The sequence below is a fragment of the Aureimonas endophytica genome (assembly GCF_014642635.1).
In the GTDB taxonomy this organism is placed as follows: domain Bacteria; phylum Pseudomonadota; class Alphaproteobacteria; order Rhizobiales; family Rhizobiaceae; genus Plantimonas; species Plantimonas endophytica.
On the sequence record NZ_BMIQ01000003.1, the window covers coordinates 178,189 to 235,609 of the forward strand.

50 protein-coding genes and 1 pseudogene (1 of these 51 cut by a window edge) are annotated in these 57,421 nt (G+C 65.0%); 35 read left to right on the top strand and 16 right to left on the bottom strand.

Annotated elements, in window-relative coordinates; all coding sequences use genetic code 11:
* The 11 genes from IEY14_RS11040 to IEY14_RS11090 all read left to right on the top strand — a co-directional run.
* A protein-coding gene (locus IEY14_RS11040) for a sterol desaturase family protein (protein WP_188908395.1) crosses the window boundary here: on the top strand, positions 1-512 show its 3' portion. The gene continues 523 nt to the left of window position 1, outside the view; 512 of the gene's 1,035 nt are visible here — the last part of the coding sequence; the start codon falls outside the window, past its left edge; it ends in the stop codon at positions 510-512.
* A 132-nt stretch (positions 513-644) separates the two neighbouring features.
* Positions 645-1,655, top strand: a complete 1,011-nt coding sequence (locus IEY14_RS11045) for a LacI family DNA-binding transcriptional regulator (protein WP_188908397.1) — start codon at positions 645-647, stop codon at positions 1,653-1,655.
* Between the two features lie 138 nt (positions 1,656-1,793).
* Positions 1,794-2,720 (top strand): sugar ABC transporter substrate-binding protein, encoded by a 927-nt coding sequence (locus IEY14_RS11050; protein WP_188908399.1) that lies wholly within the window; start codon positions 1,794-1,796, stop codon positions 2,718-2,720.
* A gap of 297 nt (positions 2,721-3,017) precedes the next feature.
* Positions 3,018-4,127, top strand: coding sequence for an S-(hydroxymethyl)glutathione dehydrogenase/class III alcohol dehydrogenase (locus tag IEY14_RS11055; RefSeq protein WP_188908401.1), 1,110 nt, complete (start codon positions 3,018-3,020; stop codon positions 4,125-4,127).
* 329 nt (positions 4,128-4,456) lie between these two features.
* Complete coding sequence (locus IEY14_RS11060) at positions 4,457-5,449, top strand: aldo/keto reductase (RefSeq protein WP_188908403.1); 993 nt, start codon at positions 4,457-4,459, stop codon at positions 5,447-5,449.
* Positions 5,450-5,512: 63 nt separating this feature from the next.
* Positions 5,513-6,502, top strand: a complete 990-nt coding sequence (locus IEY14_RS11065) for an aldo/keto reductase (RefSeq protein WP_188908405.1) — start codon at positions 5,513-5,515, stop codon at positions 6,500-6,502.
* 136 nt (positions 6,503-6,638) lie between these two features.
* A complete protein-coding gene (locus IEY14_RS11070) occupies positions 6,639-8,102 on the top strand; it encodes an MFS transporter (protein WP_188908407.1) in 1,464 nt (487 codons plus the stop codon).
* 65 nt (positions 8,103-8,167) lie between these two features.
* Positions 8,168-9,262, top strand: coding sequence for an alpha/beta hydrolase (locus IEY14_RS11075; protein WP_188908409.1), 1,095 nt, complete (start codon positions 8,168-8,170; stop codon positions 9,260-9,262).
* Positions 9,263-9,387: 125 nt separating this feature from the next.
* Positions 9,388-9,978 (top strand): NAD(P)H-binding protein, encoded by a 591-nt coding sequence (locus IEY14_RS11080; RefSeq protein ID WP_188908411.1) that lies wholly within the window; start codon positions 9,388-9,390, stop codon positions 9,976-9,978.
* 136 nt (positions 9,979-10,114) lie between these two features.
* Positions 10,115-11,674 carry a cation:proton antiporter gene (locus tag IEY14_RS11085; RefSeq protein ID WP_188908414.1) on the top strand — a complete coding sequence of 520 codons (1,560 nt, stop codon included), beginning with the start codon at positions 10,115-10,117 and terminating at the stop codon, positions 11,672-11,674.
* Positions 11,671-12,213, top strand: coding sequence for a GNAT family N-acetyltransferase (locus IEY14_RS11090; protein WP_188908415.1), 543 nt, complete (start codon positions 11,671-11,673; stop codon positions 12,211-12,213). Before IEY14_RS11085 ends, IEY14_RS11090 begins: the two co-directional genes overlap by 4 nt.
* Before the next feature lie 25 nt (positions 12,214-12,238).
* On the opposite strand, the gene IEY14_RS11095 is transcribed toward IEY14_RS11090, so the two are convergent.
* The 7 genes from IEY14_RS11095 to IEY14_RS11125 all read right to left on the bottom strand — a co-directional run bounded on the left by IEY14_RS11095 (position 12,239) and on the right by IEY14_RS11125 (position 19,778).
* On the bottom strand, positions 12,239-13,138 hold the full coding sequence (locus IEY14_RS11095) for a formylglycine-generating enzyme family protein (protein ID WP_210318359.1): 900 nt from the start codon (positions 13,136-13,138) through the stop codon (positions 12,239-12,241).
* A 112-nt stretch (positions 13,139-13,250) separates the two neighbouring features.
* The gene (paoC, locus tag IEY14_RS11100) at positions 13,251-15,449 is read right to left on the bottom strand and encodes an aldehyde oxidoreductase molybdenum-binding subunit PaoC (RefSeq protein ID WP_188908417.1); all 2,199 of its coding nucleotides are present in this window, start codon (positions 15,447-15,449) and stop codon (positions 13,251-13,253) included.
* A gap of 4 nt (positions 15,450-15,453) precedes the next feature.
* Positions 15,454-16,404, bottom strand: a complete 951-nt coding sequence (locus IEY14_RS11105) for an FAD binding domain-containing protein (RefSeq protein WP_188908419.1) — start codon at positions 16,402-16,404, stop codon at positions 15,454-15,456.
* Complete coding sequence (gene paoA, locus IEY14_RS11110; RefSeq protein ID WP_188908421.1) at positions 16,401-17,051, bottom strand: aldehyde dehydrogenase iron-sulfur subunit PaoA; 651 nt, start codon at positions 17,049-17,051, stop codon at positions 16,401-16,403. The genes IEY14_RS11105 and paoA overlap by 4 nt, the downstream gene beginning before the upstream one ends.
* Before the next feature lie 37 nt (positions 17,052-17,088).
* Entirely contained in the window at positions 17,089-17,553 is a 465-nt protein-coding gene (locus IEY14_RS11115; protein ID WP_188908423.1) for a (R)-mandelonitrile lyase, read from the bottom strand.
* A 38-nt stretch (positions 17,554-17,591) separates the two neighbouring features.
* On the bottom strand, positions 17,592-18,368 hold the full coding sequence (locus IEY14_RS11120) for a carboxymuconolactone decarboxylase family protein (protein WP_210318361.1): 777 nt from the start codon (positions 18,366-18,368) through the stop codon (positions 17,592-17,594).
* Positions 18,369-18,884: 516 nt separating this feature from the next.
* Positions 18,885-19,778, bottom strand: coding sequence for a LysR family transcriptional regulator (locus IEY14_RS11125; RefSeq protein ID WP_188908425.1), 894 nt, complete (start codon positions 19,776-19,778; stop codon positions 18,885-18,887).
* Positions 19,779-19,903: 125 nt separating this feature from the next.
* Between IEY14_RS11125 and IEY14_RS11130 the strand changes: the two genes are divergently transcribed.
* From IEY14_RS11130 to IEY14_RS11150, 5 genes are all read left to right on the top strand, one after another.
* Positions 19,904-20,953 carry an NAD(P)-dependent alcohol dehydrogenase gene (locus IEY14_RS11130; protein ID WP_188908426.1) on the top strand — a complete coding sequence of 350 codons (1,050 nt, stop codon included), beginning with the start codon at positions 19,904-19,906 and terminating at the stop codon, positions 20,951-20,953.
* 166 nt (positions 20,954-21,119) lie between these two features.
* Positions 21,120-22,109 carry an aldo/keto reductase gene (locus tag IEY14_RS11135; RefSeq protein ID WP_188908429.1) on the top strand — a complete coding sequence of 330 codons (990 nt, stop codon included), beginning with the start codon at positions 21,120-21,122 and terminating at the stop codon, positions 22,107-22,109.
* Positions 22,110-22,200: 91 nt separating this feature from the next.
* Complete coding sequence (locus IEY14_RS11140) at positions 22,201-22,800, top strand: flavodoxin (protein WP_188908430.1); 600 nt, start codon at positions 22,201-22,203, stop codon at positions 22,798-22,800.
* Positions 22,801-23,069: 269 nt separating this feature from the next.
* Positions 23,070-23,750, top strand: coding sequence for a spermidine synthase (locus IEY14_RS11145; RefSeq protein ID WP_188908432.1), 681 nt, complete (start codon positions 23,070-23,072; stop codon positions 23,748-23,750).
* Positions 23,751-24,120: 370 nt separating this feature from the next.
* Positions 24,121-25,224: an adenylate/guanylate cyclase domain-containing protein gene (locus tag IEY14_RS11150; protein ID WP_188908433.1), complete on the top strand. Its 1,104-nt coding sequence runs from the start codon at positions 24,121-24,123 to the stop codon at positions 25,222-25,224.
* A gap of 276 nt (positions 25,225-25,500) precedes the next feature.
* On the opposite strand, the gene IEY14_RS11155 is transcribed toward IEY14_RS11150, so the two are convergent.
* Complete coding sequence (locus tag IEY14_RS11155; RefSeq protein ID WP_188908435.1) at positions 25,501-27,696, bottom strand: putative bifunctional diguanylate cyclase/phosphodiesterase; 2,196 nt, start codon at positions 27,694-27,696, stop codon at positions 25,501-25,503.
* Positions 27,697-28,434: 738 nt separating this feature from the next.
* Between IEY14_RS11155 and IEY14_RS11160 the strand changes: the two genes are divergently transcribed.
* Together IEY14_RS11160 and IEY14_RS11165 are read left to right on the top strand one after the other, a co-directional pair.
* A complete protein-coding gene (locus tag IEY14_RS11160) occupies positions 28,435-30,483 on the top strand; it encodes a sensor histidine kinase (RefSeq protein WP_188908437.1) in 2,049 nt (682 codons plus the stop codon).
* A 615-nt stretch (positions 30,484-31,098) separates the two neighbouring features.
* Positions 31,099-33,747 carry an MHYT domain-containing protein gene (locus IEY14_RS11165; RefSeq protein WP_373288966.1) on the top strand — a complete coding sequence of 883 codons (2,649 nt, stop codon included), beginning with the start codon at positions 31,099-31,101 and terminating at the stop codon, positions 33,745-33,747.
* 161 nt (positions 33,748-33,908) lie between these two features.
* Here the strand turns inward: IEY14_RS11165 and IEY14_RS11170 are convergent, their stop codons facing one another.
* From IEY14_RS11170 to IEY14_RS11190, 5 genes are all read right to left on the bottom strand, one after another.
* Positions 33,909-34,460, bottom strand: a complete 552-nt coding sequence (locus tag IEY14_RS11170) for an OB-fold nucleic acid binding domain-containing protein (protein ID WP_244639443.1) — start codon at positions 34,458-34,460, stop codon at positions 33,909-33,911.
* A gap of 110 nt (positions 34,461-34,570) precedes the next feature.
* Positions 34,571-34,870 (bottom strand): hypothetical protein, encoded by a 300-nt coding sequence (locus IEY14_RS11175; RefSeq protein ID WP_210318363.1) that lies wholly within the window; start codon positions 34,868-34,870, stop codon positions 34,571-34,573.
* Position 34,871: 1 nt separating this feature from the next.
* Positions 34,872-35,069, bottom strand: coding sequence for a hypothetical protein (locus tag IEY14_RS11180; RefSeq protein WP_188908440.1), 198 nt, complete (start codon positions 35,067-35,069; stop codon positions 34,872-34,874).
* 16 nt (positions 35,070-35,085) lie between these two features.
* Entirely contained in the window at positions 35,086-35,838 is a 753-nt protein-coding gene (locus IEY14_RS11185) for an SDR family NAD(P)-dependent oxidoreductase (RefSeq protein ID WP_188908441.1), read from the bottom strand.
* 11 nt (positions 35,839-35,849) lie between these two features.
* A complete protein-coding gene (locus IEY14_RS11190; RefSeq protein WP_188908442.1) occupies positions 35,850-36,599 on the bottom strand; it encodes an SDR family NAD(P)-dependent oxidoreductase in 750 nt (249 codons plus the stop codon).
* A 135-nt stretch (positions 36,600-36,734) separates the two neighbouring features.
* On the opposite strand from IEY14_RS11190, the gene IEY14_RS11195 reads away from it, so the two are divergent.
* Positions 36,735-37,634 (top strand): LysR family transcriptional regulator, encoded by a 900-nt coding sequence (locus tag IEY14_RS11195; RefSeq protein WP_188908443.1) that lies wholly within the window; start codon positions 36,735-36,737, stop codon positions 37,632-37,634.
* Between the two features lie 218 nt (positions 37,635-37,852).
* Positions 37,853-38,483: pseudogene (locus tag IEY14_RS11200) on the top strand (tyrosine-type recombinase/integrase).
* Positions 38,484-38,686: 203 nt separating this feature from the next.
* On the opposite strand, the gene IEY14_RS11205 reads toward IEY14_RS11200, so the two are convergent.
* The 3 genes from IEY14_RS11205 to IEY14_RS11215 all read right to left on the bottom strand — a co-directional run bounded on the left by IEY14_RS11205 (position 38,687) and on the right by IEY14_RS11215 (position 42,200).
* Positions 38,687-40,069 carry an aspartate aminotransferase family protein gene (locus tag IEY14_RS11205; protein ID WP_188908446.1) on the bottom strand — a complete coding sequence of 461 codons (1,383 nt, stop codon included), beginning with the start codon at positions 40,067-40,069 and terminating at the stop codon, positions 38,687-38,689.
* A 28-nt stretch (positions 40,070-40,097) separates the two neighbouring features.
* Positions 40,098-41,591, bottom strand: coding sequence for an NAD-dependent succinate-semialdehyde dehydrogenase (locus tag IEY14_RS11210; protein ID WP_188908448.1), 1,494 nt, complete (start codon positions 41,589-41,591; stop codon positions 40,098-40,100).
* Between the two features lie 90 nt (positions 41,592-41,681).
* Positions 41,682-42,200 carry an Lrp/AsnC family transcriptional regulator gene (locus tag IEY14_RS11215; protein WP_188909225.1) on the bottom strand — a complete coding sequence of 173 codons (519 nt, stop codon included), beginning with the start codon at positions 42,198-42,200 and terminating at the stop codon, positions 41,682-41,684.
* An 83-nt stretch (positions 42,201-42,283) separates the two neighbouring features.
* On the opposite strand from IEY14_RS11215, the gene ehuR reads away from it, so the two are divergent.
* The 15 genes from ehuR (at position 42,284) to IEY14_RS11290 (ending at position 57,215) form a co-directional block, all read left to right on the top strand.
* Positions 42,284-43,666, top strand: coding sequence for a MocR-like ectoine utilization transcription factor EhuR (gene ehuR, locus IEY14_RS11220; protein WP_188908450.1), 1,383 nt, complete (start codon positions 42,284-42,286; stop codon positions 43,664-43,666).
* 122 nt (positions 43,667-43,788) lie between these two features.
* Complete coding sequence (gene ehuA, locus IEY14_RS11225; protein WP_280515039.1) at positions 43,789-44,574, top strand: ectoine/hydroxyectoine ABC transporter ATP-binding protein EhuA; 786 nt, start codon at positions 43,789-43,791, stop codon at positions 44,572-44,574.
* A 34-nt stretch (positions 44,575-44,608) separates the two neighbouring features.
* Entirely contained in the window at positions 44,609-45,454 is an 846-nt protein-coding gene (gene ehuB, locus IEY14_RS11230; protein WP_188908452.1) for an ectoine/hydroxyectoine ABC transporter substrate-binding protein EhuB, read from the top strand.
* Between the two features lie 58 nt (positions 45,455-45,512).
* Positions 45,513-46,172 (top strand): ectoine/hydroxyectoine ABC transporter permease subunit EhuC, encoded by a 660-nt coding sequence (gene ehuC / locus IEY14_RS11235; protein ID WP_188908454.1) that lies wholly within the window; start codon positions 45,513-45,515, stop codon positions 46,170-46,172.
* Positions 46,172-46,867, top strand: coding sequence for an ectoine/hydroxyectoine ABC transporter permease subunit EhuD (gene ehuD / locus IEY14_RS11240; RefSeq protein ID WP_188908455.1), 696 nt, complete (start codon positions 46,172-46,174; stop codon positions 46,865-46,867). The genes ehuC and ehuD overlap by 1 nt, the downstream gene beginning before the upstream one ends.
* On the top strand, positions 46,864-47,637 hold the full coding sequence (eutA, locus tag IEY14_RS11245) for an ectoine utilization protein EutA (protein WP_188908457.1): 774 nt from the start codon (positions 46,864-46,866) through the stop codon (positions 47,635-47,637). Before ehuD ends, eutA begins: the two co-directional genes overlap by 4 nt.
* A gap of 4 nt (positions 47,638-47,641) precedes the next feature.
* Positions 47,642-48,622, top strand: coding sequence for a hydroxyectoine utilization dehydratase EutB (gene eutB / locus IEY14_RS11250; RefSeq protein WP_188908459.1), 981 nt, complete (start codon positions 47,642-47,644; stop codon positions 48,620-48,622).
* Positions 48,622-49,614, top strand: a complete 993-nt coding sequence (gene eutC, locus IEY14_RS11255) for an ectoine utilization protein EutC (protein WP_188908461.1) — start codon at positions 48,622-48,624, stop codon at positions 49,612-49,614. The genes eutB and eutC overlap by 1 nt, the downstream gene beginning before the upstream one ends.
* A 22-nt stretch (positions 49,615-49,636) precedes the next feature.
* On the top strand, positions 49,637-50,818 hold the full coding sequence (gene doeA, locus IEY14_RS11260; RefSeq protein ID WP_188908463.1) for an ectoine hydrolase DoeA: 1,182 nt from the start codon (positions 49,637-49,639) through the stop codon (positions 50,816-50,818).
* 7 nt (positions 50,819-50,825) lie between these two features.
* A complete protein-coding gene (gene doeB, locus IEY14_RS11265; RefSeq protein WP_188909228.1) occupies positions 50,826-51,824 on the top strand; it encodes a N(2)-acetyl-L-2,4-diaminobutanoate deacetylase DoeB in 999 nt (332 codons plus the stop codon).
* Between the two features lie 54 nt (positions 51,825-51,878).
* On the top strand, positions 51,879-52,745 hold the full coding sequence (locus tag IEY14_RS11270; protein WP_188908465.1) for a DMT family transporter: 867 nt from the start codon (positions 51,879-51,881) through the stop codon (positions 52,743-52,745).
* A 329-nt stretch (positions 52,746-53,074) separates the two neighbouring features.
* The gene (locus tag IEY14_RS11275; RefSeq protein WP_188908467.1) at positions 53,075-55,156 is read left to right on the top strand and encodes a catalase; all 2,082 of its coding nucleotides are present in this window, start codon (positions 53,075-53,077) and stop codon (positions 55,154-55,156) included.
* 884 nt (positions 55,157-56,040) lie between these two features.
* Positions 56,041-56,226, top strand: coding sequence for a hypothetical protein (locus IEY14_RS11280; RefSeq protein WP_210318365.1), 186 nt, complete (start codon positions 56,041-56,043; stop codon positions 56,224-56,226).
* On the top strand, positions 56,226-56,615 hold the full coding sequence (locus tag IEY14_RS11285) for a type II toxin-antitoxin system VapC family toxin (RefSeq protein ID WP_188908469.1): 390 nt from the start codon (positions 56,226-56,228) through the stop codon (positions 56,613-56,615). Before IEY14_RS11280 ends, IEY14_RS11285 begins: the two co-directional genes overlap by 1 nt.
* Before the next feature lie 159 nt (positions 56,616-56,774).
* Positions 56,775-57,215, top strand: coding sequence for a hypothetical protein (locus IEY14_RS11290; protein WP_188908471.1), 441 nt, complete (start codon positions 56,775-56,777; stop codon positions 57,213-57,215).
* The last annotated feature ends 206 nt before the right edge of the window (positions 57,216-57,421 follow it).

The following is a 57,421-nucleotide window of genomic DNA, read 5'->3' on the forward strand; positions in this document are numbered from 1 at the left end:
GCGCCGCGATCATGCTGCTCATCCCGACCTTCCGCGACCTGCACTTCTATCTCGTGCACCGCCTGATCCACTGGCCGCCGCTCTACCGCGCCGTCCACAAGCTGCACCACAACAACGTCAATCCGGGGCCGTGGTCGGGGCTCGCCATGCACCCGGTCGAGCACCTCCTCTACTTCTCGGGCGTCCTGATCCACTGGATCGTGCCTTCGAGCCCGCTCCACGCGATCTTCCACCTGACCCACGCGGGCCTTGCCCCTGCCCCCGGCCATGCGGGCTTCGACAAGGTCGTGCTGGCCGACGGCAAGGCGATCGACGTCCACTGCTACGACCACTACCTCCATCACAAGTACTTCGAGTGCAACTACGCCGACGGCGTGATCCCGCTCGACAAATGGTTCGGCACCTTCCACGACGGAACGCCGGAATCGCAGGAGCGCATGGACAAGCGCTTCATGGAGCGGGCCCGCAAGCAGGCTGCCAGGGAAGCCGAGAGATCCGGGGCTGCCGGCTGACAGCCACCGCGACGGGGCGATAGTAACGAGGGGCGACCGGAAGGATCCGGCCGCCCTTTCGCTGCTGTTTATCCGCTGGGAGGCGGGACCGGGGCGGACGGCAAGGGGCGCGAGGAGGGCGATCCGCGGCACATGGGCAAGTCGACCTTGAAGGATGTCGCCCTGGAGGCGGGCGTCGGGACGGCGACCGTCGAGCGCGTCATAAACGGGCGCGGCGGTGTCTCCTACGAGACCGCCGAGCGGGTTCTCCGGGCCGCCAAGAAGCTGAAGTACGGATTGCGGCCGGCCGAGCGGCTTCGCGGCACGATCCGCATCGAGGTCATCCTGACGCGCCCCGAGTCGGAGTTCTTCTCGCGCCTCGCCAAGGCCTTCGAACGCATTGCCGCCTCGCTCGACCGGAGCATCGTCGTCCACCGGACCTTCGTCGCCGAGAACGACCCAGCAGCGCTCGCGCTTTACATCGAGAACCCGAGCTTCCGCCGGTCGGGGCTGGTGATCGTGTCGACACGCGACCGGCGGGTCGAGGCGAGCCTCGCTAAGGTGCGGGCCTCGGGGGTCGAGGTCGTGCAGGTCGTGACGCGCTGCGCCGACCCGGACATCCCCTATGTCGGTATCGACAACTACGCCGCCGGCCGCTCCGCCGCCTTCTACCTGTCGCGGATGCTGGCCTCGGTCGAGGGCAGTCTCGTGGCGCTCTGCCACAGCGGAGCCTACGACGTGCACCGAAGCCGGATGCAGGGTTTCTCCGACTATCTCGCCGAGCATCCCGACCCCTCGCACGACTTCCCCGTCGTCATGCTCGGGCTCGACGACGAGCGGCGCTCCGAGGATCTCCTCTACGAGACGCTGTCGAAGCGGAAGGGCATCATCGGCCTCTATACCGCCGGTGGCAACAATGCCGTCGCGGCCGCGGTCCTGAAGGGATGCAAGCTCGCCGGACGGGTCTTCTGGATCGGCCACGAGCTCGACGACCATACGCGCGCCCTTCTCAAGGACGGCACGATGACGGTGGTACTCGACCAGGCGCCGGAGGTTCAGGCGAGGCGCTCGCTCGACATCGTCATGAAGCGTCTCGGCCTGATCGAGGTCGAGGTGAGCGAGGAGCCCGTCCGCTTCTTCACGGTGACGCGGGAGAGCGTCTGAGGTTGCTGCCCTCCTCGAACATGGTTGTCTTCTTGATCAGATCTGATCTTCGAAGTCCCTATTTCGAGACGTTCCAAAACGTAGTCTCCCAAGGCGGCCAAGGAGGAAACGGCCGCTCAAGATTTTCGGGAGGAATTCATGAAGTCGTATCTCGTGGCCGCCGCATTGGCGCTGTCCTGCTCGGCCAGCGCGCAGGGAGCCGAGCGGATCGGCGTAGTCATGGGCATGCTCCAGACCAACTTCCAGTCGCTGATCGTCAACGGCATGAAGGACCATGCCGGCAAGATTGGCGTTGACCTCCAGATCGAGGACGCGGCCAACGATGTGAACCGCCAGGTCGATGCGGTGCGCAACTTCGCCACTGGCGGCGTGTCCGCGATCATCGTCGACCCGATCGACTCCGACAGCACCGCTACGATGAGCAAGATCGCCGCCGATGCGGGCATCCCCCTCGTCTACGTGAACATCCAGCCCTCCGACCTCGCCTCCCTCACGGGCAAGCAGGCCTTCGTCGGGTCCGACGAGAAAGAGTCCGGGACGTTGCAGACCAAGGAGGTCTGCCGCCGCCTCGGCGGCAAGGGCGACGTCGTCGTCATGGTAGGAGACCTGACCAGCCAGACCGCGCGTCAGCGCACCGCGGACATCCACGACGTCCTGAAGACGCCGGAGTGCCAGGGCATGAAGGTCGTCCAAGAGCAGGTGGGCAACTGGGGCCGTGTCGAAGGCTCCGACCTTGTCTCGAACTGGTTGACCTCGGGCGTATCCTTCGATGCCGTGATCGCCAACAACGACGAGATGGCTCTTGGAGCGAGCAACGCGCTCAAGGCGGCCAACGCCTCGAAGGACATCCTCGTCGCGGGCATCGACGCTACCCCGGACGCGCTGACGGCGATGAAGGCTGGCGATCTCCACGTCACCGTGTTCCAGGATGCCAAGGGGCAAGGCGTCGGCGCGATCGACACGGCGCTGAAGGCGGCGCGCGGCGAGAAGTTCGAGAACGTCGTCTGGATCCCGTTCGAACTCGTCACGCCCGAGAACATGCCCGAGTACGAAGCGAGAAACTGATCTGGCGCTCTCGGCAACGGGACGGCCGCATCCTGGCAAGCGAGCGTGCAGGAAGCGGCAGCCGCGGCCGTGATCGATCCATGCCGCCGCCGCAGGTAGCGGTCTCGCTGGAGAGTGCCGCACCAGCCGGCTCATGCCAGGCGGCGGCAGCCTCGCGGTCGGGTCTCACGATCGCGTCCTCCGGGAGCAGTTCCTGCTTCCGGCATGGCGCTCGTTCGATCTCTCGAACCGATCGACGGACATCCCGACACCGCATCAGCCAGCGTCCCGGGGACGCGGATGACAGGAGAAGTGCCCATGAAAACCCGAGCCGCCGTCGCATTCGAGGCCAAGAGGCCCCTCGAGATCGTGGAACTCGACCTCGAGGGGCCGAAGCCCGGCGAGGTCCTCGTCGAGATCATGGGGACGGGCATCTGCCACACCGACGCCTACACGCTGGACGGCCTCGACTCCGAGGGCCTGTTCCCCTCCGTCCTCGGACACGAGGGTGCGGGCATCGTCCGCGAGGTTGGGGCCGGCGTAACCTATGTCGAGCCCGGCGACCACGTGATCCCGCTCTACACACCCGAATGCCGCCAGTGCAAATCCTGCCTGTCCGGCAAGACCAACCTCTGCACCGCGATCCGCGCCACACAGGGCAAGGGCGTAATGCCCGACGGCACGACCCGCTTCTCCTACAAGGGGGAGCCGATCTTCCACTACATGGGTTGCTCGACCTTCTCGAACTTCACCGTCCTGCCCGAGATCGCGGTCGCCAAGATCCGCAGGGACGCGCCCTTCCGCACCACCTGTTACTGCGGCTGCGGCGTGACGACGGGCGTCGGCGCGGTCACCAAGACCGCCAAGGTCGAGCCGGGCTCGAACGTCGTCGTTTTCGGCCTCGGGGGCATTGGTCTCAACGTAATCCAGGGTGCCCGGATGGTCGGGGCGGACAAGATCGTCGGCGTCGACCTCAACAACGACAAGGCCGAATGGGGCCGCCGCTTCGGCATGACCCACTTCGTCAATCCGAGGGAGATCGAGGGCGACATCGTCCAGCACCTCGTAGCCCTCACGGATGGCGGCGCCGACTACACCTTCGACTGCACGGGCAACACCACGGTCATGCGCCAGGCGCTAGAGGCCTGCCACCGCGGCTGGGGCGTATCGGTCGTGATCGGAGTCGCGGAAGCGGGCAAGGAAATCTCGACGCGTCCGTTCCAGCTCGTGACGGGCCGCGTCTGGAAGGGCTCGGCCTTCGGCGGCGCGAAGGGCCGCACGGACGTCCCGAAGATCGTCGACTGGTACATGAACGGGAAGCTCGAGATCGACCCGATGATCACCCACACCCTCAGCCTCGAGGAGATCAATAAGGGCTTCGACCTCATGCACGAGGGCAAGTCGATCAGGTCCGTCGTCGTGTTCTGAGGATCTGTTCCGAAGTGATCGTCCATCGCATGGGTCGCATGGCTGCTCGGCCGGAAGGCCGACCGAGGTCCGTCGTTCTCAGGAGGTGCCCCGGCATCACGTCAGTGCCAACCCAGCCGACAGGACGTCCCTGACCAGGTTTGGCGCTCGCCCCGAAGGTCGCAGCCTTCCCAAACGTGTCCGCAAGACGTCTCGGCTCATTCATTAGCTGCGTTAATGGGTTCATCCACGGTCCGCCATCTAATCGCGTAGAGTGAGCCGGGCTATCTTGTACCTCATTGAATAGGGTGAGCGGCGCAGTCGCTCCCCGGAGGTTCAGGAACCCCGTCATGAAAGCGCGCGCCCTAGGCACCACGGGCCTCGAAGTCTCCGCGATCGGACTCGGCTGCATGGGACTGAGCTTCGGCCTCGGCCCCGCCATCGACAGGGCCGAGGCCATCGAGGTCATCCGCACGGCCGTCGACCGCGGCGTGACCCTCTTCGACACGGCGGAAGGCTACGGCCCGTTCGTCAACGAGGAACTCGTCGGCGAGGCCCTTGAGCCCGTTCGAGACGAGGTCGCCATCGCGACGAAGTTCGGCTTCAAGATCGCTGACGACGGACAGATCGTCGGTCTCGACAGCCGCCCCGAGCACATCCGCGAGGTCGTCGAGGCCTCGCTGGAGCGGCTGCGCACGGACCGCATCGACCTCCTCTACCAGCATCGCGTCGACCCGGCCGTTCCGATGGAGGACGTCGCGGGCGCGGTGAAGGACCTCATCGCCGAGGGCAAGGTGAAGCACTTCGGACTCTCCGAGGCGAGCGTCCGGAACATCCGCAAGGCGCACGCCGTCCAGCCCGTCGCGGCCATCCAGGACCATTACTCCCTGTGGATGCGCGAGCCGGAGACGACCAAGTTCGGCGTATGCGAAGAACTCGGCATCGGGCTCGTCGCCTGGGGTCCACTCGGCCAGGGCTTCCTGACCGGAGCCATTACCCGCGGCATGCGCTTCGACGATCCGAATGACCTCCGTCGGGACTTCCCCCGCTTCACGCCGGAAGCTCTCGAGGCGAACTTCAAGGTCGTCGACTTCCTGAAGGATCTCGGGAGCCGCAAGGGCATCACCCCGGCCCAGATCGCGCTGGCCTGGCTGCTCGCGCAGCGGCCGTATGTCGTGCCGATCCCCGGCGGTACCCGGGTAGCGCACATCGAAGACAACCTGCCGGCCGCCGATGTCGAGCTGACCGCTGCCGATCTCGCCGAGATCGACGAGGCCTTCGCGACGATCGACATCAAGGGTGCACCGCTGTCGGAAGGCCTCGACGCCGCGATCGACCGCTGAGCCCGCAGCAGGGACGCTACCCTCGTCCTCGCATCTGCTTCCTCCATTCGGAAAGCCGCCACCATGAAGACCCGCACCCTCGGCCCGCTCTCCGTCAGCGAGATCGGCTACGGCACCATGAGTTTCGCGTCATACTATGGCGCGTCGCCGGAGAAGGCGGAGGCGATCCGCGTCATCCGGGGCGCCCACGAGCGCGGCGTCACGCTGTTCGACACGGCCGAAGCTTACGGCCCCTGGACAAACGAGGTCCTCGTCGGCGAGGCGCTCGCCCCCGTGCGGGACGAGGTGATCATCGCCACCAAGTTCGGATGGAACATCGACCAGGAGACGGGCGAGCGCCGTCCGGGTCTCGACAGCCGGCCCGGGCAGATCCGCCGCGTCGTCGACGGCATGCTCAAGCGGCTCGGCATCGAGACGATAGATCTCCTCTACCAGCACCGGGTCGACCCGAACGTTCCGATCGAGGACGTCGCCGGGACGGTGAAGGAGCTGATCGCGGCGGGCAAGGTGAAGCACTTCGGCCTGTCCGAGGCCGGCGCAGCCACTGTCCGCCGTGCCCATGCGGTCCAGCCCGTCGCCGCCATCCAGAGCGAGTACTCGCTGTGGACGCGCGAGCCGGAGCCCGAGATCCTGCCGCTCTGCGAGGAACTCGGCATCGGCTTCGTTCCCTGGAGCCCACTCGGCGCGGGCTTCCTGACGGGCAAGGTCGACGCGCTGGCCGTGGCCGACGCATCCGATTTCCGCTCCGCGTCCCCGCGCTTCGCGCCGGAGGCGATGGCGGCTAACCAAGCGCTCGTCGACCTCCTCGAGCGCATCGCCGCGGACAAGCAGGCGACCGCCGCACAGGTCGCGCTCGCCTGGCTCCTTGCCCGGAAGCCGTTCATCGTGCCGATCCCCGGGACGCGGCGCCTCGACCGCGTCGAAGAGAACCTCGGAGCGGCGGACGTCGACCTGACCGCGGCGGAGATGAGCGAAATCGAAAAGTCGGCTTCGGAGATCGAGATCGTCGGCGACCGCCTGCCGAAGGCGATCCTGGAGCTCTCCTACCGCTGAACGCGCCTCCATGGTGGCCACCCGGCCGCCGAGCCCAGCATCCATGAAACGGACGGTGCCGTCCTCCCTCGCCGGGAGACGGCGGCGCCGTGTTGGCGGACGCGCCCCGCGCCCAGCCGCAGACAAGGCTGAACCCATGATCCCCGACAGTCCCCGCATCGCCGCGAACCGTGCGGCCATTCTCACGATCATCCTCGTCAGCTACGTGATGATCGTGCTCGACACGTCCGTCGTCCTGACGGGTCTGCCGAAGATTCAGGCCGAGCTCGGCTTCACCGCCGCAGGCCTGTCCTGGGTGCAGAGTGCCTATACGCTGACCTTCGGCGGCTTCCTCCTCGTCGGCGCACGCGCGGGCGACATCCTGGGCCGCAGGCGCATGTTCGTCCTCGGCCTCGGCATCTTCACGCTGGCTTCCCTCGCGATCGGCGTCGCCCAGTCCCCCGGCTTCCTGATCGCCTCCCGGGCGATCCAGGGCGTGGGGGCCGCGATCCTCGCGCCGTCCACGCTCGCCATCCTCCAGACGAACTTCCCGCAGGGACCCGAGCGCACCCGTGCCGTCGCCTACTACGGCGCTTCGGCAGGGATCGGCGCCAGCGTCGGCCTCGTGCTCGGCGGCATCCTCGCGGATTGGACCTCATGGAGGGTCGGGTTTTTCGTCAACCTGCCGATCGGCATCGGCATGATCCTCGCGACCTACCGCTACATCTCCGAGACCGAGCGCCGCCCGGGCCGTTTCGACATCGTCGGCGGCGTGACTTCGACGCTTGGGATGACGGCCCTCGTCTACGGTCTCGTCCGGTCCGCGGAGAGCGGCTGGAGCGACGCGATGACCCTGTCGTCGTTAGGTGCCGGCATCGCATTCCTCGTCGCTTTCGTCCTCAACGAGGGACGGGTCTCGCAGCCGATCATGCCGCTCCGGCTGTTCGCCAACCGGGAGCGGATCGGTGCCTACGTGGCCCGCGTCCTGTTCCTTGGCGCGATGATCGGATTCTTCTTCTTCACCACCCAGTTCCTGCAAGGCGTTGCCGGGTTCGACGCCCTCCAGACCGGCGCAGCGTTCCTGCCGATGACGGTGACGAACTTCGTCCTGGCCATGATGGTGCCACGTCTCACCCAACGCTTCGGAAACTCCCGGCTGCTTGCCTGCGGCCTCGCCGTCACGGCGGTCGGGATGGTCTGGCTTAGCCGCGTCTCGATGGATCCGTCCTACTTCCTCGACATCGCACTGCCGATGGTGCTGGTCGGTTTCGGACAGGGCATCACGCTGAGCCCCCTGACGGTCGCCGGCGTGAAGGACGTGGCGTCGGCGGACGCGGGCGCCGCGTCGGGCATCGTCAACGTCGCCCACCAATTTGGCAACTCGCTGGGGCTCGCGGTTCTGGTCGCCGTGGCGGGGGTCGGCGCAGGCTCCCTCGGAGGCCGCCAACTCCTGGCCTACAGGGCGGAGACAGCCCTCGAGGGCAGCTCGGTGATGCTGGTCCTGGCGCTCCTCGCGGTCCTTCTGCTGATCGTCCGGCCCACGCGAAACCCGAGGACGTCGACGCTTCCGGAAGAGACGTTCGCGCTTCCGGCCGTAGCACCGGAAGCGACGTCGCGGTGAACCCGCGCCATCGAAGTCCGTCCGTGGCCACCGCCGGCCGGAACCCGAATAAGGGAACATTCCCCATGACCCCGAGAAAGAGCACCACGCGGCTCGTTCACCTCACCCTCCTGTCGGGACTGCTCGCGTTTCCGATCGGGGCCTTCGCCCAGGACGCGCGTAAGGTCGAGCCGCTTGTCATCGCGGAGCAAGGCAGCTTCGCGGTCGGTGGAACGGTTTCCACTACACCGGGGACCTTCGATCCTCTTAAGCCGCTGGTTCCGGCCGGCCAGACGTATCACGGCGATCATGCCTATGCGTTCTACCAGATCCCCGTGAACCCGAAGCCTCTTCCCGTCGTCATGTGGCATGGCGCGGGCCAGTTCTCGAAGACATGGGAGACGACGCCCGACGGTCGGGAGGGCTTCCAGAACATCTTCCTCAGGCGGGGCTACTCGACCTACCTCATCGACCAACCGCGTCGCGGCAATGCGGGGCGCAGCACGGTCGAGGCAACCGTGGGCCCGACACCCGACGAGCAGTTCTGGTTCGGCCAGTTCCGCGTCGGGATCTGGCCCGACTACTTCGACGGCGTCCAGTTCCCGCGGGACGCTGACTCCCTGAACCAGTACTTCCGGGCGATGACACCCAACACGGGGCCGTTCGACATCGGCGTCATCTCCGACGCCGTGTCGGCCCTGTTCGACCGGATCGGGCCTGGCATCCTTTTCACCCATTCGCAGAGCGGCGGGCCCGGTTGGATCACGGCAATCAAGAATCCCAACGTCAAGGCGATCGTCGCGTTCGAGCCCGGCAGTAACTTCGCGTTCCCCGAAGGCGAGATGCCGGCCGACATTCCCAGCAGCTTCGACACGGTGAAGGGGTCGCCGGTGCCGATGGACGACTTCATGAAGCTCACCCGGATCCCGATCGTCATCTACTACGGGGACAACATCCCGGACGAGCCGACGGCGGTCCCGACCCAGGACGCATGGCGCGCGCGTCTGGAGATGGCGCGGGAATGGCGCGATGCCGTGAACAGGCACGGCGGCGACGTCACCGTCGTCCACCTGCCAGAGATCGGGATCCGCGGGAACACGCACTTTGCCTTCTCCGACCTCAACAACGTCCAGATCGCGGACCTCGTGTCCAAGTTCCTGGCGGAGAAGCGTCTGGACTGAGAAAAGCCGCCTGCGGCAGGCCGGCGCATTCTCCGGGAACGAGCGAGCCGAGTGCGCGCGGCTCGCCAACCTCCGGGACACGCTGCCGTCGACCTCGGCCTTCGACGATCGAACCGGAGACATCCATGACCAACGTGCTGATTCTGGGCGCCAACGGGCAGATCGCCCGCGTAGCCACCAAGCTGTTCCTCGAGACGACGGACGCCCACCTCACTCTCTTGCTGCGGAAGGCGAGGCGTCTTGGAGCGGTCGATGCCGGCCGCGTCGACGTTGTTGAGGCCGACGTTCTGGACGAGCGTGCCCTGGCTTCCGCGATGCAGGGGCAAGACGTCGTCTACGCTAATCTCGCGGGCTCGCTCGCGGAGCAGGCGCGGGCAATCGTTTCGGCGATGTCTGCCGCCGGGATCAAGCGCCTGCTCTTCGTCAGCTCGATGGGGGTCCACGACGAGATTCCCGGCGAGCGTCATGGCGCGATCCTGGATCCCTACCGCAACGCGACCCGGATCATCGAGGCCTCCGATCTCGACTACACCATCCTGCGTCCCGCTTGGCTCAACGACCGGGACGAGGTCGCCTACGGCACCACGCAGAAGGGTGAGACGTTCAAGAACCCCGCGGCGACGGTGTCGCGGAAAAGCGTCGCCGACATGGTGGTGAGGTTGGCGACGACCCCTGGGTTGGAGAACCGTCACAGTATCGGCATCCACCGGGCTTGATGCCTTGGGGCGCAGGGGTGCAGCCGTCGCCTGACTGAAACCTGCGGACGGCATCAGGATCACTGCGAGAGATACCTGCCCGTCGGTCGCTTCGGCGGTAGATGGGAGCGAAGTCCGCAGCGCGGGGCTGGACGACATGCACGCCTTTGAAGCCATCTTGGCGCTTCTCATGGGAGCGACGATCCTGTCCTCGTTCGCCAAGCGCGTCGGGGTGCCATATCCCACGATCCTCGCGGTCGGCGGCGCCGTCCTCGCCTTCATCCCCGGCGCGCCGCGCATCGAGCTTCCGCCGGAGCTGATCCTCGCACTTTTCGTCGCCCCGGTCCTGCTCGACGCCGCCTACGACGCCTCGTTCCGAGACCTGCGCGCCAACTGGCTGCCCGTGGGCTCGCTGGTTCTGGTCGCCGTCGGCCTGACGACCATGGCGGTGGCCGTCACGGCCCGTTGGTTCTTTCCCGACATGCCCTTGGCGGTCGGCATCGCGCTGGGTGCGATCCTCGCGCCACCGGACGCGGTCGCGGCGCTTGCGGTCCTGCGGCAGGTCAGCCCACCCTATCGCATCCGGGTCATCCTCGAGGGCGAGAGCCTCCTGAACGACGCCTCGGCCCTCCTGATCTACAGGCTCGCCGTCGGAGCGGTGACGGCGGGAAGCTTCAGCGTAACGGACGCCGCCCCGACCTTCGCCGTCGTGGTGTTCGGCAGCATCCTCGCCGGCTGGGCCCTTGCCTGGCCGATCGGACGGGCGACCGCACGGATTCAAAGCGCGCCGGAGTCCGTCGTCCTCCAGTTCGTCGTCACCTTCGGCGCATGGCTGCTTGCCGAGCGGCTCGGCCTGTCGGGCGTCGTGACCGTCGTGGTGCTCGGACTGACGCTCGCGCGCAAGAACACCGCCGCCCTGACTGCACGCATCCGGGTGCCCTCGTTCGCCATCTGGGAGACCGTCACGATGGTCCTCAACGTCATGGCGTTCACGCTGGTCGGGCTGGAGATCGGGCCGATCGTGGACAACGTGAGCGGTGCCGAGCTCAGGGGTCTTCTGGTCGGATCGGTGACCGTGCTCGGCGTCGTCATCTTGGTGCGACTCGCCTGGACGCTGACCTACGAGGTCGCGCTCCGGATCGGCACCTCGGGACGTGATGCGCGCGAACCCCGGGGACGGGCCGTCCAGCCCTCCGCCAAGACGGCCCTCGTCGTCGGATGGTCGGGCATGCGCGGCATCGTCACACTGGCGACCGCGCTCGCTCTACCCTCCGACTTCCCCTATCGCGATTTCATCCAGCTCACCGCCTTCGTGGTGGTCCTGGGCACGCTGTTGATCCAGGGGCTGACCCTGCGCCGTCTTCTCGCTTCCGTCGGCCTGCCTCCGGAGGACACGGTCGAGCGTGAGATCGACATGGCCCGCCGGGCCTCGCTGAAGGCTGCGCTCACGGCGTTGGAAGGAGAGGACGACGCCGCGGCCGGCCGCCTGCGCGAGGAGTACCGCGAGGCCCTGGCTTGGCTGAAGGCGGGCGAGGACCTGCGGGACACGCGCGAGAACGGGTTGCGGCTCCGGATGGTGACGGCCGCGCGCGGGTCGATCGCCGACCTCAGGGATACGGAGGCCATCGGGGACGAGGCCTACAGGCGCGTGGAAGAAGAACTCGACATGCTGGAACTCAGCGCCGAGGCCGCGGGGCCGACCGGACCGGCGCGATGACCGCGTCCAGACTCTCCGGGGGCATCGTCATCCGGCCGGCGCGATCGGCTGATGCGCCCGCGCTCGGAAAGCTGGGCGCGCTGCTCGTGCGCATCCATCACGAGTTCGATCCCGACCGCTTCTTCGGGACGACGCCCAGGACCGAGGCGTCCTACGCCGGCTATCTCGCGAGCCAGCTCGAGCGCGACGACGTGCTCGTGCTGGCGGCCGAGACGCGTGGGGTGGTCGTCGGCTACACCTATTCGGGCATCGAGGGCCCCGACTACATGGCCCTGCGCGGGCCGGCCGGGGTGATCTACGACCTCGTGGTCGATCCGGCCCGGCGACGCGAGGGCATCGGAAGGATGCTCATGGAAGCGACCCTCGCCGAGTTGGAAACTCGCGGAGCGCCTCGCATCGTCCTCTCGACCGCGGCACGCAACGGGACGGCGCAGCGCCTGTTCGCCGCCTGCGGCTTTCGGCAGACGATGATCGAGATGACCTGGGAGGTCGATCGCGGAACCGGGGATGCGAAGCCGGATCCCTCCGAGAACAAGTGAATCCTCCTCCGCAGCCGTGATCCGCTCAGGGCTCGCTGTGTCGCACGAGCCGGAAGCCGATGCTGATGCCGCGGTAGTCGGGATCGTATGGCTTGCGGAACGCCGACCTCCAGCTCGTGGAGGTCTCGTGCCAGCTCCCGCCGCGCACCACCCGTTGCGATCCCGTCGCCGGTCCCGAAGGATTCACCGCGGATGAGGTAGTGCCGTACGGGCCGTAACGGTCGGCGACCCACTCCCAGACGTTGCCGTGGACGTCGTGAAGGCCCCATGCGTTCGGCAGCTTACCGCCGACGGGATGGTGCGCACCGGACGCGAAATCCTCCCCGAACCAAGCGTACTTCCCCAGCAGGCGCCGATCGTCCCCGAAGGAATACGCCGTCTGCGTACCCGCACGCGCGGCATACTCCCATTCCGCCTCGGTCGGCAGCCTGTAGATCCCGTCGCCCTCGCGCTCGTTGAGGCGGCGTATGAACTCCTGGGCGTCGTTCCACGACACCGTGACCGGGTGGGTCGGGCCGGTGAGCCGTGCCGCCATGCCCGGAAGGTCGTAGTAGGGATTGGAACGGGCCTCGCTGTAGGCAGTAGAGCCCATGACGGCTTCCCACTGGGACTGCGTCACTTCATGGGCCGCGATCTGGAAGGGCCGGGTGATCGTCACCTGCCTTCCCGGCAACTCCGAAGCGAAGGCCTCCGTGTCGTCCGCGCGGGAGCCCATCAGGAACGTGCCCGCCGGGACCGGGACGAAGTGCATTCCGAGGTCGGCCGCGGCGCTGCCCTCCCGTGCCGGGCTGCCACCGTTCGGCGGCGCGTATTCCGCCAGGGCAGGAAGGCTCACGGAGGTCAACCATAGGGCAATCGCCGGCAGGGCGCCGTTTCGCAGCATGAACGTATCCATCCAGGGTAGGTTGTCGTGAACGACCGGCATCGAGCCGACGACCCTCGTCCAAGCGCCTCCGTGCATACGGTGTTCGAGGTCGCGCCGCCCAAGGGGAAGTCCGCCGACCGGGCTTGAACCGATCGGCGGACAACGGCCGGCGTCAGGCGACGTCCGGCAGGTCGCCCAGGAGCTTGTCGAGCGTCATCGGATAGGTCCGCAGCCGCACCCCCGTCGCGTTGTGGATGGCGTTGGCGATGGCCGCCCCGACGCCGCAAAGGCCGAGCTCACCGACGCCCTTGGCCTTCATCGGCGAGGTCGTCGGGTCCATCTCGTCGAGGAAGATCACCTCTTGGTGCGGGATGTCGGCGTGGACCGGCACCTCGTAGCCGGCGAGGTCGTGGTTGACGAAGAAGCCGTGCCGCTTGTCGACGGCGAGTTCCTCCATCAGTGCGCCGCCGACGCCCATGGTCATCGCGCCGATCACCTGGCTGCGCGCCGTCTTCGGGTTGAGGATGCGGCCGGCCGCGCAGACGGCGAGCATCCGCCGGACCCTCACCTCGGCCGTCGCCATGTCCACCCCGACCTCGACGAAGTGTCCGGCGAAGGTGGACTGCTGGAAACGCTTCGACAGGTCGCCGAATTCGATCTTGTCCTCGACGCCCACCTCCCCGTCCCGGGCCGCATCCGCCAGGGGAACGCGGCGGTTTCCAGCCACCACGTAACCATCCAGGAATTCCGCCTCGTCCGAATTGAAACCGAGCTTCCGGGCGACTTCGTCGCGCAGTTTCGCGCAGGCCGCATATACGCCGGCGGTCGAGGATGCGGCGCCCCACTGCCCCCCGGAGCCGGCGGCCGCCGGGAAGCTCGAGTCCCCGAGATTCACGGCCACCCTGCTGAGGGGAAGCCCCATCATCTCGGCAGCCGTCTGGGCGATGATCGTGTAGGACCCCGTCCCGATGTCGGTCATGTCGGTCTCGACCGTCACGACGCCATCACGGTCAAGACGCACTATCGCACCGGAGGTCATGGTCGGCGCGTCGCGAAAGCCGACGGACATGCCGATCCCCACCATCCAGCGGCCGTCGCGCCGCGCGCCCGGCGCGGGGCTGCGTGCCGACCAGCCGAAGCGCTCTGCACCCTGGCGAAGGCACTCGACGAGCTGGCGTTGGGAGAAACGCCGCTCCGGGTTTTCGGGATCAACCTGGGTGTCGTTGAGGATGCGGAACTCGACGGGGTCGATCCCGAGCCTCTCCGCCATCTCGTCCATGGCGATCTCGAGCGCCATCAATCCCGGTGCCTCGCCCGGTGCACGCATCGCATTGCCTTCGGGAAGGTCCAGTGTCGCGAGCCGCGTGCGGATGAGGCGGTGGTCACCGGCATATAGCAGGCGCGTCTGGTCAGCCGCGTTCTCGGGCTTGCCCTCCGGAAGGTTCCCGGACCAAGTCTCGTGCCCGATCGCCGTGATCCGTCCATCCCGGCTCGCGCCGATGCGGATCCGCTGCATCGTTGCCGGACGGTGGGTCGTGTTGTTGGCTACGAGAGGCCGCTGCAAGGCGACCTTGACCACCCTCCCGGTCTGGCGGGCGCCTATGGCCGCAAGGACGGCATCGGCACGCACGAACAGCTTCCCGCCGAATCCTCCCCCGATGAACGGAGAGATCAGGTGCACCTTCTCCGCGGGCATGTTCAGCGACTTGGCAAGCTCGCCTACTCCCCAGTTGACCATCTGGTTGGAGGTCCAGACCGTGACGCGGTCATCGTCCCAGACCGCCATCGAGGCGTGGGGCTCGATCATCGCATGTGATTGGTCGGGGGTCGTGTAGGTCTCGTCGAGCTTCACGGAGGCAGCATCGAACGCGGCGTCGAAGTTTCCGACGTCGGCGTCGGGGTTTCCGCTCTCCGGCTTCGTGGCACTATGCCTCGACGCTGCCAAATCGAAGGACCCGGCCGCTGTCTCGTAGCGGATGGCGACGAGAGATGCCGCGGCCCGTGCCTGTTCGAACGTCTCCGCCACGACCAGTGCAACGGCTTGATGGTAGTGGTCCACCTCCGGGCCGGCGAGGAGCTTGGCGATGTTCCAGGTGCCCTTTCCGAGCCGCCCGGCGTTCTCCGCCGTAACGATGCGCAGGACCCCGGGAGCGCGCCTTGCAACCGACAGGTCGATCGACGCGATGCGGCCCTTGGCGATCCCGGCGCCGACGACATAGCCATACGCGGGGTTGGCGACGGCCTCGTGGTGTTCGTAGGCGTAGGGCGCGGTACCAGTCGTCTTGAAGCGACCGTCGATGCGGTCGTGTGGCTGACCGACGACGCGCAGTCGGTCAATCGGGTTGGTTCCGGCTGGAGTGTCGAACTTCATCGGATCAGCTCCTCGCCTCGGTGAGGACCGCGGCGAGCGTGCGCTCGGCCAGCGGGACCTTGAAGGCATTGTGTTCGGTCGGACGGGCGTCGGCGAAGAGGCGTTGGGCTGCGGGACGGGCGCCCTCGCCAAGCGCGGCGTCGGCCTCCGGGACGCGCCATGGCTTGTGCGCGACGCCGCCCACGGCCACCCGGCCCGTCCCGTCCGGCTGCACGACGGCCGCGATCGAGATCAGCGCGAAGGCATAGGACGCGCGGTCGCGGACCTTGCGATAGATGTGCCGGCCGCCGAGCGGGGCCGGCAGCGCCACGGCGGTGATCAGCTCGCCCGGTTCCAAGGCTGTCTCCACATGCGGCGTGTCGCCCGGAAGGCGATGGAAGTCCGCGATCGGAATGGCCCGCGTCGCGCCGTCCGGCTTCACGGTCTCGACGCTGGCATCGAGGACACGCAGCGCGACGTTCATGTCGGACGGGTTGGTCGCGATGCAGGCGTCGCTGACGCCGACGACGCCGAGCTGGCGCGAGTAACCCTCCAAGGCCGAGCAGCCCGAGCCGGGCTGTCGTTTGTTGCAGGCCATGTTGGTGTCGTAGAAGTACGGACAGCGCGTACGTTGGAGAAGATTGCCCGCCGTCGTCGCCCGGTTGCGGAGCTGACCGGAGGCACCGGCAACGACCGCGCGCGTCAGCACGCCGTAGTCGCGCCGCACCCTCTCGTCGGCAGCCATGTCCGTGTTGCGCACCAGCGCGCCGATGCGAAGGCCTCCGTCCGCGGTCGCCTCGATCCGGTCGAGCCCGAGGCCGTTGACGTCGATCAGATGGCGCGGCGTCTCGATCTCCAGCTTCATGAGGTCGAGGAGGTTGGTGCCGCCGGCGATGTACTTCGCGCCCGCCTTTCCGACCGCCGCTGCGGCTGCGGCCTGCGGGCTCGTCGCGCGTTCGTAGGTGAAGGACTTCATGCGGGCCTCCCGGCGACTTCGGCCATGGCGTCGGCGATGTTGGAATAGGCGCCGCAGCGGCACAGATTGCCGCTCATGCGCTCGCGCATCTCCTCGGGCGTCGCCTCCAGCGTTGCGGTCAGGTCGGCGGTCACGTGGCTCGGGATGCCGGCCTTGACCTCCTCGAGCACGGCGACGGCCGAGCAGATCTGCCCCGGCGTGCAGTAGCCGCATTGATAGCCGTCGTGCTTCACGAAGGCGTCCTGCATGGGATGCAGGTCGTCCGGCGTGCCGAGGCCCTCGATCGTCGTGATCTCGCCCCCCTCGTGCATGACCGCGAGCGACAGGCAGGAATTCATCCGCCGTCCGTCGACCATCACGGTGCAAGCACCGCACTGGCCGTGGTCGCAGCCCTTCTTGGTGCCGGACAGCTTCAGGTGCTCGCGCAGCGCGTCCAGCAGCGTCGTGCGCAGGTCGAGCTCCAGCTCGCGCCGTTGACCGTTCACGGTGAAGGAGACCCGGGACACGACGGGTTCGGCAACGTCGCCGACCGCTGTGACCCCATCCTGGGCGAGGGCGGCAGAGTGCAGGACGCCGACCGCAGTCGTGGCGGTGGCACCCACCAACAGGTCACGGCGGTTGAGTTCCAGTATGCTCGGTATCGGCATGGCCTTGGTTCCTTCTCGGGCGTTGTTTGGTCCGGGATCAGCGAGCCGCGTATTCCTTGTCGGTGACTTTCTCCATCCATTCGACGGCAGAGCCATCGACACTCTCCGCGACGGCGACATGGGACATGGCCGAGGACGGTGCCGCTCCGTGCCAATGCTTCACGCCAGGCGGGATCCAGACGACGTCACCGGGCCCGATCTCCTGGACGGGGCCACCTTTCTTCTGAACCAATCCAACGCCCTGCGTGACGATCAATGTCTGGCCGAGCGGATGGGTGTGCCAAGCGGTCCGCGCACCCGGCTGGAAGGTCACCGTGCCCCCGCCGACGCGGGCGGGTTCCTCGGCCTGGAACCGCGTCGCCACGCTCACCTCGCCCGTAAAATAGGACTCGGGGCCGGGCGCAGCCGGGTTCGCGCCGGCCTTCGTGACCTTGATGTCCTGTGCGGCCGCGGACGCGGCGACCATGGCGCCTGCGAAGATGGTGGTTGCCAGGAGCGGCATTCGGAAACCTCTCGTTCGTGAAGGGAGCTTTGGGACGGTCAGGCCGGACGGTCGTCGAAGACGGACTTCACGACGGGGACGGCCGACATCGCGTTCGGCCAGCCCGTGTAGAAGGCTAGGTGGGTCACGACCTCTGACACCTGGTCGCGCGTCAGGCCCGCATCCATTGCCCTTCCGAGATGGAAGGGAAGCTGTCCGGACTTGCCTCCGGCAATCAGGGCCGCGACCGTCACGAGGCTACGGTCGCGGGGAGCGAGTTGGGGACGAAGCCATAGGTCGGCGAAGAGGACCCGGTCTGTGTAGTCGGCGAGCGCGGGCGTCGTCGGACGCACGTTGGCATCGACGGATGCGGCTCGGGCCTGCTCCTGAGCTTGATCGATTGCCAGCGGCGCCGTCGCGTTCGTGAGAAGGGCGTCGGCTGCGATGCCGCGTGCAGCGAACACCTCGCGCGCCACCGTGACGGAGGACATGGCGTTCGGCCAACCCGCGTAGAACGCGAGATGGGTGATGGTCTCGCCGAGTTCTACGGGCGTGACGCCGTTGTCCAGCGCACGACCTAAATGGCCTCGCATCTGGGCGGTGTGGCTGCCCGCCATGAGTGCGGCGACAGTGATGAGGCTGCGGTCGCGAGGCGACAACCCGGGACGTGCCCAAACGTCGGCGAACAGGACCTCGTCCGTGTAGTCCGCCAGCGGCGGTACCGTCTCACGGACGACATCCGGCGCCACCCGGGGGACGGCCTTTCGTTGATCCTGTGCCATGGCGGCGCCTGTGATCGACACCATCGCCAAGGTAGCCGTTACGAGGATATGCATTCTGCCGCTCCGATGCTCCGGCGCCGACGTTGCCGGCGTTTGGATTGAATGGGCACGCCTGTCCGACGAATCCTGTCGCGGGCGCCGTCGGGCACCGGCTTGGAAAAGTTTTCGACTTCCAGAACCTAAGGCTGGGCAGCGGGTCGAATTAGACGTGGTGGGCTGCATGCCGTCATAACGACGACTAATGAATGGGAGGCCGTGACGGTCGAACACTCAAGTAACAAGCCCCGCGCTACCCTTTCACCGGCCCTGGCCCTGCGAACGACCCTGAGCGGCTCCGGGCACACCCAAGACAGGTTGGTGGTCGTGCCCGACCAAATGTTCGCCCGCGCGCCCTACGGGTCCGTGTCCGCCGCCTACCGGATCCGCGGCTTCAAGTGGAACCCCAGCAACCGCATCGGATCGCGGCCAGCCCTCACCCTGTGCCCCTGGAAAGCCCGAGATCACTCTCATCGTGCGGGGGGGCGGATGCCTAGGAATGCCACCTTCTCCGTCCGACGCCAGACGCGAGGATCAGGCTCGATGACGCAGGGCCTCCACAATCAAGGAGAAGCCCGAAGAGGGCTGGCGGCGGCTTGGGTAGTAGAGGTGATATCCAGCGAATGGCGCACACCAGTCGTCGAGGACCTGGACAAGCTTCCCGCTGTCGAGGTGGTCGCGGACCATATCCTCCATGACGAAAGCGAGCCCGTAACCATCCAGGGCGGCAGTCAGCACCTGGTTGCTGGAGTTGAAGGTGAACTGTCCGTCGACGCGAACCCGCATCTCACGTCCATCCCGCTCGAACTCCCAGGCATAGAGGCCACCGTATGTAGGAAGGCGAATGTTGAGGCAGACGTGGTTCGTCAGGTCCTGCGGCGTCGTCGGGGCAGCGCGCCCTGCGAAGTAGGACGGCGCACCGACCACGAGCATGCGAAGGCTCGGGCCGATGCGCACCGCGATCATGTCTTTCGCGACCTGCTCCCCGAGGCGGACGCCGGCATCAAACCGATCTGCCACGATATCCGTCAGCGAATTGTCCGACGAGAACTCGACCCGGATGTCTGGGTATTCGTGAAGCACGGCTGAGAGCTTCGGCCATAGCACGGTCTCGATGGCGTGCTGTCCCGCGGTGATGCGGAAATTCCCTGCGGGCCGGTCACGCAGGTTGCCAAGCGCCGACAGGCCGTCCGAGATAGCGTCGAACGCGGGCCCCAACGTCTCGAGCAAGGCTTCCCCCGCTTCGGTCGGCGACACGCTGCGCGTCGACCGTGTCAGGAGCCGGATGCCGTGCCGCGTCTCCAGGCGACGCATCGCTTGGCTTAAGGCGGATTGCGAGACTCCCAGCTTCGCCGCGGCCCGGGTAAAGTTGCGCTCCGACGCCACCGAGATGAAGGCGAGCAAATCGCCGAGTTCCTCGCGCTGCATCCATTAGCCTCGCTAATCGGTCCATGCATCCAATACCGCCTAATCCAAATAGCTGGATCGGATTATCTTTTCCGTCGAGGCGGCATCACGTCTTCGGGATGCGGCAAGAACCAAGGAATGCAACGATGAAGACCATGGGCTTCGCAGCCATCGACGCCGACAGCCCGCTCGAACCCTTCAGCTTCGAGCGCCGCGAGCCGCGCGAGAACGACGTCGTCATGGAGATCCTCTACTGCGGGGTCTGCCACTCGGACCTGCATTGGGCCCGCAACGATTGGGGCTGGACGACCTACCCGGCCGTCATGGGCCACGAGATCGTCGGGCGGGTGATCGAGGTCGGAAGCGGCGTCACCCGCTACAAGGTCGGCGACCACGTCGCAGTCGGCTGCATGGTCGATTCCTGCCAGCATTGCGACCAGTGCCGCAAGGGCGAGGAACAGCTCTGCCGCGAGGGAAACACGGGCACTTATGGGGGAACCGACCGAGTGACGGGCGAGCCGACCAAGGGCGGCTATACCAAGCACCTCGTGGTCCGTGAGGAGTTCGCGCTCCGGGTACCGGACGGCCTTGACCTCGCGAAGGCGGCTCCACTCCTGTGCGCGGGCATCACCACCTACTCACCGCTCCGGACATGGAACGTCGGGCCCGGCAGCCGCGTCGGCGTGATCGGCCTTGGCGGACTTGGTCACATGGCAGTGAAGCTCGCCTCCGCCATGGGCGCGCACGTGACGGTGCTGAGCCGCACGCCCGACAAGCGCGCGGACGCGCTGGAGTTGGGTGCCGACGCGCTCCTGATCTCGACGGACGAGGCGGCCATGGCGTCCGCCGCGTCGTCGTTCGACCTGATCGTGGACACCGTCCCCGTCAGGCACGACCTCGATCCCTACCTGCCGCTCCTCGACGTGGACGGCACCCTGGTGATCGTTGGCCAGATCGGACCCATGGGAGCGATGAACTCGGTCCCGCTCCTGCTCGGCCGCCGGCGCGTAGCGGGCTCGCCTATCGGCGGCATCCGCCAGACGCAGGAGATGCTCGATTTCTGCGCCAAGAAGGGCGTCGTGCCGGACGTCGAGATGATCCGCATGGACGAGATCAACGAGGCCTACGAGCGGATGGAGCACTCCGACGTGCGCTACCGCTTCGTGATCGACATGGCCTCGTTGGAAGCCGCCTGAAGAATTGAGGGAGTCCTCCCCGGATCGCTCTGCGGACCGGGGGGCTTCCCTCGTCGACTACTGCGCGCGGCACGACGAGCATCGCCAGCCCCGCTTCATCACCGCCGTCGCGTCCCGCCCGATAGGAAGCCCGGATGCGACAGTGGCCCCGAAAAGGAGTAACACCATGGACAAGAGAACACTCAGCAAGAGCGGCCTCGAGGTGTCCGCACTCGGCTTCGGCTGCATGGGACTCGACTTCGGCTATGCGAACAAGGTGACCAAGGACGAGGGCGTCGCCCTGATCCGAAAGGCGGTCGACCGTGGCGTGACGTTCTTCGACACCGCGGAGGTCTACGGCCCCTTCACGAACGAGGAGATGGTCGGCGAGGCGCTCCGCCCCGTCCGCGACCAGGTCGTGATCGCCACTAAGTTCGGTTTCAAGATCCAGGACGGCAAGCAGGCCGGCCTCGACAGCCGCCCCGAGCATATCAAGGAGGTCGCCGACGCTTCGCTGAAGCGGCTCGGCGTCGAGGCGATCGACCTCTTCTACCAGCACCGCGTCGACCCGAACGTTCCGATCGAGGATGTCGCGGGCGCGGTCAAGGATCTGATCGCGGCCGGCAAGGTGAAGCATTTCGGCCTGTCGGAGCCGGGCGCCGCGACTGTTCGCAAGGCGCACGCGGTCCAGCCGGTGACGACCTTGCAGAACGAGTACTCGCTCTGGACGCGCGGCGTCGAGACCAACGGCATCCTCGAGACCTGCGAGGAGCTCGGCATCGGCCTCGTGCCTTACAGCCCACTCGGCAAGGGATTTCTCACGGGCGCCATGAGCAAGGACACCAAGCTCGGAGAGGGCGACTTCCGCAGCATGCTTCCCCGCTTCACGCCGGAGGCCATGGAGAAGAACCAGGCGCTGGTCGACCTCCTGAAGCGGATCGCCGACGGCAAGGGCGCAACGCCCGCGCAGGTCGCGCTCGCGTGGCTCCTCGCGCAGAAATCATGGATCGTGCCGATCCCGGGAACGACCAAGCTCCATCGCCTGGAGGAGAACCTCGGCGCCGTTAACGTCGAGCTGACGACCGCGGACCTCGCTGAGATCGAGACGGCCGCCTCCGCCATCCAGGTCGAGGGCGAGCGGTATCCCGCCCACCTCCTGGCAACGACCGGTCGCTGAGCGAAGCGGCGGGGGCGCAGCGTTGCGCTCCCGCTCAGGGTTTCCATGCCAGCAGGCCGCGGACGGGATCCATGCGAAGTGGAGGCACTCCATGAAACCGACCACGACGCTTTCACGCCGCCAGGCCCTGAAGGGCACCTTGGGACTGTCCCTGGCTGCGAGAGAGGTAGCCAGCGTCATAGAGGCGCGGGCGGCGACCTCGACGGCCGGGCCGTCGACGCTGGTCGCGTACTTCAGCCGCACCGGGAACACCCGCTTGATCGCGACCCAGATCGCGCGGGCCTGCGGGGCGCGGCTCTTCCGCATCGAGCCGAGGGAGGCTTACCCGGAGGACTACGAAGAGCAGGTGGAGCAAGCGGAGGACGAGCGGCGACGTGGCCTCCTGCCGCCGTTACAGGCGAGCGTGTCCGACTTCGATGCCTTCGACACCGTTTACCTCGGCATCCCCATCTGGGGGACGACGGCCCTGTCGGTGGTCCGGTCGTTCCTGCGAACCCACGACATCTCGGGCAAGACGCTGGTGCCGTTCATCACGCACGGGGGCTATGGCCTCGGCAACAGCTTGGCCGTCGTCGCCGAGCATGTCCCGGGCGCCCGCCTTCTCGACGCGTTCTCCAAGCAGTGCGATCAGGAGTTTCAGACGCTGCGGGAGGTGACCGAATGGCTGCAAGCCGCGGGGACAGGACGGTAGCGGTTGCGACAGAACAATCGTCTGCTTCTTGGGCGTTTTGCTCCGAAGCTGACAGTCGCCTTTCCACCCTGTCGAGCCCCTCGTCGCAGAAGAAGCGGACGCCCGGAAGCGGTCCGCCCGCTCTCGACCCCTTCGAGTCGTTTGAGTCTCTCAGGATGCTCCGAGTATAGCGGACGTTTCCTTGTCCCTTAAGCGAGCCTGCTGATGACCCCTCCTCCCCACCTCGCCGGAGCTGAGTGCCGAGGCGCCCTCGCCAAGAGGGGCGGCCGTTGATTCCTTGGGTGCCGCTTGGAACCGCACCCGTTCCGGGCGGCGGCGAACTGCGTCTCATGCGGCGCGGCTCGGAATATTCCATCATGATCGGCGGGACCGAGCTGATGAACAGCCGCCTCAGCGGCTCGGAGGAGGCCCTCGCCACGCTGGCGGCAGAGCGGATCGGCCCGCGTACAGCCGCGCGTGTCCTGATCGGCGGTCTCGGCATGGGCTTCACGCTACGTGCCGCGCTGGCGAGCCTCCCGCCGAAGGCCAGCATCACCGTCGCCGAACTCGTGCCGGGCGTCGTGGAATGGGCGAAGGGGCCGATGGCCGATCTCTTCGGCGAAGCGCTGTCTGATCCCCGTGTCGCCGTTGCCGTGGACGATGTGGCGGAGATGATCGGCCGGGCACGCGGTGCCTACGATGCCATTCTCCTCGACGTCGACAACGGGCCAGGCGGCCTGACGCGGAGCGGCAATGATCGGCTTTATGGGCCGGCCGGCCTTGCCGTCTCCCTGCGGGCGCTGACGCCGGGCGGCATTCTTGGCGTCTGGTCGCAAGGGCCGGACCCGGCCTTCACCCTGCGCCTCGGCCGCGCCGGCTTCCAAGTGGAGGAGTTGCGTGTGAAGGCCGGACGCGGGCGCGGGACAAAGCATGTGCTCTGGTTCGCCACGAAGGCAGCCCGTCAGACTTGAGCATCATTCCCGCAGATTCTCTTACCGGGCGGTTCAAAGACCGAGGGCACCTCAACAGCCGAGCCCTTCGAAGCATGAGGATCGGACGTCCGGAAAGCGGCCGATCCGCTTTTGATCTTCTCCGCCGCTGCCTGGTTTGTCTCGCTTGGGCCGATAGCGGAAGGTCCGCTTAGGCGACAGGAGGCCAATAAGCTGCCGCTCCGCAAACGGCCCTTTGCGGCGCACCGAATTCAGACCGTCAACGACATGGTGCTGGCAGACGGCATGCAAAGGTCTTGCAGCAATGCCGCCGCCGTTATGACCGACTGGGCTGTCGCGGTGTTGCCGTTATCGAGTTTGTATCCTCGCGCCGGGTCGACAAGGGGAAGATATGTCAAACCGCAATCCGACCTTCTGGATCGCGATGATCGCTGTCAGCGCCTCGTTCGGTGTGCTCTACGAGATGCTGCTGGACGAGGACGGCTTGTCGGGGGTCGGAATCATCTATGGTACATGTATCGGCGGGTTGGCGATCACCTATGAGCGCGGTGCCTTCCTAGCCGAATACCGGGCCCATTTGCGCCGCCTGCCGACCCTTGCCTATTTCGCCACGGCGGAAGCCAGCCTGCTCGCCGTGGTGGTCTGCGGCATGATGCTCGCCGGCGCGCTGGCATGGGCGCTGGGCCTTTCGAACAAGGAACTGCTCGAAGCCGTCGTTCCCAGGCCTGTCCCGTTGCTCTACTCGATGGCGGTGTCCGCGCTGCTCGTCTTCGTGCTGCGCATCCGTGACCTGATCGGGGCCGAGACCTTCCTCAACCTTCTACTCGGACGCTATCATCGCCCGGTCAGCGAAGAACGCGCCTTCCTGTTTCTCGATCTCGTCGGATCGACGACCTACGCAGAGAAGCACGGAGACCTCGCAGCACAAGAGTTTCTGAAGGCGGTCTTCGCAGCGATCGCGGAGCCGGTTCGCCGGCATCGCGGTCAAGTCGACGACTATGTCGGCGATCAGATCATCATCTCCTGGCCGCTCGCTCGCGCCGTCGAAGGGGCGCGGTGCGTCACTTGCATCTTCGCGGTTCGCGAAACTCTACGATTGGATCGCGAGTGGTGGATGTCGCGTTTCGGACTTGTTCCTGAACTGCGGGCTGCACTGCACGGCGGCAGCGTGGTGACTGCGGAAGTTGGTGTCGACCGGCACAAGATTGCCTACTTTGGCGATGTCATGAACGTCACCGCGAGATTGGAAGGGCTCTGCCGCGAGACGGCGCGGCCAGTGCTCGTTTCGGACGCCATCTTGGATCGCATCCTGCCTCTCCCCGAAGGCATCCTGTCGGAAGCGCTCGGCCGCTATCATCTGCGTGGCCGGAACGGGACGATGCTTGTGCATGCACTTGCGGAATTGCGTCCACCTGCGATTGAAGCGAAAGGTGATTCACTCCTGCGACCTATGGGCGAGTTCACAAAAGCCAGCCGGGAAGCACGTATCGGCTGAAATCGGCTCGCGCTATGGAGGTTCGGGCATCGGCGGATCGCTGTGTGTCAGTTTCTTCTGTTTTATCCGAAAGCTGTACGACCGCTCCCTCGCCCTGAGGGAAACCCAAATAGAACCAGTGGGATGGAGGGCGGTCTGGCAGCTATCGGCAGCAAGACGTTAGAGAGCGGACTTTGTGTTGTCGGTCGCAACGGGATCGAAAGCATTCGATCACGAAGGGTTGGCTACCGCAAACCGGTTCGACTGATTCGTCCGACCCGTGCTCGTTTTCTTGTCTCACGCGACGGATTGCCGCACCATGTCGGCGAGGAACCGCTTCTCGAAGGCTGCCGTGGTCATCGGCCGCCCGAACAGGTAGCCCTGGCCGTGCGCGCAGGCGTTGCCGAGCATGAACGTGGCTTGTTCAGACGTCTCAATGCCTTCAGCGATGACGGCGAGATCGAGGTCGGCGGCCAGTTTCGTGATTGCGCTGACTATGGCCTGATCCTTTCGATTGTCCCCAATATTGGAGACGAAGGACCGGTCGATCTTCAGCCGAGTGACAGGGTATTCCTTCAGCATCGTCAACGACGCGTAGCCCGTGCCGAAATCGTCAAAGGCGATCCCAACGCCCATGCCACGCAGCTCGGTCAGCTGCGCGATAATGCTTCGCGCGTTGCTGAGGATGATGTTCTCCGTGACCTCGAGCTCCAACGCTTCTGCCGGCAGATCGAAGTCGCTCAGTGCCCTTTGAACGATCGCGGCGAGGTCGTTGCCACGGAACTGGGCGGCGAAGAGGTTGACGCCAATGCGGAAATCGCTGTGACCAGCTTGGCGCCAGCGGGACGCCTGCTCGCACGCCGTGCGCAAAATCCACTCCCCGACCAAACCGGCAAGGGGACTGGTCTCAAGGATTGGCAGGAACGCGCCCGGCATGATAACGCCGACGTAGGGATAGTTCCAGCGGATCAGGGCTTCGGCGCCCGTCAGCCTCCCGTCGGAGAGACGCACCTGTGGCTGGTAGTATAGCTCGAATGCTCGCCCGTCCCACGCCTCACGAAGCTGCTGGCTCGTGTCGCCCCTCGTCAGCGCCTTCGATCGCAGTTCTGGGGTGAACAAATGCGTGCATCCTCGGCCCTCCGCCTTCGCGCGGTAAAGCGCGAGGTCCGCGTTGCCGAGCAGCTGTTCCGCGCTCCATGCTTTCGCCGCCTGTACGGCGATGCCGACGCTGGCGCCGACATGGATGAGATCGTTGTCGATTTCGATCGGCAAACTTACCGTCTCGATCATCTTTTCGCCGAGGGCGCTGGCCGCAATCGGATCGGCAGTGCCAGAGAGGAACACGACGAACTCATCGCCTCCCAGTCGGGCAAGCGTATGTTCGATCTCAACGGTGTTCCGCAAGCGTTCGGCGACAACTTGGAGTACGCGGTCGCCAACGACATGACCGAGCGTGTCGTTGATCTCCTTAAAGCCGTCGAGATCGAGAAAGACCACCGAGGCGGGTTCGTTCTTGGCGCAGGTCTCGCTCAGTCGTGCGAACAGGGTGATGCGGTTGGTCAAGCCAGTCAGGTGGTCGAACTCGGCCGCTCGCTTCAGCTTCGTTTCGTTCTCCCGGCGTCCGGTTACGTCGCGAATGATCGCACCGAACTGCGGTGCGCCATTCTCATGCCAGCGAGACAGCGACAATTCGATCGGGAACTCCGAGCCATCCTTGCGAGAGGCGGCGAGATCGACCGTGGTGCCGAGAAGACGTGGGGCCTCGCCTCGGGCAACGCGTGCTAAGCCCGCTGTGTGCGCGGACCGCATCGCCGGGGGCACGATCAGGGCGAGCGACTGGCCGATCGCTTCGCTGGCGGAGTAGCCGAACATACGCTGGGCGGCAGCGTTCCATGAGGTGATGCGGTTGTCATGGTCGGCGGTTACGATCGCGTCGGGTGAGGCGGCCGCAATGTTCGCCGATCGTTCGACGCCATCGGCGGCCACTTGCTCCAGACGACGCAACTCCATGCGGTCCATGGCGAGAGCAGCAAGGTTCTGGAGCGTGCGCCGGTCCTTTGCTGAGAAGTTCAGGCGCGGCTTCGTGTCGATGATGCAAAGCGAGCCAAGGCGATGTCCTGACGGCGCCATGAGCGGTGCGCCGGCATAAAAGCGGATGAAGGGCTCACCGGTAACGAGAGGGTTGTCCCGAAAGAGGATATCAAGAGCCGCATCGGGCACGACAAACACGTCGTCGCCGAGGATCGCATGGGCGCAAAACGAAGCGTCGCGTCCGGTCGAGGCTGCGGCTAGGCCGCTCCGCGCCTTAAAGACCTGCCGATCGCTTGTCACCAAAGATACGAGCGCGATCGGAACGTCAAAGATTGCGCCTGCCGTCTCGACGATGCGATCGAACTCCTTTTCGGGTGGCGTATCAACAATTTTGAAGGAATTGAGCGCCGCGAGGCGTTCGGCTTCGTCGTCAACAACGGTAGCGGAAACGCTAGGCGGCATGGAAATCGTTGGGTCCTTAGGTCAACGCATAGTAGCCACGCAACGTGTGACGATTGTCTTACGGCACGCTGTCAATCGATGTGGCCAAAGGCTGAATTGCCAAACTGGCAAGCAGCGTCGTGAACGAAGGTTGAAGGCCGATCCCAAGTCGCAAGAGGGTCAACACGACGGAGCCGGCACGCTCTACGCCGTCGACCTCTCCGAAGAATGTCCGCTTTCGGCTATGAGGCTGCTGCGTGTGTATGGCGTGGAAGGGCGCAAAGCGGACTACGTGAAAGCGGTGATCGAATAACCGCTTTTCAACCGGTCGAGCCAATCACTGCCGCAGGAGCGGAAGCCTGGACGCGGTCCCTCCGCTTCTGCTCGCTTGTTCGGGCGGCGATGCCGGCTCTGGAGTGTGCTGCGGAAGTGTCGGCAGGTTCGACATGACATTCTCCATGTTTGGTATGGAGACGTCAGCGATCGGGCGAGCGCCTGTTCCCGCAACGACCGGTCTTAGGCTTCATAGCGCAGCACATCGATATTGGTGTGATGGGCTGCTGTCCACGTGGCATATAGGCGAAGCGACGATGCTCCATCCTATCGGAGATCGTTATGCGCGAGGCGCCAAGATGGCGGATGGCGCTGGCTAAAATGTTCGCCGATCTGGCCTACCCAGCTCGGCATTGTCTCCGTTCCGTCTCTACCCTTATGAATTACTAGCGGGAGCATGTTCGGGGCGGGGGGAATTTGTCAGACTTGAAAGCGGATAGCCCGAGAACGCTTGCGCGCTCTTGGCTTTCCTCCCTGCGTGCGCGCCTTGTCCTTTTGACGCTCGCCTTGCTTGTTCCAGCTCTGATAGCAGCCGGGTCTGCCGTCTACGCGGGCTACCTCAACGATCGGACGGGCGTCGAGAAGCACCTGCAGGAGACATCCCGTGCGCTTTCCCTCGTTGTAGATCGGCAGTTCGGACAGGCAGAAGCGTTGCTCTGGGCTTTGTCCACGTCTTCGCAGCTGCGAGTGAAAGATTATCTCGCGTTCGACGCGCGAGCACGAGCGGCCATTCGTATCCCGGGGACCTGGGTCGTCGTGGAAGACGAGCGAGGCCAAGTCGTCAATACCCTGCTACCGCCAGGAAACGCTCTGCCTGTCCTCAGCAGCCGCGATCATTGGAAGGGCGCGGCCGAAGGCACCGTCAGGATCAGCAATCTCTTCACCGGTCTCGTTGCTAAACGCCCGGCGGTCGGCGTTGATACCCTAATCACGACCGCCGACGGATCACGGCTCTTCGTCTCCGTGGTTACGCGAGCTGACACAATGAGCCAGATCCTGATCGATCAGAGCCTTCCGCAAGATTGGATCGGTGCGATCCTTGATCGCAACGGGACAGTGGTGGCCCGGAACAAGGATTCCGATCGCTTTGTTGGCCATCCGGCAACCCCGGAGAACGTTAGGAGAGTTCAAGCAGGCGTCAGTCAGGGCGTTTGGGAGGGGATTTCTCTGGACGGCGTTCCGACAGTGGTCGCCTTGTCCCGGTCTCCCAGCTCTGGCTGGTCGACGATCGTTGCGGTACCGCAGGCGGAGATCACGGGGCCCGCCGGACGGACAGCTCTCTACCTTGCGGCAACGGGTGCAATGCTCCTCGCCAGTGGTACTTTGATCGCCTGGCGTGTCGGACGGAGCATCGCTGCGCCCATCGAGAGACTTGCGCTGGATGCCGAAGCGCTCGGCCGCGGCGCCCCGCTGGTCGCGAGACGAAGCGGGGTAGCGGAGGTCGACAGGGTGGCCGGGACCTTGTCTTCTGCTTCCGCGGAGCTTCGCAAGCGCGAGGCAGCTCTGCGTGCCAGCGAGGAGCGCCTTCGAGCAACGCAGGAGAATGCGCCGGTCGCCATTGCCGAGATCGGAAGTGATGGCCGGTTTCTTTCAGTCAACGAAGCGCGATGCCGTTTGACGGGACATACGAAGGACGAGCTGATCGGGCAGCATTTCGCCCATGTCACGACCGAGGGCAGCCTGGATGAGGACCTTGCGCTCTTTGCAAAGCATGTCTCCGGCGAACTCGACGCGTACACAACGGAGAGCGAGTTCAAGCTGAAGGACGGTCGCCGCGGCTGGGCTCGGGTGACCAGTACCGCCATTAGAAACGATCACGGGACGTTTCGCTATGCGGTGAGAGTCGTCGAGGACATTACGGAACGTCGTGCCGCCGAAAGGCGGCAGAAGCTGATGATCAACGAGTTGAACCACAGGGTGAAGAACACGCTTGCCGTGGTCCAATCGATCGCGGCGCAATCGTTCAAAGGCGAACTTGATCCAAAAATGGCGCTTCGGGCTTTCCAGGGACGTCTGCTGGCCCTCTCCGAAGCCCATAACCTGCTGACCCTGGAGAACTGGGAAGCGGCTCCGCTGGAGCGGATCGTCGAGAACGCGCTTCGGCCGTTCGCGGGCGGCAATCGCTTTGAAACCGAAGGGCCAATGGTTCGGGTCGGGCCAAAGGCTGCCGTCGCCCTTGCGCTCGCGTTTCACGAATTGTGCACGAACGCCAGCAAGTACGGCGCCCTCTCCACCGAGGAAGGCCGCGTGCGTATCGCTTGGTTTCTTGAAGGCGAACTCCGAGATGTCCTTCACCTTCGGTGGGAGGAAATTGGCGGCCCGGAAGTGCAAGCTCCCACGCGCTCCGGCTTCGGCTCGCGACTTATCGGGCGCAAGCTTGCGGCTGAATTCGAGGGTGCCGTCGAACTCCGTTTCCCCGTCTCGGGTGCCGTTTGCGAGATCACAGCGCCGCTCGCCATCATCGAGAGCCGCTGAAGCGGCTCGATGCGTGGGGCGACGGGGGTCGAGCGACGCGTTCGCCGATCGCCTCGCGTTCTCATCGCGTCCATTTGGGGGCGACGGTCAAGGCCCCGCCGCCGGCGATGGCCTGAAGGAGTTCTTCTTATGTAACGGCGCGCTCGGCAGATTGCTGCCGCGCTCGACCGCAACCCATGATGGAGTCCAAAAGCTCGTCGCGCTGGACGCGTTAGCGTAAGACGACGTCGCCGAACTCAGCCCGCATCTGTTCCACCGAGCGCACCGCCTGGCCATCGAGAATAGCGCCGGCGAGATGCGCGAGAGCGCACTTCTCATCAATCCTTACGACCGACGTCGGATCCAACGCAAAGTGAGCGGCGCCCCTTCCGCCGTTTTATTATCTGATGCTGCCCCGCAGCCGGACGGACGCGCTACCGCCGGCAGCGAGCACACCAGGTCGTCCATGGTGCAAGACTGAAAGCTGGCAACCCGATCGAGCAAGATGCCTATCTGCCCTTCTCAGCTTCATCGTCGTAAGCCACTCAAGGGCTGCTTTGCCGCATCTGGGCGTTCCGCACTCTCTGCTCGGCAATCCGCGCCTACATTCGGCGTTCAGTGAGCCTCGCATAGGGTGTGGGCTCGGCTTTTCGCTGCGGTCCCATGGTCCATACCGGCTACAATCCGGCACTTGTCCTCCTATCAATTGCGATTGCTGTCTTTGCGTCCTATGCCGCGCTGGATCTTGGCGCCAGGGTCAGGCGAGCGACCGAGGGTCCGCGTTGGTCTTGGATTGCAGGGGCAGCAATTGCCATGGGCGGTGGCATTTGGGCGATGCATTTCGTCGGCATGCTCGCTTTCGAGATGGGCCTGCCAGCGGCATACGATCTTAAAATTACGCTGCTTTCGCTCGTCATCGCAGTTGGCGTGACGGCCGGCGCCTTCGCGTGGGTCGCCGCGAAAGGGACGGGCATAGGTTCGCTGCTCGTTGCCGGCCCGCTGATGGGTGTCGGCGTTGCGGCAATGCATTACACCGGAATGGCGGCGATGAGGGTAGCGGGCAACTTTGCTTACGACCCGGCGATCGTCGCAGTGTCGGTCGCGATTGCGGTGACCGCCGCAACCGCGGCTTTATGGTTGGCCTTCCGCCAAAACAACGTTTGGCAGAAGCTACTCGCCGCCTGCGTCATGGGGTTGGCGGTTGCCGGCATGCATTATACAGGCATGGCGGCAGCAACTTTCACAGCCCAAGCGGCAGGTGCTCAACCGGCGCATGCCACTGTCCTCGGCGCCAATCAAGCGAACCTTGCTCTCTCCGTGGCGGGTGTGACTTTCGTCATTCTCTTTCTGGCGATGATGGCTGGCTCACTGGACCAGCGACGGACGCAACGCCGCCTGCATGTTAGCGAGGCTCGCTTTCGTTCCGCAGTGCAGGCCGTCCGCGGTGTGATGTGGACGGCAGATGTAAACGGGAACTTCATCGAGGAGCAGCCGGGCTGGGAGGCAATCACCGGTCAGGCCTTCGACGAGTATCGCGGTGACGGTTGGCTGGCAGCCGCTCATCCGGACGATCGTTCGATCATCGAGAAAGGCTGGGCGGAGGCGGTACGGACGGGCACTCCCTACATCGCTGACCAACGCCTGCGCTCGTCCGACGGCATATGGCGGCACTATCATGTGCAGACGATTCCGGTACGCGATCCGAATGGTACCATCCGCGAATGGGTGGGAGTCCACGAGGACGTCACAGAGCGACACGCCTATGAGACCGCGCTGCGCGAAGCCCGCGACGATGCTGAGGAGGCGAGTCAGGCGAAGAGCCAGTTTCTCGCCAACATGAGCCATGAACTGCGAACGCCGCTGTCGGCCATCATCGGTTATGCCGAACTGCTGCTGGAAGAAGTCGAGGACGGGGCTGCCGCCGAGGATCTGACGGTCGACATCAAGAAAATCGAGGGCAATGCACGGCATCTTCTCGGACTGATCAATGACGTCCTCGACCTATCGAAGGTTGAGAGCGGGAAAATGGATGTCTATGCCGAGACCTTCGACGTTGCGAATGTCGTCGAGGACGTCGTGGCAACGGCAAAGACCCTGGCGGAAAAGAAGGGAAACCGGCTCGTCCTCGAAATCGCGGCTGACGCCGGGTCGATGAACACGGACATCACCAAGCTGCGCCAGATCCTCCTAAATCTTCTCAGCAACGCCGCCAAGTTCACCCAGGATGGCAAGATCACGCTGACGATGACGCGGCAGGGGGAGATGGCGCTTTTTCGCGTCTCGGACACCGGCATCGGCATGTCGCCGGAACAGCTCGAACGCCTGTTCCAACGCTTTAGTCAGGCCGATGCCTCGACCACCCGACGCTTTGGCGGCACCGGGCTCGGATTGGCCCTGACGAAAGCCTTCAGCGCCATGCTCGGTGGCGAGGTCACGGTAGAAAGCCGGCAGAACGAAGGAAGCACCTTCACCTTGCGGCTGCCGGTGGTCTACGCCGAGCCGGCCTCCGCTCCGGCGGAGGTGCCCTCCATCGCCGCGCAGCCACCCGCCGACATGGAGGTCGAGCCCGGTAAGGCTGTCCTTGTCGTCGACGACGACCCGGCGCAGCGCGAACTCATGACCCGTTTTCTCGCTCGCGAGGGCTTCGCCACGCTGACGGCAGGCGACGGCGAAACGGGTCTGGCGATGGCGAAGGAGATGCGCCCCCGGGCCATTCTCCTCGACGTGATGATGCCAGGGATGGACGGATGGACCGTCCTGTCGCGCTTGAAGGCGGACCCGGATCTGGCCGCTATTCCGGTGGTCATGGTAACGCTCGTCAACGAACGCTCGCTGGCTTCCTCACTCGGTGCTGTCGACTATGTCCCGAAACCTGTCCGCTGGGAGGAATTCCGGCAGGTGATGGACCGCTTCCGCGACGAGGCTGGTGATGTTCTCGTCGTCGACGACGACCAGGATGCGCGGGATCGCGTGCGGCACGCGCTGGAACGGGACGGCTGGACGGTCGCGGAAGCAGGTAATGGACAGGAAGCGCTCGATAAGGTCGCCATCGCGCCGCCGCGCGTGATCCTCCTCGACCTCACCATGCCGGTGATGGACGGGTTTACGTTCCTGCATTCCTTACGCGAACGCCCCGGCGGACGGGACATTCCGGTGATCGTCCTATCCGCGAGAGCGTTGACGCCGCAGGATCGGCAGAAGCTCCAAAGTGCGGTGAAGGTCATTGCGAAGGGAGCCGTCAGCCTGCGGGACGTGGCGGTAGATGTAAGAAACGCGGTCAACTGAATTGCATTCCAGGCACGCGGGTGTACGCGCCCCATCAGAGGGCACGTTCTGCAAGCCTGTTAGGCACAATGGTCGGCTTGCGAAAATGGATTTGAACGTCGGAGTGGTCGTGAGCCGTCAGACTATGCTGCCGACCCGGGTCGGCTAGGACACGGAGCGGTTTATCGAAAGTCTCGCGTTTTCACGCGGATCTCGTCCACGACGTGGCCGTATGGGTCCGACATCGTCTCGGCGGGCGGCATCCTTGGCGGCGCCATTCCGGTTGAGATCGTTGCATCGACAACGCCTTCAGCCTTTCCGCGTCGCGCCACGCTTGCGAACTCCTTCGACAGGTCCGTCAGGGCATGGGCGATGAGATGCACGACCTCCCCTTCCCGCTGGATCCGCCCTTTGACGCCCATCATGCCGGCGCCGAGCACTGTCCGGCGGTTGGCCTCGAACACCTTCGTCCAGACGACGAGGTTCGCAACGCCCGTCTCGTCCTCGATCGTGATGAACATGACACCCTTCGCCGAGCCGGGGCGCTGCCGGACGAGAACGACGCCGGCGACTTCGACCCAGCGCTTGTCGCGCGATGCCATGGCCTCGGCGCAGGTGATATGACGACGTCTGACAAGTTCGGCTCGTAGAAACGATACCGGAAGCCTGGCGTCAGTGTCGTCGAGGAGTTCCTCCAGGAGAAACGAGCTGAAGCTGCGCGTGAGAACGAGCACATCACATCTCCGAGCGAAGCGTCGGACACGTGACAGCTTGTGATCGATCCCCCGGCCATTCTGGCCTATGCGGTTGCCGAAAAAGGCGCGACGAAGATCGAGAGATGGATTTAGCATGGAGCTGCGGTTTCCGCACTGACCGTCCAGGAGACGATCTCAAAGCTCTGCCAGACTGGAATGAGCTTGGAAGAGGCGGAGAAACTGGTTCGCGCCCTCAGATTAGAAGTCCATGCTCTCGATTTCGGTCTCGCGGTGCGCGCGGGGGCATGTTCGATGTCACCAAGCCTTTCGGCTTGAGCCACGATGATCGTGCGTGCTTGGCGCTGGGCCAGAAGCTCGAACTGGCGGTCGTCACGGCTGAGAAAGCGTCGTCCAAGGTCGCGCGCGATGTCGGCCTGCATATCGAACAATTCAGACAAACTTATCCATGGCCGACAGGCGCCATGGATCGGGTTTGCTGGAGAGCCAGCTTCCGATCGTGTCGTCGATAAAGCGACCGTCACCAATCCGATCAATCCCACCAGCGGATTTGCAACCGAGTTGAGTGGATTCCTGCGGGTCCGCCTTTGGCAGTTGCGATACAGAAGCGGACATCGCCGTATGCTGCATGGTGCGAAATTAAACGTCAGCAGTAGAACCCGCCCGAAGCCACCATGCGATCGCCAGTGATCCACGCGGCGTCGTCGGACGCAAGGAACGCGACCGCCCGGGCGATGTCCGCGGGTTGCCCAAGCCGTCCGAGCGGCGTCCGGCCAACCATGTCGCCTTCAAACGGGCTGCCGATGAAGCCCGCGCTCTCGATGCCCTCGGTGTGGGTACCTCCAGGCGCAAGCGTGTTGACGCGGATGCGGCGGGACCCGAGCTCAGCGGCGAACGCCCGCGTCAAGCAGTCGAGCGCACCCTTCGTGGCCGAGTAGACCGCCATGCCCCGGACCGCGCGCACGCTATCGATCGAGCCGATGTTGATGACGCTGTTGCCCGCTGGCCCGAAGTGCAGGGCTGCCTCTTGGATCGTTTGGATGACGCCAAGCACGTTGATGTCGAAGTGCCGGTGGAACTCGTCCGGTGTAATGCCGCCGAGCGGCGTCGGACCATAGACGGCCGCGTTGTTTACGAGAATGTCGAGCGAGCGGTATGCGGACATTGCCTGAGCGAACAGGCGCTTCACATCCTCGCCGTTCGCAACGCTTGCCTGCACGGCGATCGCCTCGCCGCCATCGGGCGTGATCGCCGCCACGACGTCGTCGGCACCCTCGCGGCTGGAAGCGTAGTTCACGACCACGCGGGCTCCCCGCGCTGCCAGTCCTTTGGCGATTGCAGCACCGATCCCCTTTGAGGCCCCGGTCACGACGACCGTCTTGCCTTCCAGGTTCTTCATGGCGTTCCCCCTCATAGCTGTGTCATGCCGCCATCGACGACGAGGTCCGTTCCCGTCGAGAAGCTGCTTTCGCCGGATGCCAGGAAGAGCGCCGCGGCCGCGAGTTCCTCAGGACGGCCGATGCGGCCGAGCGGCACGTGCGAGGCTGCCTGCCTGCGGAATTCCGCTGCTGCTTCCGGTGATCCGACCTGTCGCTCGATGATGGGCGTGTCGACCGGACCGGGGCTCAGGGTGTTCACGCGAATGCCCCGTGCCACGAGTTCGGCCGCCGCGGTGCGCACGAGCGACCGGACCGCCGCCTTGGTGGCGTTATAGACGCTGTGACCGGCCATGCCCTTGGTGGAAAGGCATGACGACACGAGGACGATCGATCCGCCATCACGCATGAGCGGCAGCGCCTTCTGCAACGTGAAGTACGTGCCCTTCACGTTGATGTCGAACATGCGGTCGAAATGCTCTTCCGAGGCGGTCTCGAACGGGCTGGATGCAATCACGCCGGCGTTGGCAACCACGACGTCGAGCCGTCCCTCCGCCTGCCGAACGGTCTCGAATAAGTGGTCGAGGCTGCCGAGGTCGGCGACGTCGCCCTGAACGACCTTTGCCTTCTCGCCGAGCTGCGTGCCCGCCGCTTCGAGTTCGGCATGTCGGCGCCCGGTGATGTAGACCGTCGCTCCTTCCGCAAGGAAGCGTTCGGCGATCGCAAAGCCGATGCCGCTGGCGCCCCCCGTCACGATGGCGACCTTGCTGTCGAGCTTGCCCATGGAATTCCCGTTCGTTTGTCCCGTTGGGGAGCGCTGTGCGATACTGCACGCCAGACGCCCACACGCCTGCTTTGCGGGAAGTTTGGTCGCGGGAAAACTGGCGAAGAACGCACATTGCTCGTGAGAAAACGCACCATGGATCATTGGGACGAGCTTCGCATGTTCCTGGCCGTCGCCGAGGGTGGCACCGTCCGAGCGGCCGCCGACGCGCTCGGCGTCAACCACGCCACGATCATCCGCGGCATCGGCCGCCTGGAGGAACGGCTCGAGACCAAGCTTTTCGATAAGCCGTCGACTGGATACAGACTGACGGATGCGGGTGCCGATGTTGTCGATCTGGCCCGGCAGATGTCGAAGGCGTCGTCACAGTTGGAGGCCAGAATCTTCGGGCGGGACCAGAGCGTGTCCGGCCCCCTGCGGCTGACGCTTCCTGTCTCGTTTGCGACCGATCTGCTGATGCCGACGCTGGCGACGTTCCGCGCAGCCTATCCCGACATCGCTCTGGAAATCATCGGCTCAGGTGCGGTCGCGAATCTCGGCAACCGAGAGGCGGACATCGCCTTACGCGTCGTCGTCGGCGACAAGTCCCCGCCCGACAACCTCTATGGCACGCGGCTCGGCGCGTTCCACACAGGCTACTACGTCCATCGTAGTCTGTTGGAGGACGGTGCACCCGCAGCCGCATGGCTGCTGGGAGCTGACGAGATGGCGCCTTCGGGTTGGCAACCGGGAGCAGGGCTTCAGATGGCGGCGACACCGATCCGCTTCGCGGAGATGCGATCGCAGTTCGAAGCGGCTCGTGCCGGCATGGGGATCACGCATCTGCCGTGCTTCCTCGGCGATGCCGATCCGGATCTCATCCGCGTGCCAGGAGTCCCGATCGCCCACGTCGGCGACATCTGGCTCCTGACCCACGCCGACACGCGGCAGACGAAGCGCGTGCGTCTCCTGTGCGACCATATTCGCGGCGTGATGCGCGGCCTTGCCGGAAAGCTGGCGGGCCAGAGTGAAAAAGGCGACGTCGAGATCGCTTGAAGGTCGCCGAGAGGCTAGCGGCTGTCCTGAAGGTCAGCTTTCGAACCGCAGAATTTTGACGCGGAACAGCTTGGTTAGGTCGACAACGGAAGGTCCGCTTTCGGCCTTCCTTCTCCATAGCGGACGGACCGCTATCGGCCCGGCTTTCAATCTCACCTCACGCATCGTTCGCTCAGTCGCACAGTCCCATCGGCCATGTCGGCGCTGGGAGAACGACGATGGGACGTTCGACATTTGATCCGGCAACGAGGACGGGAAGAGCCTGGAACGCAGGGCGCGTCTTCGGCGAGAAGCGAGCGTCGAAGCCAGAACATGTCTGTGCGATACGCGTCTGGCTCGACCATGAAGGGCGCCTGCGCGACAGAGCGTTGTTTGATTTCGCCATCAACAGCACGCTGCGTGGCTGTGACGTCGTGAAGGTGAAGATCGGCGACCTTGTTTCGGGTGGACGCATTCGAGCATGTACCATCGTGGTGCAGCGTAGGACGAAGCGACCCGTGCAGTTCGAGCTTTTGGAGGCAGCACGTTCAAGCCTACTTGCTTGGTCGAGAGACGTAACGGAACGATCGATGATTATGCTTTCCCAAGCCGCATCGATCACTCAACCCATCTCAGCACGCGGCAGTATGCCCGCCTCGTCAATGAGTGGGTGACGGCAATCGGTCTGCGGAAGGAGGACACGGCACGCATTCGCCGTGCCGGACGAAAGCTTCCATCATCTAGAAGGCAACTAGCAACCTTCGGACTGTCCAGATCCTGCTTAGCCACACCAAGATCGAAAGCACGGTGCGCTATCTCGGTGTCGATGTCGAAGATGCGCTGACGCTCTCTGAGGACATCGAGGTTTAATGCTCGCCTCGGGCACAGAACGTCAATCCAGAGCGGCCGCGTGCGGGCTACAGCGGCGGCCGTCCTGACAACCGGACGCATGGAAACCTGACGGTCTCCTCGTGAGCGACTGCCCGAGAAAGCAAACCTTCCTCTGGCGCTGGAGATCCGCATTTTAAGATGCGGATCTCCAGCGCAGCGTTAACGGATGTCTTGGGCAGCTCTCAGGAAATCTCTGCCATTACGGCTGCAACGGCCTCCGCGGTCTTCTGGACGATGGTGTCGGCTTCCTTCCGAGTGAGGCAGAAGGGGGGTGCGAAGCCGAGTATGTCGCCTTCGGGCATAGCACGGGCAATGACGCCCCGCTCCAGAAGCGCGGCGGAGATGCGGGGACCGATCTTTACGGACGGTTCGAAGAAGCGCCGGTCGTCTCGGTCGGCGACGAACTCCACTGCGGCCAGCAATCCTTCGCCCCGCACTTCGCCGACGTAGCGATGATGGCCGAGCGCAGCTTCAAGGCTCGAGCGGAAATGGGCGCCGACCTCGCGCACATTGCCCAGCAGATCCAGTTCGTCGATGAGGTCGAGGTTGGCGACCCCGGCGGCGGCACAAAGCGGATGGGCTGAATATGTCCAGCCGTGGCCGATAGGACCGAGTTCGTCGGATCCCCGAACGAGGATGTTCCAGAGCTTTTCCGAGACGATGGTCCCGGAGAGCGGCGCATAGGCCGAGGTCAGACCTTTGGCGATGGTGATGAGGTCCGGCTTCATGCCGTAATGGTCGGAGCCAAACATCGTGCCAAGCCGCCCGAAGCCCGTGACGACCTCGTCAGCGATTAGCATCACGTCGTAGCGAGCGAGAACGGTCTCAATCTTGTCCCAGTAGCCGGCCGGTGGAGGCACGATGCCGCCCGTGCCGAGCACCGGCTCGCCGATCATAGCCGCTACCGTCTCGGGACCCTCCGCAAGGATCATTTCCTCCAGCTTGTCGGCACAGAACTGGGAGAACTGTTCCTCGCTCATGGAGCGGTCAGGGCGGCGGAAATAGTAGGGCGCTTCAGTATGCAAGATCGGGGCACGCGGGAGGTCGAAGGCGTTGTGAAACAGCTTCAGGCCCGTGAGCGAGCCGGTCATCACACCCGAGCCGTGATAGCCGCGCCAGCGCGAGATGATTTTCTTCTTCTCCGGTCGCCCGAGAATGTTGTTGGCGTACCAGACGAGCTTGATGTTGGTCTCGTTGGCGTCCGAACCGGAGAGGCCAAAGTAGACGCGGCTCATGCCCGCCGGCGCTCGGTCGACGATCATCTTCGCAAGCCGGATCGAAGGCTCCGAGCCGTGCCCAACATAGGCGTGGTAGTAGGGGAGCTTCCGGGCCTGCTCGGCGATCGCTTCCGCAATCTCCTTGCGTCCGTAACCGACATTGACGCAGTAGAGGCCGGCGAAAGCGTCGAGGCTTTCCCGCCCGTTGCGATCGACGATCGTGCAGCCTTCGGCGCTCGTGATGACGCGGGTCGGCGTTTCGCCCCTCGCATGCATGCCCATATGCGTCGAAGGATGGAAGAAGTGGTCGCGGTCGAAAGCGGTCAGGTCGTTGGAATGGTCGAGCATCGCGGCTCTCCTTGGAAGGTGAATGGGGTCAGCCGCGGTCTAGGCAGACGTACTGAATGTCGGTGAAGGCTTCTAGGCCATGGCGCGAGCCCTCGCGCCCGAGGCCTGACTGCTTGGTGCCGCCGAACGGGATCGGGGCGCCAGTGATCTTCACGCGATTCACGGCGACCATGCCGTAGTCGAGAGCGGCGCTCATGCGTGACGCGCGGGCGCCGTCCCGCGTGATGAGATAGGCGACGAGGCCGTATTCGGTATCGTTGGCGCGGGCGAGGACCTCCACTTCCGCGTCGAACGGCGCGAGCGCCGCCACCGGCCCGAAGGTCTCCTCGTGCATGATCGCGGCATCCGGCGGCACGTCAGCTAGAACCGTCGGCTGGAAGAAGAGCGGACCGGCCGGATGGCGCCTGCCGCCGCACAGGAGGCGCGCGCCCTTGGCCAGCGCGTCGGCAACGTGCGCTTCGCATTTGGCGACCGCCCGCTCGTGCATCAGGGGTCCGATCTGGGCTCCCTCGTGAAGCCCCGATGCCACGGCGAGGGCCTTCGTTCGCTCGGTGAAGGCGATGGCGAATGCATCGTATACCGGACGCTCGATGAAGATGCGGTTGGCGGCGAGGCAGTCCTGGCCGGACGTTGCGAACTTCGCATCGACGGCGATCTCCACGGCGCGGTCGATCTCGGCATCGGCGAAGACGATCAGGGGCGCGTGGCCGCCGAGTTCCATCACCAGCCGCTTGACCGTCGGCGCGCACTGCGCCGCTATCAGTCGGCCGACCTCGGTCGATCCGGTGAAGCTGAGGGCGCGCACGCGCGCGTCCTCGCACAGCCGCCCGACGATCGTGGCAGCATTGCCGGTCACCACGTTGAAGACACCCGGGGCGAAGCCCGCGCGGCTGGCGAGTTCGGCGAGCGCCAGCGCCGACAGCGGCGTATGCGCAGAGGGGTGGGCGACCACTGTGCAACCAGCGGCCAGCGCGGCGGCCGCTTTTCGCGTCAGCATCGCGGACGGGAAGTTCCAGGGCGTGACGAGGCCTGCGACGCCGACCGGGCGGCGCGTGAGCCGCAAGTCGGCGCCCGGCAGATGCGAGGCGACGCCCTCGACGCCGACGCGCTTCGCTTCTTCCGCGTAGAAGGCGACGAAGGACGCGGCGTAGTCGATCTCGCTCCGTGCCTCGGCGAGCGGCTTGCCCTGTTCGAGGGTCATCAGCAGCGCGAGGTCCTCCCGCATGGCGATGATAGCCTCGTTCCAGCGCATCAAGACGGTCGAGCGTTGCTGCGGCAGGAGGCCGGCCCAGGCCGGAAAAGCGGCGTGTGCAGCGTTGATGGCCCGAGTGGTCTCGTCAGCTCCGAGCAAAGCGACATGGGCGACGGTCGTCCCGTCCGCCGGATCGGTGACCGCGAAGCGTTCGCCCGCCTTGCTCGGCATCCAGCCCCCACCGACGAAGGCATCTTGCCGCAGGAGGCGAGGGTCGGCAAGGCGCTCGAGAGTCTCGTGCAAGCGGCTGCGGGCCGGGTGTGCGTTCATCGGGACCTCCCTCGGGTGCGCCCCGAAGTTAGCCCCGAGACGCCGGAGGATCAGTCCGAAACGGACAGGACGCAGAGACGGGCCCTCTTTTTACGCCACCGGCGAAGGAGGATTCCTCTCGTCCGATGTCCGGCCGACAGCGAAGAGGTCCGCTGGCGGATCGATGCCGTCCTTTACGACCTTGGTCACGACGTAGGTGAAGTAGCGCTGGATACCGATCTCGCGTTCCAGCCATCCGTCGACCAACCGCTGATAGGCTTCGACGTCCCGCGCCACGACCTTCAGCACGTAATCGACTCCGCCTCCTGTCGACCAGCATGACACGACCTCAGGTTCCGTCCGCATCGCGCGTTCGAATCGGTCGAAATCCGCCTGCCGATGGCCGCCGAGCGTGACCTCCACGATCACCGTGGTGATCGGAGCCACCAGCCGCCAGTCGATCCGGGCGTGGTAGCCCGCGACAATTCCCGCTTTTTCCAGCCGCTTCAGCCGCATCCAGCATGGGGTCGCGGACAGGCCGACGCGTTCGGCGAGCGCTGTCTTGGCAATCCGGCCTTCGCGCTGGATCTCGGCCAGGATTTTGACGTCGATTGCATCAAGCTGGTGCATGGCTGCCCGAAAAAAATTTGTTGCGGACGCCAACAATGCGACGTCCTCTTGTCGAATGTCATGATTTCAGGAAACGTGCATTCATGACAATGTGGTTCATCGATCAGACTGCCCTGAAGCGTCCCGTCTACCTGTCGCTGGCCGACCAGATCAATCGGGCTATCTCCGACGGTCGGCTGGCGGATGGAACGCGCCTGCCGCCGCATCGGGTTCTTGCCGACAGCCTGAACGTATCGGTCCAGACCGTGAGTCGCGCCTATGAGGAACTCATCCGGCGCGGTCTCCTGTCCGGCGAGACGGGGCGTGGAACCTTTGTCCGGCGCGAGGAGCCGGTCGGCCAACTTCCCTATATTCCCGAGCGGTTCGGCGAGGTTATCGACCTGTCGATCCTGAAGCCGGTGTGCGAGACGATGCATCTCGACCGGATGAAGTTGGCGCTTGCCGATCTCTCGAGCGACCTGCCGCCGAGCGTCGCCCTGTCGTTCCGGCCGAACGTGATCTTTCCCCGACACAGAGCGGTCGCGTCGGACTGGCTGCGGCTGTGCGGGCTAGACGTCTCGCCACAAAACGTCTGTCTAACGAACGGTGCCACGGCGGGCATGACGATCGCGCTTATGAGTGTGGTGCAGACCGGCGCCGTAGTGGCGACCGAGGCGATCGGGCATCATACGCTGACGCCGCTGGCCGCCTATCTCGGGCTGAAGCTCGCCGCGGTCGAGATCGACGACGACGGGATCGTGCCGGACGCCCTCGACGCGTTGTGCCGCACCGAGGGGGTGCGGGCGGTGTTCGTCCAGCCCTCGGGGATCAATCCGACCGCGGCGGTTATGAGCGTGGGACGGCGCGAGGCGATCGCAGCGGTGGCCCAAGCGCACGACCTCGCGATCATCGAAAACGACGGGCTCGGCCCCCTGGTGGAGGATCGTCCTCCGCCGCTCGCCGCGTTCGCACCGGAGCGAACGCTCTACGTGACTAGCTTCACGAAGATCGTGATGCCTGGCCTGCGCACCGGCTATCTTGCCGTGCCCGACCGGATGTTAGCCGCAGTGACCAACCGCCACCTTGTGACCAACTGGATCGCGACGCCGCTGATCGCCGAGATCGCAACGCGTTGGGTGGCAGACGGCACCGCGATCGAACTCGTGCGCTGGCAGCGTGGCGCATTGCGCCGGCGCCAGGCGGTAGCCGCCGAGATGCTGGTGGGCATCCCCTATCGATCCCACGCGCAAGCCCTGCATGCCTGGATCCCGCTGGAGAGCCGAGCGGCGGAGGATCTGCTCGTCGCACAAGCGCGCCTAAGGGGTGTTGCCATTGCGCCTGGCAGATCGTTCCAGACGGGAGCGACGGAGCAGCCTGCGGTGCGTATCTCGTTGGGATCGACGACCGAAGAGGAGTTGCGTTCGGGACTTCGGATCATGAGCAATCTGATCCGTAGCGATCCAGAGCCGCTTCTGCTTGCCATCTAGGCACGGCATGCTGCGGTAATCGTCAATGCACGCATAATTGTCATGAGATTATTTTCTAAATTGACATGATTTAGGTTGAGCATCATCGTCGGTGCATCGAACGGAACCCAGAAGGGGACGCCGTGATCGCTCCGATCATCCGAATCCAGGACGTATCCAAACGCTTCGGCGAGCTGACGGTGCTCGACAAGCTCTCGTTCGACGTCGCGCCTGGCGAGAAGCTGGCCTTGATCGGCCCGTCCGGTTCGGGCAAGACGACGATCCTGCGCCTCCTGATGACGCTGGAGACGCCGACGGACGGCCTCGTGCTGGTCGATGGTGAACCGCTGTTCCACAAGCGCCAGGGCGATGCGCTGGTGCCGGCGGATGAGCGACATCTCCATAGGATGCGCGAGAAGATCGGCATGGTCTTCCAGCACTTCAATCTCTTTCCGCACAAGTCCGTCTGCGAGAACGTCTGCCTCGCTCCGGTCCTGACGCAAGGCGTGAAGCCGGCGGACGCCAAACGTCGCGCGATGGAGCTCCTCGACATGGTGGGCCTGTCGGCCAAGGTCGATGCGATGCCTGCCCAGCTTTCCGGCGGCCAGAAGCAGCGGGTGGCGATCGCTCGTGCGTTGGCTCTCAGCCCAAAGATCATGCTGTTCGACGAAGTCACATCGGCGCTCGACCCGGAGCTGGTCGAGGAGGTGCTGAACGTCATGCACATGCTCGCCCGCGAGACGGACATGACAATGCTTCTCGTTACCCACGAGATGGGTTTCGCCCATGACTTCGCCGACCGCGTCCTCTTCTTTGATCGCGGCCGGATTGTCGAGGAGGGGGCGCCCGAGGAGATATTCAAGAACCCCCGGCAGGAGCGTACCCAGACCTTTCTTCGAAAGGTCGTCGCGGCCGGGCATCGCCTCTGACACCAGTTCCATTTCAGCCAAGAGGAAGTTCATCATGCGCCTGCATCGCCTCGCCCGCCCCTTGTTTCTTTGCGCATCGCTGAGCCTCGGCCTTGGCACCGCCTCCGCTCTCTCTGCAGATCTCGACGCACTGAAGGAACAAGGTTTCGCCCGCATAGCGATTGCCAACGAACCGCCCTTCACGGCGGTGAAGCCGGACGGCACCGTGTCGGGTGCCGCCCCGGACGTCGCGCGGGCCGTCTTCAAGCGCCTCGGTATCGCGGACGTTGTTGCCTCCATCTCCGAATACGGCGCGATGATCCCTGGCCTTCAGGCCCGTCGCTTCGACGCGGTGACCGCTGGCCTTTTCATGAAGCCCGAACGCTGCAATGCCGTCGCTTATTCCGAACCGGTCCTATGCGACGCCGAAGCCTTCGCCCTGAAGAAGGGCAACCCGCTCGGTCTCAAAAGCTACAAAGACATCGCGGACAATCCGAACGCCAAGATCGGCGCGCCGGGTGGCGGCACGGAGGAGCGCCTCGCGCTGGAGGCGGGCGTGCCACGTGACCGCGTCATCGTCGTGCCCGACACGCAGAGCGGCATGACCATGCTTCAACAGGGCCGCATCGACGTCTATTCGCTGCCCGTCCTCTCGATCAACGCGGCAGTCAAGACGGCGGAAAATCCAGAGATCGAGGTCGTGGCACCCGTTCAGGGCGCGCCTGTCTATTGCGACGGGGCTGCCTTCCGCAAGCAGGACACGGCGCTGCGCGACGCTTTCGATAAGGAACTGGCCGCGATCAAGGCGTCGGGTGAGTTCGCCAAGATCATCGAGCCCTATGGCTTCTCGGCCGCCGCGGCAATGTCCACGACGCGCGAGAAGCTCTGCGCCGCGAAGTGATCTGACGAACGGACAGACGGCGGGGCAAGTGCCCGCCGTCCCCGGTGGCAAGGCGATCATGGACATCTGGCTCGGCTATCTCAGGCTCATCCTCGATGGTGCCCTAATCACGGTGCAGCTCACCATCTACGGCTGCGCCTTCGCTCTGGTCATGGCGTTCCTCGCTGGGCTCGGACGGACCTCCACCATCGCCCCGGTTAAGTGGATGTCTGTCGCCTACATCGAATTCTTCCGCGGCACTTCGATCTTCGTCCAGCTCTTCTGGGCCTATTACGTGCTGCCGCTGATGGGGTTGGAACTCTCACCGATGCAGGCGGGTGTCCTGGCGCTGGGGCTCAATGTCGGTGCCTATGGTGCGGAAGTCGTACGTAGCGCAGTCCAGGCGATCGGTCGCGAGCAACGCGAGGCGTGCGTCGCCCTCAATCTCACTCGCACCCAGTCGCTGCGCCACGTCATCCTGCCCCAGGCGGTCGTCGTGATGCTGCCGACGTTCGGCAACAACGCAATCGAGCTCCTCAAGGCGACGGCGATCGTCTCCCTCGTCTCGCTCGCTGACATGACCTTCCAGGCCCAGGTCGTGCGCTCGCAGACTGGCTCGACAGCCTTTCCGTTCCTGACGATCCTGGTTCTCTACTTCATGATGTCCGGCGTCATCACGCTTCTCGTGCGCGCCCTGGAGCGGCGCATGTCCCGCGGTTTCGAGGGGACGCGCGCCTGATGGAATGGGATTGGGATTTTGTCTGGCAGATCCTGCCGCAACTCCTCGACGGCGCGAGGATCACGGTACTCGCGACGCTCCTCGGCTTCGCCTTCGCCGCCGTGTTCGGTCTCGCGCTCGCCGTCCTGCGACGTTCGCGGAACAGACTTCTTTCTTGGTCAACAGCCTCCTTCGCTGAGTTCGTGCGCGGCACGCCGCTTCTCGTGCAGCTCTACTTCCTGTTCTATATCCTGCCTGATCTGGGGATCACCCTGTCGCCGTTGACGGCCGGCGTGATCGGCCTCGGCATCCACTACGGCACCTACACGGCCGAGGTCTATCGCGCCGGCATCGACAACGTGCCGCGCGGGCAGTGGGAAGCGGCTAGGGCCTGCAATCTCACCGCGGTTCAGGCTTGGCGGCACATCGTCCTGCCGCAGGCGATTAAGCCCATGGTGCCGGCGCTCGCCAACTACTTCATCGCCATGTTCAAGGAAACGCCGCTTCTGTCGGCGATCACCGTTCTGGAACTCATGAACCAGGCGCGCTCCATCGCCAACTACAACTATCGATACATCGAGCCGATCACGATGGTAGGCGCGTTCTTTCTCTTAATCAGCCTTGCGTCGGTGGTGCTGATCCGTCTGATGCAGCGCCACTGGGGCCGGCTCGGCCGGCTCGGGTCTGTCCGGCGCGAAACCGTGATGCCCTCATGAACCCACACATCCTGTCCCTGCCGCTCGCCTTCGACGCGCGGGCGATCGAGAAGCGCGTCGGCCTAATCCTCTTGGCGACCGACCATTCGACAGAAGCAGATTTCGCCCGTCTCGTTGCCGGGCCGCGGATCGGCCTGTTCGCGACGCGCGTCGAATATGCCAACCCGGTGACACCCGAGAACTTGCGTCGCATGGAGCCTCGCCTCGGTGCGGCGGCTGCGTTGCTCCTGCCAGACGAATCTCTGGATGCAATCTGTTTTTCCTGCACCTCCGCCTCCGTCGCCATCGGCGATGCGGCGGTGGAGGCGGCGATCACGGCCGCCAAGCCTGAAGTGCCTATCATCACGCCGCCGGACGCGGCTGCCCGCGCTCTCACGCAGTTCGGAGCGCGGCGCATCAGCCTCCTGACGCCCTACACAGTCGAGACCACGGCTGGCATGGCTAACTACTTCGAAGCCCGGGGTTTCGATCTCGCCTCCGTCACCTGCCTCGGGCTCGAGGACGACCGAGAGATGGCCCGCATTGCCCCAGCGTCGCTGGTCGAGGCGGCGGTCGCGGCGACAGATCGTCAGGCCGAGGCGCTCTTCGTTTCCTGCACCGCCCTGCGCTCCGCCATGATCGCTTCGAACGTCGAGGCGCGTATCGGCCGGCCCGTTGTCACCAGCAATCAAGCCACCGCGTGGGCTTGCCTCGGCCTATGCGGTGTCGCTCCTGCGCTGAGGTTGAACGCCGGGCGTCTGTTCGACCTGCCCTTCGGTCAGGCGGCCTAATCCGATGCCCGTCGTGCCTCTTGCCGACATCCAGCGTGCGGCCGAGCGGATCCGCTCGTCGGTGGTGCGCACCCCGCTCGAAGCCTCGGCGAGCCTGTCGCGCCTCGTGAGCGTCCCGGTCCATCTCAAGATGGAGCATCGGCAGCGCACTGGCGCCTTCAAGCTGCGCGGAGCGGCCAACGCCGTCCTCTCGCTTCCGCCCGGCACCCGGGGCGTCGTCGCTGCCTCCACCGGGAACCACGGCCGGGCGCTGGCCCATGCCGCGCGAGAGGCCGGGCTTGCCTGCACCATTTGCTTGTCGCACCTCGTGCCCGCCAACAAGGTGGCGGCCGTGGAGGCGCTCGGGGCGAGAGTTCATGTCCACGGCGCCAGCCAGGACGATGCGCAGCGCGAGGCCGACCGTCTGGAACGCGACGAGGGTCTGGTCGCCGTTCCGCCTTTCGACCACGCGGCAATCGTCGCTGGGCAGGGAACGATCGGCCTCGAGATCGTCGAGGACCTGCCGGACGTCACCGCCGTTCTCGTTCCCCTCTCCGGCGGTGGGCTGATCGCCGGAGTCGCCGCCGCAGTGAAGGCCCTCGCGCCCGATGTCCGCATCGTGGGTGTCTCGATGGAACGCGGCGCCGCCATGGCTGCGAGCCTTCGGGCCGGCCATCCGGTCGAGGTCGCAGAGCTGACGACGCTGGCCGACTCCCTTGGCGGCGGCATCGGCCTTGCCAACCGCTGGACCTTCGACGCCGTGCGCGAGCTGGTGGACGAGGTGGTTCTCCTGACCGAGGCAGAGATCTCCGCTGGCGTCCGCTACATCTATCAGGAAGAGCACGAGGTCGTGGAGGGGGCGGCGGCCGTCGGCGTCTCCGCGCTCCTGTCCGGCCGCTTCCGGCCACGTGGGGCGACGGTCGCGCTTCTGTCGGGCCGCAATATCGATCCGGCTCTTCATCTTCGCATCCTGAACGGCGCGGACGCTTTGGAGGTAGGCGCCTGATGCCAACGATCCGCATCCTCACCGAGACCGACCTGCGCGCGCTCGTGCCGCTCGATCTCGCGGCCATTTCCTGCGTCGAGGAGGCCTTCGCCGCGCTGGCGACAAAGCCAGTCATCATGCCCCCGATCCTGCGGCTCGACATTCCCGAGCATCGCGGCGAGGTCGACGTGAAGACGGCCTACGTGCCGGGACTGTCTGGCTTCGCCATCAAGATCAGCCCCGGCTTCTTCGACAACCCAAAGCTCGGGCTCCCAAGCCTTAACGGCATGATGGTGCTGTTCTCGGCCACTACGGGTCTCGTCAATGCACTGCTCCTCGACAACGGTTACCTCACCGACGTGCGCACCGCGGCCGCCGGTGCCGTGGCGACCCGTCACCTCGCCCGTGAGGAGGCGGGCGTCGCCGCGATCCTCGGTGCGGGAACGCAGGCCCGGCTTCAACTTAAGGCGTTGACCCTCGTTCGTCCTATCCGCGAGGCACGCATCTGGGCCCGCGACCGCGCAAGGGCGGAGCATTCAGCAGCCGAACTGTCCGCCGAACTCGGCATCGCTGTCACGGCTATGTCCGATGGGCGCGCCGCGGTGCGAGAGGCCGATATCGTCGTCACCACCACGCCTGCCGAAAGCCCGATCCTGTTCGCCGACTGGATCGCGCCCGGAACGCATGTCACCGCTATTGGCTCAGATGCCGAGCACAAGAACGAGATCGATCCGGCACTGGTCGCCCGCGCCGCACCTTACGTCGCCGATCGCCTGTCGCAGACGCGTCGGCTCGGCGAACTGCACCACGCCATCGCGGGCGGCATGGTCGATCCGTCCCGAGACTTCGCCGAACTCGGCGCCGTCATCGCCGGCCTAGCGCCCGGTCGTATTTTGGCGGATGCGATCACCCTCTGCGACCTCACCGGAACCGGCGTCCAAGACACTGCCGTCGCGACGCTGGCCGCAGCCCGCGCAGAGCGGAACGGCGCCGGCGCCCCCTTCACCACCTGATCCATCACTTGGGAGACACGAAATGAGTGGACCCGCTCTCAACTTCACGCGCGAGGAATATGCCGCCCGCCTCGCCAAGACCCGGCAGGCCATGCAGGCGAAGGGCATCGAACTTCTGTTCGTTTCCGATCCATCCAACATGGCCTGGCTGACTGGCTACGACGGCTGGAGCTTCTACGTTCACCAGGGCGTGCTTGTCGGCCCGGACGGCGAGCCGGTCTGGTGGGGCCGCGCGATGGACGGCCACGGCGCGCGTCGCACCGCCTATCTCAGCCACGACAACATCGTCGGCTATCCCGACCACTTCGTGCAGTCCACCGAGCGCCATCCGATGGACCACCTGTCTCGAACCATCGAGGAGCGGGGCTGGGATAAGCTCGCGATCGGCGTCGAGATGGACAACTATTGGTTCTCGGCGGCAGCCTTCGCCTCGCTCCAACGACACCTGCCGAACGCTCGGTTCCAAGACGCCACTGCACTAGTTAATTGGCAGCGCTCGATCAAGAGCCCAACCGAGCTCGGCTACATGCGCATCGCCGGGCAGATCGTGACGAAGATGCACGAGCGGATCTTCGAGAAGATCGAGCCGGGCATGCGCAAGTGCGACCTCGTCGCCGAGATCTACGATGCGGGCATCCGGGGCACTGGCGAGCATGGCGGCGACTATCCCGCCATCGTGCCGATGCTTCCCTCGGGCGCCGACGCGGTCGCTCCGCACCTGACCTGGGACGATCGGCCGATGAAGGCGGGCGAAGGCACTTTCTTCGAGATCGCTGGTGCCCACAAGCGCTACCATTGCCCGCTGTCGCGCACCGTCTTCCTCGGCCAGCCGACGCAGGCATTCCTCGACGCCGAGAAGGCGACGCTGGAGGGCATGGAGGCCGGCCTCGAAGCCGCAAGGCCTGGCAACACGTGCGAGGATATCGCGCTAGCGTACTTTGCCGTCCTTAAGCAGCACGGCATCGTCAAGGACAGCCGCACCGGCTACCCGATCGGCCTTTCCTATCCGCCGGACTGGGGCGAGCGCACCATGAGCCTGCGTCCCGGCGACAAGACCGAGCTGAAGCCCGGGATGACCTTCCACTTCATGACCGCGCTCTGGGCTGAAAACATGGGACTGGAAATCACCGAGACTCTGGCAATCACCGACACGGGCTACGAGCTTCTGGCCGACGTGCCACGCAAGCTCCTTGTGAAGGGCTGACGGCATGATGGCGACCCTCAGGCAATCGCCGATCGCGGCGACGATCGCCTTCGACGAGGACGGCGTCCGGCACGGTTTCCTACGCCTGCCCTATAGCCGAGACGATTCGGCCTGGGGCTCGGTCATGATCCCGATTACGGTTGCCAAAAATGGGGAAGGGCCGACCGCGCTCCTAACCGGCGGCAACCACGGGGACGAGTACGAGGGACCGATCGCGCTGTTCGACCTCGCGCGCTCGCTGAAAACGGAGGACGTTTCGGGCCGCGTCATCATCATTCCGGCCATGAACTACCCCGCCTTCCGCGCCGGCACGCGCACCTCGCCCATCGACAAGGGCAACCTCAACCGCGCCTTTCCCGGCAGCCCGGACGGCACGGTCACGCAGAAGATTGCCGACTATTTTCAGCGCACGCTGCTGCCGATGGCCGACATCGTGCTCGACTTCCATTCGGGCGGACGCACGCTCGATTTCGTGCCCTTCGCCGCCGCTCACATCCTGTCGGACAAGAACCAGGAGGCGGCGAGCTTCGCAGCGGTCGCAGCCTTCGGCGCACCTTTCTCCATGCGCATGCTCGAGATCGACGCAATCGGCATGTACGACACCGCCGCGGAGGAGATGGGTAAGGTCTTCATGACCACCGAGCTCGGCGGCGGCGGCACTGCGACGGCGCTGACCGCCGGTATTGCCAAGCGCGGCGTCGCTAACGTACTGCGACACGCGGGCATCCTCCACGGTACGGTGGAGGCAGCGGAGACGCGATGGCTCAACATGCCGTCGGGGGAGTGCTTCACCTTCGCCGAGGACGAGGGCCTGATCGAGCCGCTCGTGGATCTCGGCCAGCCGTTGCGCCGCGGCGACGTGCTAGCGCGTGTCCATCCCGTTAGCCACACGGGCGCGGAACCGATCGTCTTCCAGACAAAGCTCGACGGCATCCTCGCTGCCCGCCATTTTCCGGGCCTCGTGAAGGCGGGCGACTGCATCGCCGTTGTCGGCGTGACTGAATAGTCGAGGTTGACGATGCCTGGCCCTGGTTCGGATAGGTCGGCGAGTGGGCTTGCCTTGTCCCGGTACGATCTCCTGGCGCGCGTCGCGCCAGGAATTTTCCTCGTGTTCTGGGCGTCGGGCTTCGGGGTCGCCAAGATCGGCTTGAGGTATGCCGAGCCGTTGACGTTCCTCAGCTTGCGGTTTGGCCTCATCGTCGCATTGCTCGTGCCAGTCTTCTTGGTTCTGCGCCCTTTGGTTCCGTCGAGCCGGGCCGGCTGGGGACGCCTCGCCATCGTCGGCTTTCTGATCCAGTCGGTTTACTTCGGGCTTGCCTACCTTGGCATGAGCCTCGGCGTCTCCGCCGGCACGGCCGCGGTGATCGCCTCGCTCCAGCCGCTTCTCGTTGCGATCGCAGCGCCGCTCGTCTCGAATGAGCGGATCGGTCGGGGCCGCTGGGCAGGGTTCGCGCTTGGCGCGGTGGGCGCCCTTCTGGTGGTTACGGCTGGCGAAGGCTTCCAGGCCTCCTTCGACGCGGGCGTCTGGCTCTGCGTCGGCTCGGCCATCGGCATGGCCGCGGCAACGCTCTACCAGAAGCGGTTCCCTGTTGCCGCTCATCCGGTGACAGTCAACCTCGTCCAATACGTCGTCGGCTTCGCCACCGTCGCGCCACTGGCGCTCTGGCTCGAAACAGGGTCGATCGACTGGACGGCGGAACTCGCGTTTGCATTGGGATGGTTGATCGTGGCCAACTCGATCATCGCCGTCTCGCTCCTGATCTTCATGGTCGGGCGCAGCGAGGCCGCTCGCGTCTCGGCGCTATTCTTTCTCGTGCCGCCCGTCGCCGCCCTATTCGGTTGGTTGCTTCTCGACGAAGTCATCGGCGTCCAGTCTTGGTTTGGTATTGGCATGGCGCTTGTCGGCGTGCGTCTCGTTTCACGCTGACGAAGCTGCGCTGGCGTCTTCGCTGAGTCTTCAAGAGCATCGCACTCTTTGGCGCAGGCTGGTGTGGGATTACCAAATGAAGTTTGCGGTGCAGCAGGACGTTGGAGATGTCTGTTTTTGAGCGTCCGACCGGTCCTGCTAGCGGTCTTTCATGGGTCGGTCCCTGTCGTTCACGCCTACTGTGGCTTGCGAGCAAGGGGCGAAGTCACCGAGATCAGCTCGCCGCATGACGTTTCGCGATATCTCGACGCGCTGTCGGGTTTACGGTTGCCCGGCCAACATCCCGATCCAGATTGGAACCGTTCGAAGACTTCAGAACGGGAACGACGATGACAGACATTTCCGCGCCGGACCGCGGCCATGGTGGCGAGACCCATCAAGTTGCGGATGCCGATCATCCCGTGCTGACCACCAATCACGGAACACCGGTCAGCGACAACCAGAACCAGCTCAAGGCCGGCGCGCGGGGCCCCGTGCTTCTGGAGGACGAGGTCTATCGCGAGAAGATCAACCATTTCGACCACGAGCGCATCCCGGAACGCATCGTGCATGCGCGCGGCTCGGCGGCGCACGGCTATTTCGAATGTACCGATAGTCTCGCCGACATCACCCGCGCCGACCTCTTCCAGAAGAAGGGGCAGCGGACCGACGTCTTCGTCCGCTTCTCGACGGTCGCTGGCGGGGCGGGCTCGGTAGATACGCCGCGCGACGTGCGCGGCTTCGCCGTCAAATTCTATACCCGCGAGGGTAACTGGGACCTCGTCGGCAACAATATCCCGATCTTCTTCATTCAGGACGCGATCAAGTTCCCAGACCTGATCCATGCCGCCAAGATGGAAGCTGACCGGGGTTATCCGCAGGCGGCCACCGCCCACGACACCTTCTGGGACTTCATCTCCCTGATGCCGGAATCGACCCACATGGCCCTGTGGATCATGTCGGATCGCACTCTGCCGCGCACCTTCGCCAATATGGAGGGCTTCGGCATCCACACGTTCCGGCTCATCAACCTGGAAGGAAAGTCGACCTTCGTCAAATTTCACTGGAAGCCGAAGGCGGGCCTTGCTTCGACGATCTGGGACGAGACCGTCAAGGTCGCCGGCGCCGATCCGGATTTCCAGCGGCGCGACCTCTTCGAGCGCATCGGGCGCGGCGACTACCCGGAATGGGAACTCGGCGTCCAGCTTTTCGACCAGGCCTTCGCCGACAGCCAGCCCTATGACGTGCTCGACGCCACCAAGATCATTCCGGAGGAGGTGCTGCCGGTGCGCATCGTCGGCCGGATGGTCCTCGACCGCTATCCCGACAACTATTTTGCCGAGACTGAGCAGGCCGCCTTCGTGCCGAGCCATGTCGTGCCCGGCATCGGTTTCTCCAACGATCCGCTGCTCCAAGGGCGGTTGTTCAGCTATACCGACACGCAGCTTTCGCGCCTCGGCACGGTGAACTTCCACCAGATCCCGATCAATCAGGCCAAGGGCCGCCCGGGTGGCTGCCCCTTCATGAACCAGCAGCGCGACGGGCATATGCAGATGCAGGTGCCGAAGGGCCGAGCCAATTACGAGCCGAACAGTCTTGCCAAGGTCGGCGAGCCGGCGGGCGCGCGCGAGGACCCCGAGAACGGCTATCGCACCTATCCCTCGCAGGAGGAGGGCGAGAAGCTGCGCATCCGTCCCGAGAGCTTTGCCGATCACTATAGCCAAGCGCGGCTGTTCTGGCGGTCGATGGATCCGGCCGAGCAGGCCCATATCGCGTCCGCCTTCGTGTTCGAACTGTCGAAAGTCTCGATCGAGCATATCCGCGTGGCGATGATGGCGAACCTGCGCAATGTCGATGAGGACCTCGCCCGCCGTGTCGCCGAGGGTCTTGCCATGGACTTGCCGGGGGCCTCACCCACGAAGGCGCCGATCATCGAGATGGCGCCGTCCCCAGCGCTGCGCATCGTGCGCGGACCGCTGGAGAAGCACACGCTGGAGGGCCGCACGGTCGGCATCCTTTTTGCCGACGGCTCGGATGCCAAGGAGTTGAAGGCGCTGAAGGATGCGGTGAAGGCGGCGGGCGGCCATCCCATCACCATCGCGCCGAAGGTTGGCGCCGTGCCGCTCTCGGACGGCAGCCGCGTCAAGGCCGACGCGCAGCTCTTCGGCCAGCCTTCGGCGACCGTCGACGCCTGCGCTGTGGTGCTGAGCGAGGATGCCTGCGCCAAGCTTTTAAAGGAGGGCGCCGCCGTGCAGTGGGTGATGGACGCCTTCGGTCATCTGAAGGCGATCGGCCACAACGCCGCCGCCAAGCCGCTTCTCGACAAGGCGGGCGTGGAGGCCGACGAGGGCGTGACCGATCTGGCTGGCTTCGTCGAGGCCGCCAAGAAGCGCTACTGGGACCGCGAGGCGAAGGTGCGCACGCTCGCCTGACATCCGTATAGCGATGGCCGCCTTTTCAGGCGGCCATCATGCCGATGTCGAACACGATTGCCGATACGTCACAGCGACCCGGTCAAGCACGCCGTTACCGCGGATCGTTCCACGCTCGTCATCGATCCAGAGACGATCAGGACGTCCCCAAGAAGGGCCCTCGTTTCCAGGCTGGCGGAGGCGACATCTTTGTTCGGATGCTTCATACGGACCATCTATGCTTTCTCCGCTTCGAAGTCCTACCTCTGGCGAAAGGCCTGCAAAACTGACTCCTAATCGGAGTGGGCCCCTCCCCCGTACAGAAAGCTTGCATAAGATCTGACAACGTACAGCTTAACGCGCCGAACTTAGTCGCTCCGTTCGTGCTCGGCCTGATGCTCGCTTAATTGAGCGAGAGTAGTCCCAACCTCACGCGTGTGACCGTGGCGACCGATCGTCTTCGGCATGCGCGAGCGCGACTTCGTTCAGGTAAGCACACCGATGCCGACATGAGACGGCGGCGTGCTGCGAACTTCCGCCGTCAGCAGTACAGCTTCCTCCGCAGGGCCCGCAAAATGCAAAAGCCCCTTCCCGACAAATTACAAGGAAATTGACTCAAAGCTTTACATCGCAACGTTTCGCGGGGTTTTGGATATGTTCAAGATCGTTCCTTTGAGACCATTCATGCGAGCGTTGTGGCGTCAGGCATTGACGAACATCCTCGCGCCCGCCTGATGGCCATTCACTTGGTTCACCGCTAGAACTTTGGCAATAACACATTTCTTTATATTGACCGCAATGATCGCAGGACAGGCTGATGATACGAGTCAACGTTTTGCCGAATGGCCGTCTAGTTCTTCCAATCGCTTCGTAAATCACTCGGTGTCGAGAAGGGCGGTCAGATCATGGCCGAAGTGGTCGATGGCGAGGTGAGGCTGAGCACGCCTGACGCGACGCTCGATCGCGCACGAGCATTGTTCCGCAAATATGTCCCCGCCGGATCTTCGGTCGTCGATGAAGTCATCGCCGATCGTCGGGCGGAAGACGCCGAGGACGGATCGGCTGGCGAAAGCGACCGGGGGGAGCCCTGATGGCCGGTTGCGTCATCGACACCTCCGCCGTCTTCGCTGATCTCAACGAAGAGGCCGGAGCAGCCGAAGCTCGGCGCTGGTTGCGGGATGCCGCTATCTCGGCCGTCAATTTTCAGGAGATCGTATCCAAGGCCATCGAGCGAGGCGTGCCGCCCGAAGAGGTTCCTCCTCTAATGGACGCCCTCCGGCTCGATGTCAGGCGACTCGATCGCGAACTTGCGCTGTCGGCGGGAGCGATGTGCGCCGCAACGCGGCGGCTCGGACTGAGCCATGGCGACCGAGCCTGTCTGGCACTGGCTAAGGCACTTGCGCTACCCGCCGTAACCGCCGATCGTGCCTGGAATGAGATCGCCGAAGAGATTGGGATGAAGGTCGTTCTGATCCGTTAAGGACTTCTGCGGTTCGGCTGGCCATCGACCGGTTCACCCCGTCGCCGCGACCGAACACTATGCTGCGAGCGATTTCACGCCGAAGAACTGTTTCCGGGTGCGACGATTACTGCGCGCTGCTGGCCAGGGCAGTCAGCCGGAGAAAAGGGCGAGGCACGGATGCCGATCAAGCCTGAGCTGCGCGGCTTCTACCCGCTGGATTGGGCCGAACTGTCGCATTCGATCCGCTTCCGCCGCGCCAAGGGCCGCTGCGAGCATTGCGGGCGACCGCATGGCCGGGTGGTCTGCGCGCTGTCCGACGGGCGCTGGTTCGACGAGGAGCTCGGCCGCTGGCGCGACGGCAAGGGTCGGGTCCTACGCACCAACCTCCCCGCCCCGTCCGATCTCGCGCCGGGCTTCGGCGAGGTCTGGACCAAGGTCGCGATCGCCTGCGCTCATCTGAACCACGACGTGGCGGACAATGCCGGGCACAACCTCGCGGCGCTCTGCCAGCGCTGCCATCTGATCCACGACCGGCCCGAGCACCTGCGCCGCCGCCGCGTCACTTATCTCCTGCGCCGCGCCCTCGGCGATCTCTTCAACGGACCTTATCGACGTTGATCCCCTTTGCGCGACGCCCCTTCTGAAACGGTGGAGTCCGGCCCTCAAACCTCAAAGACATGTCGCTTGCCTTTCAAAGGCCACTCCCGCGAATTCGGAAAGACTACGTTGCTGGATGCCGCACTCCGGCTTGATGGGCTCTGGATCGCGAAGAGAAGACGATCGCCAGCATCTTCGCGTTCGAAGCCCCTCTGCCATGGATCGAC

Excerpts from the sequence above, each read along its gene's own strand:
- IEY14_RS11045 (WP_188908397.1), top strand. The coding sequence starts at position 645 with ATGGGCAAGTCGACCTTGAAGGATGTCGCCCTGGAGGCGGGCGTCGGG.
- IEY14_RS11050 (WP_188908399.1), top strand. The coding sequence starts at position 1,794 with ATGAAGTCGTATCTCGTGGCCGCCGCATTGGCGCTGTCCTGCTCGGCC.
- IEY14_RS11055 (WP_188908401.1), top strand. The coding sequence starts at position 3,018 with ATGAAAACCCGAGCCGCCGTCGCATTCGAGGCCAAGAGGCCCCTCGAG.
- IEY14_RS11060 (WP_188908403.1), top strand. The coding sequence starts at position 4,457 with ATGAAAGCGCGCGCCCTAGGCACCACGGGCCTCGAAGTCTCCGCGATC.
- IEY14_RS11065 (WP_188908405.1), top strand. The coding sequence starts at position 5,513 with ATGAAGACCCGCACCCTCGGCCCGCTCTCCGTCAGCGAGATCGGCTAC.
- IEY14_RS11070 (WP_188908407.1), top strand. The coding sequence starts at position 6,639 with ATGATCCCCGACAGTCCCCGCATCGCCGCGAACCGTGCGGCCATTCTC.
- IEY14_RS11075 (WP_188908409.1), top strand. The coding sequence starts at position 8,168 with ATGACCCCGAGAAAGAGCACCACGCGGCTCGTTCACCTCACCCTCCTG.
- IEY14_RS11080 (WP_188908411.1), top strand. The coding sequence starts at position 9,388 with ATGACCAACGTGCTGATTCTGGGCGCCAACGGGCAGATCGCCCGCGTA.
- IEY14_RS11085 (WP_188908414.1), top strand. The coding sequence starts at position 10,115 with ATGCACGCCTTTGAAGCCATCTTGGCGCTTCTCATGGGAGCGACGATC.
- IEY14_RS11090 (WP_188908415.1), top strand. The coding sequence starts at position 11,671 with ATGACCGCGTCCAGACTCTCCGGGGGCATCGTCATCCGGCCGGCGCGA.
- IEY14_RS11095 (WP_210318359.1), bottom strand. The coding sequence starts at position 13,138 with ATGCCGGTCGTTCACGACAACCTACCCTGGATGGATACGTTCATGCTG.
- paoC (WP_188908417.1), bottom strand. The coding sequence starts at position 15,449 with ATGAAGTTCGACACTCCAGCCGGAACCAACCCGATTGACCGACTGCGC.
- IEY14_RS11105 (WP_188908419.1), bottom strand. The coding sequence starts at position 16,404 with ATGAAGTCCTTCACCTACGAACGCGCGACGAGCCCGCAGGCCGCAGCC.
- paoA (WP_188908421.1), bottom strand. The coding sequence starts at position 17,051 with ATGCCGATACCGAGCATACTGGAACTCAACCGCCGTGACCTGTTGGTG.
- IEY14_RS11115 (WP_188908423.1), bottom strand. The coding sequence starts at position 17,553 with ATGCCGCTCCTGGCAACCACCATCTTCGCAGGCGCCATGGTCGCCGCG.
- IEY14_RS11120 (WP_210318361.1), bottom strand. The coding sequence starts at position 18,368 with ATGCATATCCTCGTAACGGCTACCTTGGCGATGGTGTCGATCACAGGC.
- IEY14_RS11125 (WP_188908425.1), bottom strand. The coding sequence starts at position 19,778 with ATGCAGCGCGAGGAACTCGGCGATTTGCTCGCCTTCATCTCGGTGGCG.
- IEY14_RS11130 (WP_188908426.1), top strand. The coding sequence starts at position 19,904 with ATGAAGACCATGGGCTTCGCAGCCATCGACGCCGACAGCCCGCTCGAA.
- IEY14_RS11135 (WP_188908429.1), top strand. The coding sequence starts at position 21,120 with ATGGACAAGAGAACACTCAGCAAGAGCGGCCTCGAGGTGTCCGCACTC.
- IEY14_RS11140 (WP_188908430.1), top strand. The coding sequence starts at position 22,201 with ATGAAACCGACCACGACGCTTTCACGCCGCCAGGCCCTGAAGGGCACC.
- IEY14_RS11150 (WP_188908433.1), top strand. The coding sequence starts at position 24,121 with ATGTCAAACCGCAATCCGACCTTCTGGATCGCGATGATCGCTGTCAGC.
- IEY14_RS11155 (WP_188908435.1), bottom strand. The coding sequence starts at position 27,696 with ATGCCGCCTAGCGTTTCCGCTACCGTTGTTGACGACGAAGCCGAACGC.
- IEY14_RS11180 (WP_188908440.1), bottom strand. The coding sequence starts at position 35,069 with ATGCAGCATACGGCGATGTCCGCTTCTGTATCGCAACTGCCAAAGGCG.
- IEY14_RS11185 (WP_188908441.1), bottom strand. The coding sequence starts at position 35,838 with ATGAAGAACCTGGAAGGCAAGACGGTCGTCGTGACCGGGGCCTCAAAG.
- IEY14_RS11190 (WP_188908442.1), bottom strand. The coding sequence starts at position 36,599 with ATGGGCAAGCTCGACAGCAAGGTCGCCATCGTGACGGGGGGCGCCAGC.
- IEY14_RS11195 (WP_188908443.1), top strand. The coding sequence starts at position 36,735 with ATGGATCATTGGGACGAGCTTCGCATGTTCCTGGCCGTCGCCGAGGGT.
- IEY14_RS11205 (WP_188908446.1), bottom strand. The coding sequence starts at position 40,069 with ATGCTCGACCATTCCAACGACCTGACCGCTTTCGACCGCGACCACTTC.
- IEY14_RS11210 (WP_188908448.1), bottom strand. The coding sequence starts at position 41,591 with ATGAACGCACACCCGGCCCGCAGCCGCTTGCACGAGACTCTCGAGCGC.
- IEY14_RS11215 (WP_188909225.1), bottom strand. The coding sequence starts at position 42,200 with ATGCACCAGCTTGATGCAATCGACGTCAAAATCCTGGCCGAGATCCAG.
- ehuR (WP_188908450.1), top strand. The coding sequence starts at position 42,284 with ATGACAATGTGGTTCATCGATCAGACTGCCCTGAAGCGTCCCGTCTAC.
- ehuB (WP_188908452.1), top strand. The coding sequence starts at position 44,609 with ATGCGCCTGCATCGCCTCGCCCGCCCCTTGTTTCTTTGCGCATCGCTG.
- ehuC (WP_188908454.1), top strand. The coding sequence starts at position 45,513 with ATGGACATCTGGCTCGGCTATCTCAGGCTCATCCTCGATGGTGCCCTA.
- ehuD (WP_188908455.1), top strand. The coding sequence starts at position 46,172 with ATGGAATGGGATTGGGATTTTGTCTGGCAGATCCTGCCGCAACTCCTC.
- eutA (WP_188908457.1), top strand. The coding sequence starts at position 46,864 with ATGAACCCACACATCCTGTCCCTGCCGCTCGCCTTCGACGCGCGGGCG.
- eutB (WP_188908459.1), top strand. The coding sequence starts at position 47,642 with ATGCCCGTCGTGCCTCTTGCCGACATCCAGCGTGCGGCCGAGCGGATC.
- eutC (WP_188908461.1), top strand. The coding sequence starts at position 48,622 with ATGCCAACGATCCGCATCCTCACCGAGACCGACCTGCGCGCGCTCGTG.
- doeA (WP_188908463.1), top strand. The coding sequence starts at position 49,637 with ATGAGTGGACCCGCTCTCAACTTCACGCGCGAGGAATATGCCGCCCGC.
- doeB (WP_188909228.1), top strand. The coding sequence starts at position 50,826 with ATGGCGACCCTCAGGCAATCGCCGATCGCGGCGACGATCGCCTTCGAC.
- IEY14_RS11275 (WP_188908467.1), top strand. The coding sequence starts at position 53,075 with ATGACAGACATTTCCGCGCCGGACCGCGGCCATGGTGGCGAGACCCAT.
- IEY14_RS11280 (WP_210318365.1), top strand. The coding sequence starts at position 56,041 with ATGGCCGAAGTGGTCGATGGCGAGGTGAGGCTGAGCACGCCTGACGCG.
- IEY14_RS11285 (WP_188908469.1), top strand. The coding sequence starts at position 56,226 with ATGGCCGGTTGCGTCATCGACACCTCCGCCGTCTTCGCTGATCTCAAC.
- IEY14_RS11290 (WP_188908471.1), top strand. The coding sequence starts at position 56,775 with ATGCCGATCAAGCCTGAGCTGCGCGGCTTCTACCCGCTGGATTGGGCC.